The organism is Streptomyces sp. NBC_01549 (genome assembly GCF_026339955.1).
Lineage (GTDB): Bacteria > Actinomycetota > Actinomycetes > Streptomycetales > Streptomycetaceae > Streptomyces.
The window spans coordinates 632,300-687,705 of the sequence record NZ_JAPEPW010000003.1 but is presented as its reverse complement, the minus strand read 5'-3'; the positions used below and the strand labels follow the sequence as shown (position 1 = coordinate 687,705).

Sequence of the window (55,406 nt, the reverse complement as noted above, 5' to 3'; positions counted from 1 at the left end):
CGGGCTGCGGGGGCGAGGCGGCCGCCCTGGTCGGCAACCTGCTGGTAGTCGCGGCGGGATTGGGCGGCTCGGCCGGTGTCGCGCAGGGCCTTGGCCCGGTAGTAGAGCACCATCTCCTGCAGGTCGGCGGGCAGCAGGTCGGCGTCGAGGAGGGCGGTGAGTCGGCTGACGGTGCGAGCGCGGTGCTCGTGCTGGCGGCGGGTGAGGGTGCTGAGGAGTTCCACGAGGGCGTCGGCGGGCGTGCCGGGCGCCGGGGCGCCGGGGGCGGGTGGGGTGACCGGCTCCCAGACGGAATCGCCGACGCCGCCGCCGGGCAGGAAGAGCGCCACGCCGAGTGTGGTGGCCACCAGCACGGCCGCCCCGACAACCAGGCTGATCCGCATCCCGGTCATGAAGTGGGCAGAATCAGCGATCAGCGCACCGAGCAGGGCGACTCCGATCGCGCCGCCGAACTGCCGGGCGGCGCTGAGTACTCCGGATGCGAGGCCTGCCCGCTCGTGCGGCACCGACTCCAGCATCGCCGACGTCTACGGCGGGATCGCGAGTCCGCCGCCGATGCCGAGCGGCACCAGCAGGGTCAACAGCAAGGGAGTGGGGGTGTCCCGACGGACGAGGAGCAGGCCCAGGATGCCGACCGTCTGGATGACCTGGCCGAGGATCAACGGGAGGCGCGGCCCGTACCGGTTGGTCAGCTTGCCAGCGAGCAGGTTGAGTCCTCGCGCTGCGGCATCAGCTGCTCGTCCTGCGGCGCCAGGTCGGCAGGCCCGTGTTCGCCGACACCGACCGCGCGGTCCTCGTCGGCCTGCTCCACCACCTCCCGGCAGCGAAAGTGCGGCACCTCCTGCTGGTAGGCCCCGACACCATCCCGCGGTGGCACCGCGACCTGCTCAACCGTCGCCACGCTGCGACCTGCGTGCCGAAACGACGCGGACGCCCAGCCACCGAAGAGGTCCCAGGCGAGCAGGGCCTCGGCCTGGCCGCGTAGGAAGTCGGCGTACCGTCGCTCCGCCTCGACGCGCGCGACGGGTGGGGCGCGCCGCTGCCGCTGATGGCCCAGGCCCGACGCGAGAAGCCGGAGAACCTTCCCCGCTTGCAAGTCCTCTTCCCCACCGCGCGGGGACGTCGCCGAGCGCACCAGTCAGCTCGCGCCCGGCGGCGCCCGACGTTTGCGGCGGTCAGGCCGTATCGAGGAAGTTCCATCGTGATTCATGCAGGTCAACGGTCCTGGTGTGATGAGTCGTTGGGGTGCTCGCGCAGCTCATCACGGTGATCATTGCGGGGAGATCATCGGTCACCGAGCCACCTGGTGGTGCGTCAGCACCACCAGGGCCCGCACCAACGCGGTCGCGTGCCGCGGATGTGTGCGCACCTTGGTCAGGAGAGAACTGGTTGCAGGGCAGTAGTCGCCGGAGCCGCTCTCCGATAACGTACCGACCAGACGGTACGGCAGGGTGTGCCTCACGCGCCGTCGTGTGCTCGATGAACAACAACGTTTCATCCGCCACAGGACGGAGAGCCCTCATGACGCAGAACACGGACCGCGACAGCCTGGCCCTCGCGCGCCAGACCTGGAGAACTCTCGAGCCCTACCACGGGGCTGTCTACTTCTCGCCCGAAGCCGCAGGTCAGTACGCCGAGTTGGGCGTGGACGCCAGGACCGGGTACTTCGCGTCCCGCTCCGCCGCGCTCGGCGCCGCTCCGGCGGATCTCGTCATCGCCACGTTCTACAACTTCAATCCCCAACTGGTGCGCCGAGCCATACCCGCGGCGTGGGAAGCCGCCACGCCGCAGCGGTTCGCCGCCGCCCGGCTCACCGGGATCGATACCACGCTCCGCCGCATCCTCGGCGCGGACGTCTCCTCACCGGCGCTGGCCCGCGCAGCGGAATTGGCCCGTACCGCGGCTGAAGTGACCGTGCGCCATCCACAAGGCCGCCCCCTCTTCGCCGCGCACGCCGCACTGCCGTGGCCGAGCGCACCCCACCTCGTGCTCTGGCACGCGCAGACTCTGCTGCGGGAGTTCCGTGGCGACGGTCACGTGGCGGCACTACTGACTGCCGGACTGAGCGGACTCGAGGCTCTCGTCACGCACGCCGCCACAGGCGACATCGACGCAGGGGTGCTGCGCGACTCGCGGGCATGGACGCCGGAGCAGTGGGGACAGGCCGTGCAGAACCTGCATGAGCGTGGATGGCTCGACGACGGACCCGACCTGGCCTTGACCGAGGACGGTACGCGGCGCAGGGCGGAGATCGAGCACACCACCGACAGGCTGGCTGCCCTCCCTTACATCACGCTCGGTCCTGCCGCCTGCGCCGAACTTCGTTCGCTGGTGAGGCCGTTCAGCCTTGCGGTGGCCAAGGAGCTCCTGCCGTGGGCAGTCGACCGCCTCAGCGAAGAGAGCGCATGAGAGAAGAGAGCGAGGTCGGGAATTCTCGACGGCGGGTCCATCTCGACGACTTCCGAAGCAGCCGAGGGGCGTCGTCAACTTGGCTGAGATCTGGGATGATCTTGGGGTTGTGATCGCGGGGAGGGCAGTCTTGGACGCGGGGTCGCCGTCGTATAAGGGGTTCCGGTACCCGGCGGAGATCATCGCCTACTGCGTGTGGCTGTATCACCGCTTCCCGTTGAGCTTCCGCGAGGTTGAGGAGCTCATGCTCGCCGATCAGCCAGGAGTTCGTCCTGCTCTCCGACATCCTGGGCGTCTCCATGCTCGTCGAGACGATCAACGGGGCCGAGGAGGGAACCGAGAGCACCGTCCTCGGCCCCTTCCACATGACCGAATCCCCCGCCGCGAACTCGGCGACTCCATCTCTCGGCACCGGCCGCCCCTGTGCGGTCTCCGGCCGAGTGCTCACCGCCGACGCAACACCGCTTCAGGGCGCGGAACTCGACGTGTGGCAGTGCTCGGAGGACGGTTTCTACGACGTGCAGCAGCCCGCGGGCAACGGGCGCGGCCACTTCCGCACGGATGAGCACGGCCGCTACTGGTTCCGTACCGTCGTCCCCTCCCACTACCCGATCCCCACTGACGGCCCCGTAGACCGCCTCCTCGAAGCCACCGGACGGCAGGCACCCCTATTGGCCCGCCCACATCCACTTATCGCCGGTTCCGAGCACCACCGGCCCATCACCACGCACGCGTTCGTCGCGGGCAGGCCCTACGTCGACTCGGACGCCGTCTTCGCGGTCAAGCGAGGCCTGATCACCGACTTCACCGAGTCCCACGACGAGCAGGACGCCGAGCGCTTCGGCGTGACCGCGCCCTTCATCCAGGCCAGGTTCGACATCGTGCTGGCGCCGGTGGCGAAAGCGACGCGATGACCTTCACCTACGAGGCTCTACCCATGCGGGTGGTCTTCGGCACCGGCAGTCTGCGCCAACTGCCCGGTGAAGCAGAGCGTTTGGGCCTGCGCCGGCTGCTCGTGCTGTCCACGCCCGGTCAGCGCGCTCTCGCCGAGCACGCGGCCACCCTGCTGGACGACACATGCGTGGGTCTCTTCACCGGAGCCAGGATGCACGTGCCGATCGAAGTCGCCGAAGCGGCTCGCGCGGCCGCCCGCGAGGCCGGCGCGGACGGTTGTCTGGCCATCGGCGGCGGTTCCACCATCGGCCTGGGCAAGGCGATCGCCCTGACGTCCGGCCTGCCCGTGATCAGCGTGCCCACCACCTACGCCGGCTCCGAGACGACCACCTCCGGGGTTCGGTGCGCATTGGTCATGGCCTGTGGTTGTCCATGTGGACCTCTTGTGACCTTCCGGGAAGCCACGCCGGGCGCTCCGCACCGACCAGGCATCGTGCTCGCCACGCGGGTCCATCTGCGAGGTCGGCTCGTCCAGGCGCTGTCACGTTGGCTGACCGGGTGGGATGATCTTCTGGTTGATCACGCTGGGAGGGGTTGTCCGTGGGGAGCGCGTCGCCGTCGTACAGGGGGCACCGGTAGCCTGTCGAGGTCATATCCCACTGTGTGTGGCTGTACTTCCGCTTCCCGCTCAGCTTCCGCGAGGTCGAGGAGCTGCTGCTTCAGCGCGGCGTCATCGTCTCCTACGAGACAGTGCGCCGCTGGTGCGCCACGTTCGGCCAGGCTTACGCGAACGGACTGCGCCGCCGCCGTCCCCGGCCCGGGGATAAATGGCATCTGGACGAGGTGTTCATCAAGGTCAACGGGGAGCTGAAGTACCTGTGGCGGGCCGTCGGCCAGGACGGCAACGTCCTCGACATCCTCGTCCAGAACCGCCGCAACAAAGCCGCGGCCCGACGCTTCTTCCGCCGCCTGATGAAGAAGACCCGGGCGGTGCCGAGGGTGATCATCACGGACAAGCTGCGTTCCTACGGCGCCGCTCACCGTGAGGTCATGCCCTCCGTCGAGCACCGTTCCCACAAGGGACTGAACAACCGGGCCGAGAACAGCCACCAGCCCACCAGGCAGCGTGAACGCGCGATGAAAGGCTTCCGCTCCGTCGGCGCGGCCCAGCAGTTCCTGTCCGCATTCAGCGGCATCTCACCCCACTTCCGACCCCACCGCCACCTGATGACCGCATCCCAACACCGAGCCGAGATGACCATCCGCCTCGCCATCTGGGACCACGTCACCGGCGCTGCCAGCCGGCCCACCACGGCCTGAACACAAGCCCGGACCGCGGACCCCACCGCGCCCCGACACGCCATCAGACACCCACACACCCAACAACGTGACAACGCCTGCGCGTCGTTTACCGGTGCGTGCGGAGTCCGTCGAGGATGAGCGCGAGCATGTGGGGTGCCCGGTCCTCGGGGCTGGACGCGGCGCGCCACAAGGCGCCGGTGAGTTGGAGGAAGTCGCCTGGGTCGGCGTCTGGACGGATGCTTTCGTCCTTCTTGCCGGCGTCGAGGAGTTCTGTGATCGCGGCGATGACCGGCCCGTAGCTCTGCTCGCTGATCGCCTGGTGCGCGCCCGGGCTGAGAGCGTCGCCGAGGCCGTGCTTTCTGCGCATGGCCTCGACGAGGTCGGTCGTCCACTGGCGGAGCGCTTCCAGTGGCGGCATCTGGGCCAGCAGGTCGGGCACGGTGCCGATGATGCGTGCCACCTCGTCCTGGTAGACGGCCAGGACCAGCGACTCGCGTGTGGGGAAGTTGCGGTACAGGGTGCCCGCGCCGACTCCCGCGCGCTGGCCGATCTGGTTCATCGACGTGCTGCCGTCCGCCGCGAGCGCTTCGCGTGCGGCGGCGAGGATGCGTGCCCTGTTCTCGCGGGCGTCTGAGCGGACCACAGGACCTCACCTTGCTAAGTGGAGAGCCCTCCATTACGTTATGCGGAGAGCTCTCCACATACTTTAAGGAGCGTCATGCATTACATCAAGCTCGGCATGACCGGCCTCGACGTGTCCCCGATCGCGATCGGCGCGATGACCTACGGCGAGCCCGACCGCGGGCACCCCGTCTGGTCGAAGGGCGAACAGGACGCGCGCCCGCTCATCCGGCACGCGCTGGAGGTGGGGATCAACTTCTTCGACACCGCGAACATGTACTCCAACGGTTCCAGTGAGGAAATCCTCGGGCGAGCGCTCAAGGACTTCGCCGACCGTGATGCCGTGGTGATCGCCACGAAGCTGCGCCATCCGATGCGGCTGGGGCCCAACGGACGGGGACTGTCGCGCAAGGCGATCATGACCGAGGTCGACCATTCGCTGCGCCGCCTCGGCACCGACTACATCGACCTGTATCAGGTGCACCGCAACGACCACGCGACGCCGCTGGAGGAGACCCTCGAAGCCCTCAGCGACCTCGTCAAGGCAGGCAAGGTGCGCTACCTCGGCGCCTCGTCCATGCATGCGTGGGAGTTCGCGAAGGCGCTGCACCTGCAGAAGCAGAACGGCTGGGCGCGGTTTGTGTCGATGCAGGACCACTACAATCTGCTCGCCCGTGAAGAGGAGCGGGAGATGATCCCGCTGTGCCTGGACGAGGGCGTCGGCGCGATCATCTGGTCGCCGTTGGCCCGCGGCCGCCTCACCCGCGCGTGGGACGACGCCCGCTCGACGGTGCGCTCCGAGACGGACGGCGCCTACGCGGACCTGCTGTACTCGCCCGCACAGGAGGCGGCCAACCACGCGATCATCGACGCGGTCGGACAGGTCGCGGACGCCCACGGCGTCAGCCGCGCACAGGTCGCGCTCGCCTGGCTGCGACGCCAGCCGGTCGTCACCGCGCCGCTGGTCGGCGCCGGCTCGATCCGGCAGATCGACGAGGCGGTGGCCTCCCTCGGTGTGGAGCTCACCGACGACGAAGTGCGCGCCCTGGAAGCCCCCTACACCCCCCGGTACGACTGGCAGGGCGTCTCGGACGAAGCCGAGATGGAGGCCATCCGCAAGCGCGTCCCCGGAATGGCCCTCGCATGAACCCCATCGTCCGCTCCGGCGCCGCTGCCCGCGCCGGAGCCCTCCTCATCCTTCTTGGCCCGCTCGTGTCCTGGGTCGCCGAGTTCATCACCGCCGCCGCATGGCAGGACCCGCCGTACTCGCCCCTGTACAACTGGGTCAGCCACCTCGGCTTGACCGGCCCGCCGCAGACCGCGTTCGGACAGGTCGCCAACTCCCCCCTCGGTGCCGTCATGGACGCCGGCTGGGTGATCTACGGCACTCTCTTGATCATCGGCGCGTTCCTCGTGTTCGACCCGCGCAAGGGCACCCGCCCGATCATCATGATCCTCGCCGTCCTCGCCGGCGTCGGGGTCTCGCTGGAGCGTACGGTGCTGCGGGTGCCGTCGCAGCCGACGAGGTAGGCCGCCTCGATCTCGTACGCCCCCTTCGGTCCCGCCACCTGCATGGTCACCGAATCGGCGGTCCCGGTGAACCCGGTGACACGATGCCCGCGCGCGATTGTGACGCCCAGACTGAGCGCGTGCTCCTGGAGCAGGGCCTCGGTGCGAGCCTGAGGCAGGGCAAGGGAGTACGGGAAGGGAGTGTCCAGTTCCAGGAAGTCGAGCCGCTCCTCGAGCGCGGCGAAGTGGCCGCTCGGGATCGGCAGGCCCTCGGCGAGGAACGGTTTGTGCGCTCCTCGGGATGCCAGGACCTCAATGGTGCGGGGGTGGATGGAGAGCGCCTTGGAGCGCTCATCGACCTTCGTGCGCTCCTCGACGACGGTGACGGGGATCCCGCTCGACCGCAGTTCCGCACCGAGCCATAACCCGACAGGGCCTCCTCCGGCAATGACGACGTGCTGTTCGTCCACGAACCTGCCCCTTCTCGGTCGGCGACAGACCAACCCGGTGAGGGTTGCGGTCCTGTGCGGTGGGCGATCTTCAAGCGGACACTGTAAGAGGTGATCGCGCGCGCCCTGGGAGGTAGCGCCGACGTAGAAGTGAGTGGAGACGGCGAGCCGGAGCCAGTCGGCCTGGTGGCCCGCTCCGGTACCGACGGCCTGGTAGCGCTCGACGGCCGCGCGGGCGCGGCGGATGTCCCCGCCGATCAGGCCCAGCGTCATGGGTAGCCCGAGATACCCGTCACGCTCCACGCTGGCAGGAGTGCCGCCGACGCCGAGCCACAGCGGCAGTTGGGGCTGCTGGGGGCGAGGCGGGACCGGGAGACCGCTCAGAGCCGGGCGGAACCGTCCATGCCAGGTGACGTGCTCGGGGTTGTCGCGGATGGCGAGCAGCAGCCGCAGTCTCTCCGTGAACACCTCGTCGTAGTCGTCCAGGCCGACACCGAAGAGGCGGGGAACGCCTCGGTGAAGGCGCTTCGCCCGGCGATGCTCTCGGCGCGGCCGTCGCTGAGCAGGTCGAGGGAGGCGAAGTCGTGATGGAGGCGGACCGGGTCGGCGGTGGACAGCACGGACACCGCGCTGGTCAGGCGGATACGGCTGGTGGCCTGGGCGATCGCGGCCAGTGGCACGGCGGGTTTGGTGACGGTGAAATCCGGGGTGTGGTGCTCGCCGAGGCCGAAGACGTCCAGGCCCGCCTGGTCGGCGGCGATGGCGTAGGACACGATCTCGCGGGTGCGGCGCCCGGCGTCGTGCAGAGCGCTCGTGGTGGGGTCGGTCTGCAGGTCGGACAGAGAGAGGATGCCGAGTTCCACCGACAGCTCCTGGGCGCGATAGGGAAGTTGGACTGGAGGGGGAGTGGGCAGGACGCCAGGAGGAACGGGGGCCGAAACGGCCCCACAGGAAGCTCACGACCAGCATCATGATCACCGCATGGCCGATGGCGGTCAGCGGCGTGAGCACGGTCGTGATGTCCATGGGGCGCGGGAGGCTCAGCCCGAGGGCGGCGGCGACCTTGGTGACGCTGAGCTCACACCACCGGGACCGCGACATCGCTCACTCACCCACGGCAGTTGGGCTGAGACCGGGACTGCTTGTGGGCTTGGTGGTCTTCAGGACGCGGGCGGCCGCGAATGCCGCGGCCGGCAGGCCCTGTACGAGCTACAGGGACACGCTCACCGGAGCGGATGCCCTCTCCTTGGCCGCGACGCGGTACGGCATGCCACACCGCGTCGCGATCAAGGGTCGGCGCGGGAGCCGACGCGGCCTCAGCCCCTGTAGACGATCTCGCCCTGGTCACGCTTGGTGGTGTGCAGCTCCCAGTAGACGGAGGAAACCGCCTCGGGCGTTGCCGCCTTGAGCGTGGGGTCGATCGAGACGCCGCCGAGCGCCACGTCGATGGCGATGTGAGCGGCCTGGATGCCGGTGCCGTCCAGCTCCTTGTGCAGGTTGACCACCCAGTTGCGCAGCGCCGCGGCGGCGGCGTTGACGTTGCCGACCATCGGCAGCGGGTCGAGGGAGCCGGCGCCGGTGGTGTAGAGCAGGGTGCCCGCACCGGCATCGCGCATCGCGGGCAGTACCACCTTGGTGGCGGCCATGGCCCCGTAGAGCTGGACCTCGATCTCGCGCTGGATGTGGGAGGGGTCGCTCTCGGCCGGAGTGGCCAACACGGTGGATTCCATGGCGAGTGGGGAGTACTCCAGGACGTCGATGCCGCCGAACCTGGCGGCGGCGTCCTTGAGTGCCTGGGTGAGTGCGTCATGGTCGAGGACGTCCGCGGGGAACGCGGCGGCGGTGATGCCCTCGGCGGTGAGCGTGTCGACGAGGCCGTCGAGCTTCTCGCGGTTGCGGGAGACCAGGGCGACGTCGAAGCCCTGGGAGCCGAAGGTGCGGGCGATGGCCATGCCCATTTGGGGGCCGGCTCCGATGATGGCGATGCTGGTCACAGCGATCCTTTCGTAAGGCTCGGTAGGGAGCGGGGAAGCGGCAGCAATCGGATAGACCTATCCGATTCAAGAACCGGATAGACCTCTCCGGCTCGCTGGAACGAGACTAGCACTAAAAATGGATAGGTCAATCCGATTGCTAGACTGGCGGGCATGACCCCTGGCTCCCAGCACCCCGACGACACCGCCGCACAGCCGCTGCGCAGCGACGCCGAGCGCAACCGGGGGCGGATCATCGCTGCCGCACGCAGGGTGTTCGCCCGCGACGGTCTGAACGCCTCCATGGCCTCCGTGGCCCGTGAGGCAGGTGTCGGCATCGCCACCATGTTCCGCCGCTTCCCGACCAAGGAAGAGCTGGTCGCCGCTGTCTTCGCCGACCGCATGGACGCCTACGCCGACGCGGTCGCCGTCGCCCTCGACGACCCCGACCCCTGGCACGGTTTCGTCGGGTACATCGAGACCGCCTGCGCGATGCAGGCCGCCGACTACGGCTTCGCCGACGTGCTGACCACGTCCTTCCCCACCGCCAAGGCCATGGAAGGGCGCCGCAACGAGGCACTCGAGGGCATGTTGCGGCTCATCAGCCGAGCCAAGGCTGCGGGCCGGCTGCGCGAGGACTTCGACTCCTCGGACATCGTGCTGCTCCACATGGCCAACGCCGGTGTCGTCAACGCCACCGGCGGCGCCGCTCCCGACGCCTGGCGGCGCGTCGTCGCCCTGTTCATCCAGTCCCTTGAAGCCCCGGCCCGCGGCCCCCTGCCCCCCTCGCCCCCGCACGACGACCTCCACAAGGCCATGCTCCGTGCCAGTCCGGCCGGCCTCACCACGCCCGAATCGGACACGACCAGCTGACCCCCGGCCGGTCGCGCCATGCCGGGGCGCGGCGCGGCGGCAGCGTGCCCGGAAAGGGCGGCCAAGGCGGCACGTCGCGCAGGATGCGGCGCACGCAGATCCGCTGTCCGGAGAGCCCGGGGAGGGCGTAGGTCTCGCTGCAGGTGTGCATCGCACGCCAACAGCGTTGCCGCTCTCCTCGCTTCGAACAGGAGGCGCCGGTGCTCTCAGCCGTCGCCTCGGCGCGTTCGTCCTCGCTGTGGGCGATCCGCCAGAGGAGGACGGCGACGGCGGCGCGTTGACGTCCGCCGGGCTTCATGACCCCGTAGCCGAGCTGGGTCGACAGCCTGAAGGGTCGAGTGATGGATGTGGAGGCCGGTCGCGGCCTGGCGCAGACTGGCTTGGTCGAGCACCGCCTGGAGGGTGTCGATCACCCAGGGATGGGTGACGAGCACCTGCTCCAGGCGGAGCACGTCGGTGGTGACACCCGCCTCCTGCGGTGTGAGCCGCTCGGCGAGAGTGGCGAGGGCTCCCAGATCGTCGTACGCCACCAGGCAGGGGCCGGGGCCGTCCACGCGGTCGGTCAGCCGCAGCGCGACCCGGGCCCGCTCCAGGGCGACCGGCAGCTGTGCCGGTTCCGGCGCGATCGCCGTCGTGCCCCGTGGCGGTACAGGCCAGCTCGGTGGGGCGGCGCCGTACGGCGTTCCCTCACCCACGTCGGCAGCGTTGGCGAATCCTTGGCGGGCCCGAGGGGTGCCGACCACTCGATCCGGAAGGCGGGGGCGGTCTCGCCGATGGCATCGGCGAGACCGCCCCCGCATCCGCTGATCATTCCGGGGCCGTCGCCGTGCCTGGAGAGCAGATCGCAACCGTCACGCGTCTCGCATGACCAGGCACCCCGACACGCTTTCAGAGAAAGACGCGCGCCACCTCCAGCCACTTCTGAGCGTCCTTGCCGGTCGCCGTCATGTTGGTCTCGGACCAGGGGCGACGCCGGGTGACACACAGGCAGAAGTCGATAGCGCCGCCCTGTACCCGTTGCGCGGCAGCCTCGGGGCCCCACACCCAGGTCCGTCCGTCAGGTGCTGTCAGCTCGACGCGGAAGGGGTCCGTCGGCTCAGGCAGTCCGACGGCGGCGAAGGACAGCGCCCGTCCCAACACCCCCAGCGACGCCACGTGCTGCAGTCGATCCGTCGGGCGGTGCGCCACGCCCACAGCATCGAAGACGTCCTGTCCGTGTGCCCAGGTTTCCATCAGACGAAGGGGCGTCATCAGGGCCGGGGTCACCTTCGACATGTACCAGGGGAATGCGTGGTCCCACGGCGTGTCGCGCAGTGCCGCCGCCAGTTCCGCTCGACCGGCCCGCCACTCGTCCAGGAGCACCGACCGCGGTTTGGCCGCTCCCGCGGCGGCGGCCTTGTCTGCGTACCCGCTGCCTTCGGCTTCCGCCCGCCCGAGCTCGGCGCCGAACGCGTACGGAGTGCGTAAGGCGCTGAGTGCGTTCGCGTCCGCCCACGCGAGGTGGGCTATCTGGTGGGCGACCGTCCAGCCCGGTGCCGGTGTCGGTATGGACCAGTCGTCCACTGCCCTGACCAGGACGTCGAGCTCGTCGCCCTCAGCCACCAGCGCGGACAGGACACCGGCGTCATCTACATCGGGGACGGCGAGGTTGTAGTTCAACATGTGCGCCATGGTGCCACTCCTTCCTGACCAACGGCGGAGACGAAGTGTGCGGGCAGACTCCGATGTCGCCGGAGTCTGCCCACTCTGGCTTTGTTCACGAGTTGCGGCTCTGGCACAACTTTTGTGGGGGCATCAGCAGTGGCAGTGCACCCGTACCAAAATCGTGGCGCGGGGCAGCTGCGACAGGTAGGCCTCGCTGCCCGGCCATACAGCGGGCCCCAGGGGATCGTGCGGACACGATTCCGGGTCGCAGGACGCGTGAACGGCACTTCCGTCGCTCTCTCGCCACCAGCCGTCCACGGTGAGCACGTCCGTGTCCGGCGGAAGCTTCCAGGAGAGCTCACGGATGTAGTCAGCACGGCTGCGGGAGAAGCCGATGACGGGATGCTCCGTATGGAAGGGGGAGCCCGGAAAGCCCAATCCGAGACTCCAGGGGTGATCGAGGTATGCCTTGATCAGTGGCTGGGCTCGGTAGGCGGCCACCATCCCGTCGTCCCAGGGACCGCCCGGGAACGCGTCGGGATCATTTCGCCAACGCTCCACGAAGACCTTGAGGGGCAGGGCCGGAGGGTGTACGCCAGACAGACGTTGCCACAGGTCCCAGGACGCGGCTGTCGCTCGTTCGGAAGCGGCTTGCGGCCGCGAGAAGTCGAGCAGGGCGCGCGGTCCTCCGGCACAGACTCCTGGAGCGCTGGGAGCAGGGGTGCCGTCGTATCGGGGCTCGTCGTGGACCAGCCTGGGATCGTCCTCGTATCCGCGGACGACCGCGAACCCCCGACCGTTGCTGCCACCGAGGATGCGGCGTGAATCCCACATGCCGCGGCCCAGGGGGTTGTCACTGTTCTGGTCGAACGGCGCGAGAGCGGCGGCGAGCGCCCCCTCAATATCGTCCGCGACCCCGGGCGGCAGACACACCGTCACTGTCAGGCCGGCCATACGCTCTCCCCGCTCTGTCGGCGGACAGCATGATCGCACCGAGCGGCTACGTTTGGCATGCCGATTTGGCGGCGAGCAGGTGTCCCCGTCCGTGCGGAGCCAGACCGGCTCAGGCGGACCGTCCAGCAAGCCCGTCACTTCGCACCATCCGACGCTCCCCGGCCGCCGGAAAGCGCGCACGGGCCCGGCGCGTGGAGCGGCTCTGCGGCCGCCGGATGCGCGGCCTCACCCCCCGCACTGTTGCGCGCGCCGCCTGTGCCAAGCCCGTTTGCGGCAGGCGGGAGAGCAGTACGTTGCCGAGAGCGGACGTTCGACACTGACCATCCAGGACGCTCCGCACTCCGGGCAGCTGGCCTTCACCGCCTCGGTCCTCGCCCGCGCCCGCCGCATCCGCCGCCAGTGCCGCGAACGGCACGTCGACGAACAGAAGACCGCCGTCACCTTCGCCGACGGCATCAGCGGAGAGCCGCACCCACGGCACAACCGAGGCCCGGTGCCGTCCTCCGCGACCACGACCAGCCTCAGCCGAGGCGTCCCGTCCCTGCCCATACAGGCACCGTACTCATGGTGCCAGGTGGCGCCCACTCCGCTGCTTCGGGCCAATCCGGGGTTGAGAACTTTACGGCTGTGGGAGCTCTGCGCGGCGCTGCTGCTCGGGCGGCCGAGACGGGCGTGGGTGCTACCAGGGGCATCCCCCGGGCCGCCGATGACCTGGCGGACGCCCGTCTCTGTCACGGCGCGGTCGTTACTCGGTGTGCAGGACGCGGGCGATGGTCTGCCGGGCCGCCGCACGGGCCGGTATCACGGCGCCCAGTGAGGCGATCGCGACCCCGGCCAGCGCCGGCAACACCATGGTCCTGGGGTGCCACACGTCCAGCATCCGTGCCGGGAAGGTGAGTTGGGCGGCGTGCTCGGTTATCGGGATCACCACGTGGTACGCCGAGACTCCGAGTGGCAGCCGCAGGATCCCGCCAACGAGCCCGAGTCCGGCCATGGACACCACCATCATTACCGTGACCTGGCGTGGTGTCATGCCGATCGACTTGAGCATCCCGAGGTCGCGCCGGCGCTCCCGTGCGTTGAGCACGACGGTGTTGAACACGCCCATCGCTGCGACCAGCGTCAGCATCAGGGTCAGCGCGGAGGCGGAGCTGATGACGGTCACGGCGTCCGCGTTCAGCATGGTGTTTTTTGTCGGGTAGAGCCCCGGGTCGGCGGCTTGTACAGCCTTCGCATAGGCGCTGTAGTCGGCGCCGCGGGTGAGGTGCACCCAGTACTGGTTGGCCTGCGCGTCCGGTGCCAAAGCGGTCACCGTCGACCAGTCCCGCGTGGCTGTCCAGCGCGCCGGTCGGCTCGTCCGCCAGCAGCAGCGCGGGCCGGTTCATCAGCGCGCGGGCCACCGCCACCCGCTGGCGCTCGCCGCCGCTGAGCGCGGCGGGGTAGACGTTTCTGCGGTCGGCGATGCCGAGTTCGTCCAGCAGTTCCAGTGCCCGGCGCCGGGCTTGACGGGTGGGCGTTCCGGTGAGCTGGGCGGCCAGGGCGACGTTGTCGATCGTGGGAAGGTCGTCGATGAGGTTGAAGAACTGGAAGATCATGCCGATCCGGCGGCGCCGGAAGAGCGCCAGCCCGGTCTCGTTCATCGCTCCCAGGTCCTCGCCGTGCACGTGCACCCGGCCGGCGCTCGGCCGGTCCAGGCCGGCGATCATGTTGAGCAGCGTGGACTTGCCGCAGCCGGAGGGCCCCATCACCGCTACCGCCTCCCCGGCGCCGATCTCCAGTGACACCCCGTTCAGGGCGACGGTGTCGCCGTACTCCTTGCGCAGGCCGGTCACCCGGACGACGTTGCCGTAGACGCCCCGCCGGTAGAGATCCTCAGCCACCACTTCCGGGGCCTGCTGCTCGTCGACCCCAGGAAGCCGGATCAGCCCGCCCTCATCAGCAGCCTGGCAGATGTAGGGACTGTGATTGGAGACGATGAACTGAATGTTGAGGAAGTGCTCCTGCAGCCAGCCCCCGATCTTGCGCTGCCACGTCACGTGCAGATGCGCGTCCACCTCGTCGATCAGCACCACACCAGGCTGAGTGATCGCCGTCCCGCCACCAGCAGTCGAAGCGGTATCCAAGCGCCCGTAGACCCCATGGATCTGCCGGACAATGTCCAGCACCAGAGCCGCCACCGTCCGGTAGCCGTCGCTCATCTCCTTCAGAGGGAACCCTGGCCCCTTGAGCCCGTCCTCCACCACCCACAGGGAACACTGCCCAGGCTGTACTTCACCTACCTCGGCCATGCGGGCTGGGAAGAGCCGATCGGGCTGTAACCGGCCCATCCGCTGGGGGCGCGTCTGGCCCTCTATGGGTACAGGCGCGCGTCCGTCCGGGCACAGTGACGCTCCCCGGTAGCGAATGCGGATCCGGGGCGGTCGTAGGGGTGTGGACGGCGCGAAGCCCTGGCTGGACGGGGAAGACCAGCCAGGGCTGTGGGTGGTGGCGCGTGGAGGGCGGTTGTCTCCTTGAGCGCTTCGGCCTCGTTCGGAAAATGGCGGCGCGGCCCCGACCAACTCAGCTCGATCATCAGGGCCCGCATCACCGCATCCCTCGGTGCCTTCCGAGCCCGAGACAACCGGTGAACGACCCTGCGTTCATCCTCGTCCCGCTCAGGCCGTGCCCGTAGGACCGTCGCCCAGCACCCGCCCCCGAGCACCGTCAACTACCCCGCCACCAGGACATATACCCAGCGAAGGAGGAACCCTGAACTAGCCGCAGGCGTTGACGTGCCGGGTTGTCGGTGCCGTGGTTATGCGTCCGGCCTGAGGGCGAGATTCTTGCGGCTGACCCGATCGCGGTGAACCGTCGTTGTCCGGGTCAGCTCTGCGTAACCGGACGCCGTGACCCGGAGGGTGTGCGGGCCAGGGTTCGCCGAGAACAAGGTGTAGAAGCCGTCCCCGACGGCCGGGTCCTCCGGCGTGGCCGTGGTGAGGGCGGTTTCGTCCGGGTCCGCGGTATCGCTGACCGTGGCACCGAGCACGCCGGCGCCGCTTGTGGCGTCGCGTACCGTGCCGATGGTCAGGCCGCCGGGTGCAGGCACGAGGACGCGGGTCTGGACGTTCACGTCGTCGAGTGACCAGAAGTAGCCCCAGTCGGCGACGAAATGGAAGCGCAGTCGCACGGCTTTGTGCCCTGCGAATTGCCGGAGTGGGACGTGCGCGGTCAGGCGCTGCGCGGAGTCGCTGACCTTCGGTCCGGTCCAGACGTTCTCCCAGGTGGCGCCGTCGTCCGTGCTGGCGTCCACGGTCATGTGCTGCTGGTTGGGGTTGTACAGGTACGCGGTCTTGAAGGTGAGTTCCGCCGACTGGGCGGCGGACAGGTCGTACTCAGGGCTGATGAGCTGGCTGTCCTGATGCGGTCCGATCGGCCCGTTGTCGCTCTCGACGATGGCGAAGGCGCCATTGCCGCCGGTGGAGTTGCCGCGTTGGGTCGGGTCGTCGAACTCCCATCCGTTGTTGGTACCGGCCGCGTTCACTACGCTCCAGTTCTGGGGCGCGGTCGCGGTGGAGTCGAACGTTTCGGTGCGGTCGGTGAGTTCGAGCCGGTAGCCGACGGCGGTGGCCGCGTCGGGGTCGGCGGTCAGAGCGACGTGCGCGGTGACGGATTTGTTGCGCACCGTCACCTTGCGTGCCAGGGGTTCGTAGCCTGGCAGGGCGGCGGTGACGTTCAGCGTGTAGTTGCTCCCCTTCGGCAGGTTCATTTCGTATGCGCCGGTGACCGGGTCGGTCCAGACCGGTGTTTCGGGGGACCCGTTCACGGTGAGTCGTGCGTAGAGCGGCCAGCCGTGTCCTGATCCGTCTTTGACGGTGCCGTGGACGCGCTCGCGGGGGATGGGGGAGAGTCGGAAGTTGCGGGTGAGGGTCTGGCCGTCCGCGATGTCGAGTGTGACCGGTGTGGTCGTTGTGTAGCCGAAGGCCTTCACCGTCAGGTCCTTGACCGTGCCTGCGGGGAGGTCGAGCGTGTACGTCCCCTGCGTGTCGGTTGTGGCGATGTCCAGCCCGGACCCGACGGTCGCGTGGGCGACCGGCTTGCCGGTGGCCGCGTCCTTGACCGTCCCGGAGAGGGTGCCGTGCGGTCCGCTGCGGAAGGCGGCGAGGCCGGACGGGGTGCCCAGGCCGGTCGGACCGTCGTAGCCGGTGCCGGCGTTGCACAGGTATGCGACGGAGCAGGTTCCGTTCGACCCAGTGGTGATGTCGTTGAGACCGACGCCATTTGCGGCGTAGGGATAGGAGTTGGGGGAGGTGCCGGGGCGCGGTGGCCCGGCCAGCGCGTAGATGGAGGCGATCACCGGTGTCGCGACGCTGGTGCCGCCGTAGCGTTGCCAGCCCTTGCCCTGTGAGCCGTAGGTCAGGTAGACGGCGACGTTGTCAGCGACGGCTGAGACGTCGGCGACACTTCGTCCCGTGCAGCCGGTGTCCTGCTGGAAGTCCGGCTTCGTCTGGCTGGACGCGCACCCGGAGCCCGGCCCGTAGGAGTCCCTGGCCCAGACGGTCTCCGACCAGCCGCGGGCGTCGGCCGGGTCGGCCGTCAAAGTGGTGCCGCCGACCGCGGTCACGGACGGGAGGGTCGCGGGGAAGGAGACGCCGTATTTGTTGTCGCCGCTCGCTGCGACCACGGCGACGCCGGGGTGGTCGTAGGAGGACCCGTAGGTGGCCAGATCGGTCGGGTAGTCACCGGTCCTGCCATAGGAGTTGGAGACGTATTTGGCGCCGAGGGCCGCGGCCTCGTCCACACCGGCGGCGAGGTTGCTCAGATCGTCGTTGTCGGTTTCCACCAGCAGGATGTCGGCTCCCGGTGCCGCCGCGGAGACCATGTCCAGGTCGAGGGCGATCTCCCCGGCCCATGCGTCGCTGGAGCGCGGGTAGTCGGTGCCGCCGCGCTGGTCCACCTTCTTGAAGCAGCCGTTGGCGGTGGTGCAGGGCGGCAGGCCGTACTGGCTGCGGTAGATGGCCAGGTCCGCCTCGGCGTTGGGGTTGTCGTAGGCGTCGACGATGGCGATGGTCTGGTCGGCGCCGCCGTTGGCGGGCAGGTTGTAGGCGCTCTGAATGTCCTGCGGACCCAGCCCCGCGGGAACCTCGGACGAGCTCAGCCGCATTGTGGCCGGCTGGTCTGTCGCGCGCATGGCGTAGCACGTCGCGTGCCCCTTCGCCGGGGTGCCGCAGACGGGTGCCAAGTCGGGCTCGGTGTCGGATGCGTCCTGGGCCGTACTGGTCGTGGCCTGCGCGACCGTGGACGGGGCGGCGTGCGCAAGGGGCTGGACGCCCAGTAGTGCCATGGTCGCGACACCGAGAATCGCCGCGCCGCGATGGAATACGCGAAAGGCCGGGAACGCGCCTCTCGCACGAGTGGATATCGACACAAGTCGCCAATCATGACTGGGCCCTCAACGCGGGCCGACGGAAAGCGAATTCGCATGAAGTGCGGGCGATCAATTAGCCGATGCCGATTGGCGGCCTGTCAACCCCTGGATTGTTGCGCGCATATGTCGTCGTCGACCCGATCGAGACGAACCCACCGATGTTCGGTGCGGTGAAGTCGAGCGTCTGGCCCGGCCCGTGGCCCGCGCCCCACCGCACCCCGTTCAACACGCCATGGCGAAATTTCGTGGACCGAGCCGCCGACCGGCTTCTCACTTGCGCAGGATCACATATGCCGCGCGGTTCGCCCTTGCCGGACAAGGTGGGTGGGCGGCAGAATGAAATCGCTCTCTCGCAGTTCCGGAGTCCGCTCCACCCGGGCGTTTTCGTCTTCCTTCGATAACAACATCAAGTTGATTCAGGGAGAGTTCGGCCAGCTGTTTCGAGCCTCAATTTGCGGTGTTGAGTCGGATAGTGAGAACGGATTGAACGAGGCCGTGCAGTGAACGCCCGCCGAGTGCGGACGGCTTCTCGAGGATCTGGTGGTCAACGACATCCTGAAGGACGCCCGACGGCACCATGCCCGGCCGCTACAAGCGCACCCACGCCGCTCCAACCCGTCCTCGGTGGCGATGTGATCGTGAAGAGCCGGCCACGCCGCCGTGGCTTCGTGGTCCCTGCTGCCGCTGTGGAACACCGAGCTGGCGCAGCGGCGTCAGCGGATCCGCCTTGGTCCTGCCCACTCGCCCGCCCCGGAACAAGGGCCACATCACGGTGCACACGGGAAGGCGGAGTGCTCCCATCTGGGCGTCGTCTGGTTCCCGCCATTAGTCGTTCGAGTTCGGTGCTTCCAGTGGCAGCCAGCCTCGTTCGGCTGCGCGGAGGGCGATCTGGAAGCGTGTTCTGGCGCCCAGTGCGCTGCCGGCCTCGCTCACGTGCTTCTGCACGGTGCGGCGGCTGATGTTGAGTACCCGGGCGATGGCGTCGTCCTTCATCCCGGTCGCCATGAGGTCGAGGATCGCCTGGGTTCGTTCGTCGATCCGCGTCGTCTCCCGGGTCTGGCGGGGGGCGGGCCAGTCCTGCCGACTTTCCAGTGACACCGGCACCGCGTGCTTCCAGATGGCCTCGAACAGCGCGGCGAGTGCGTCGATGAGGGCAGGTGAGCGGACCTCGAGGGACCCTGCCGAGGGGCGGTCGTCGTGCAGGGGCAAGAGGGCGGCGGTCCGGTCGAACAGGACCAGTTTGACGGGAAGTCGGGAGCTGAGCCGGAATTCGCCGCCTCTGGCGCTGCCCCGCAGCGCCGTCTCCAGTGACACCGTGTCTGTGAAGCCTTCGGTGTCGTAGACCGACCGCAGCCGTATTCCCTCGCGGAACTCCGGCTGTGCGGCGTCCCCATGACTGGAGGCGCCCGCGGGCCCGGTCACGTAGGGCGGCTTGGCCAGGTGTAGTACTTCTTGGGTGCTGCCCTTGAGGAGATGCGCATAGCGTGCGGTGACCTCCTCGGTGTCTTCCAGGACTTCCACCAGGTGCGGAGGGCTGCCTTCGACTTCGACGACCCTCACTTCGAACAGCGCGCCTACGAGCCCTGGGCGGCTTACGGGCAGTCCAAGTCCGCCGAGGTCCTCTTCACCGTGGGCGGTGCCCGACGCTGGGCCGACGACGGAATCACGGTTAACGCGCTCAACCCCGGGTACATCCTCACCAACCTCCAGCGCCACCTCGACGACGACACCATGCGCGCGTTCGGCGTGATGGACAGCGAGGGAAACCTGACCCCGCTACCGCACTACAAGACTCCCGCCCAGGGAGCCGCGACCTCCGTGCTGCTGGCCGCGTCACCACTCCTGGACGGTGTGACCGGCCGGTACTTCGAGGACAACCAGGAGGCTCGCGTCGTCAGCGACGACGACCAGCCCGGCGGCGTGGCCACTCACGCCCTCGACCCGCAGGCAGCGGACCGGCTGTGGGAGTACGCGACCGACGCCATCCGGTGAGGCCCGTTCCGTCGGCGTCAGGCCGACGGGCGGCGGTACACGCCGTACCAGTAGCCGCGGGCCAGCTCACGGGCGACAAGGGCGTCCTCGCTGCCGTCGCCGTCGGACACCTGCTGTGCGAGGACCTGACCGCCTCCCTGGACGATCACCTTGGCCGCGAGTTCGGGGTCGATGTCCGCGGGAGTACGGCCGGCCCGCTGCTCCTCTTTCAGCACCGTCACGAGGTTGTCGATAAAACGGTCCTGGTCAGCCGTCCACGCCTCGCGGACCGCCGGGTCGTATGCGGCCACCTCGTTGATCGCCGCGAGCAGGGCCGCATGTTCGCGGTAGTGCCGCAGGATCAGCTCGTAGGTACGGGCGAGTCCGTCGACGCCCCCGTCGGGGCCGGTGGGCCGCCACGACGCCCCGATCGCGTAGCTCTCCTCCTTGAGAGAGACGCTCAGCCGGAGCAGCACGTCGACCTTGTCACGGAAGTACAGGTAGAACGTCGAACGGGAGATCCCCGCGGCCTGTGCGATCTGCTCCACGCTCAGCTCGGTGTAGGTCACACCATCCCGCAGACACTCCCCGATCACGGACTGGATCCGCTTCTCCAGCGCGGCTCGCCGGTCGGCCGCCTGCGAGGGACGTCGGGTTGTGGAAGGCATACCGGCATCCTAGGGAACCGGACGGCAGCGTGTTCCATGCAGGTCACCGGGGATGCCTGGGACGCCGGGGGTGGAGGCGGCCTGCCGACACCGTACGGCGCGCTCCGAGAAAGCCGTACGGTGTGGCCGGGGGCGGGTCAGACCATCAGGCTCACCTGTTCGCTGATGCCGAGGAGGGACTTGCCGTAGACCTCCAGGCCGACTGCCGGGACCAGGCCGGCGTGACGGGCGGCGACGTTGGCGTCCCGCCAGATGCGCTGGAGGAGACCCGCGTCGGCGAACGAGGAAGCGCCGTGCACGTTCAGGAGGGTGCTGATCGCATCGAGCACGTGCTGTGCGGCGAAGCCGGCCCGGGCCCTGATGCGCGCGCGTGCGGCGTAGTCCAGGGGGCTGCCGGAGGCGGCGGCCCGGTCGACCTCGTCGACGGCCCGGTAGGTGTGCAGGCGGGCCGTCTCCAGCTTCAGCGCGGCCTCCGCCACCTGCATCTGCACACCGACCGAGTCGGCCTGCCTGGGGTGGACGGTGAACGACAGCGGCTTCGCGGCGGCCTGCTCCACCGCCACGTGCATGGCGGCGGCACCCAGACCGAGCAGCGGCCCGACCAGGCACAGCAACAGCATCGGTCCGAACGTCGAGTCGTACAGCGTCTCGTCACGGGACTCGCGGGGATAGACACCCTCCGCGGCCGCGGGGACCGACAGCACGCGGTGCTCGGGGACGAACACGTCCTCGGCGATCAGGGTGTTGCTGGCCGTCGCCCTCATGCCCGCGGTGTGCCAGGTGTCCTCGACGGTCAGCTGGGAGGCGTGGACCAGGACGAGAGCCTGGTCCACGACCGCGCCGTTCTCGTCCTTCAACAGGGCGCCGACGGCGGCCCAAGTGGCGTACGGGGCACCGGAGTTGTACGACCACCTGCCATTGACGCGCCAGCCCTCCGGCACCCGGTCCCCGACGCCTGTCGGCGCCGCCACACCGGTCACGCGGGCATCCGGATCGGCTCCGAAGACCTCCTCCTGCGCCTTGTCCGGGAAGAGGCATGCCAGCCAGTTCGTGACCGCAATGATCATCCCGACCCAGGCCGTCGAGCCGTCACCCTCCCCGAGGGCCTCGGACACTTCGGTCAGGGTCCGCAGGTCGGTCTCGTGACCGCCGTACCGCCTGGGGGTCAGCAGCCGGAAGACGCCCGCATCGGCCAGCGCGTCGACGACCTCGACCGGCAGCACGCGGTCCGACTCGCCGCGGGCCGCCTGGCCGCGCAGCAGCGGCCGCAATGCGACGGCTTGGCCGACGAGTCCGGCCCTGATGTCCTCCACGGACGGCGCGCCGATCTCGTCCTGGTGGCTGTTGCTGTTCACCACGTTCTCCTTCTGTACTGCGTACTTGCCGGGCAGGACCGCACCGGCCTGCACGGCCTTGTGCCGGGAGGCAGGGCGCGGCAGCGGACACTGCCGAGTGATCGATGGGGGTGAATGTCCGTGCGAGGCCGCAGCCCCAAAACTCAGTTTGCCGACCCGAGCGCGATCTCCGAGAGGAGAGCAGCGCCGACGCCATGGTGCGCCTGCTGATCGGTGCCCCGCTGCACTCCGACGGCAAGCTGACCATCGTCTCCCTCGCCGTCGAGGTGGGGCTGCGGCGCAACAAGCTCACCCACAAGCACACCGGCCTCAAGGATCTGTTCTACGCGCTGGTCAAGGCCCGCGGCCACATTCCCGAACCGGTCTCCGAAGCCGCGCGGACCCGAGGTCGCAAGCAGCAAGAGGCCCTGGCGCGCGTCCGTGCCGAACGCGACGACCTGCGCTCCCAGGCCCAGCTCCTGGCCCGGATCGTCCAGGTCCTGGAGCTGGAAAACCAGCAGCTGAAGAACACGAACACCGCGCTGGAACAGAAAGTAGCAAGCCTCACGAATGTCACGAACCTCGGTAGTCGCCGAACTTCCCGCGCCGATGGGCGAGTCGCCGGGCACAGCCGGCGCACCGGACGCCGCAGCCTGACCAAGGCCAGCGCCTTGGCGGTCCCGTCGCTGGACCTGATCGGCCAGGACTTCACCGACCCGGCACGAAGATCGTCGGGGACATCACCTACCTCCCCACCGCCGAGGACTGGCTCTACCTCGCCTCCTGGCTGGACCTGGCCACGCGCGAAGTCATCGGCTACTCGATGGCCGACCACCACCGCGCCGAACTCGTCGTCGACGCCCTCGACGGCCGCCGTGCTGGGCCGCCTGGAACCGGGATGCGTGATCCACAGCGACCGCGGATCGGAATACAACTCCGGTCAACTCCGCACCAGAGTCGGCGAGTTGAGGCACCGGCACAGCATGTGCCGGACCGGGGAGCTGCTTCGAAAGGGGGCCACCGTCGTTCCCTGCCGCTGAACTCCGGCGGCCGGGGGTGGGCTGGTAAGGCCTCGGTCGTCAGCCCTGTGCCGTGGGGCGCACGATCAGTTCGTTGACGTCGACGTTCGCCGGCTGGTGGATGGCGAAGGCGATGGCCTCAGCGATGGCAGAGGCGGGGATCGCCAGTTGCTCGGCCGCCGCGCGGGCAGCGCCCTGGGCTTCCGCCGAGCCACCGCGGTCCGTCAGCTCGCTCTGTGTGAAGCCGGGGCTGACGACGGTGACACGGATGTCCCTGCTCTCCTGCCGCAGCCCCTCGGACAGCGCCGCCACGGCGAACTTGGTGGCGCTGTACACGGCGGCGGTCGGGTCCACCCGGTGCCCCGACACCGACGACACGTTGACGATGTGCCCGCCCGCCTGCCGCCGCATCTGAGGCAGCACCGCGGCGATCCCGTAGAGCACACCGCGCAGGTTGACGTCGATCATCTGCTCCCACTCGGCGATCCGCAGGTCCTCGATCGGTGACAGCGGCATCAACCCGGCGTTGTTGATCAGCACATCGATGCGGCCGTACTCCTCCACGCCGGCGGCGGCGAAGGCGCGAACGGAGTCGAGGCTGGTCACGTCCAGCTCGCGATGGGCGACCGAGGCAGCACCGGCTGCGCGCAGCTCCTCGGCGAGGTCGGCCAGGCGCTCGGTCCGCCGGGCGCCGAGGAGCACGCGGTGACCGCGCCCGGCCAGTCGGCGGGCGGTGGCCTCTCCGATGCCGCTGCTGGCGCCGGTGATCAGTACGGTCTTCGATTCTGCTGGCGTGGTCATGCGTGCTCCTTCAGATACATGTGCTGGCGGCAGCCAGCCGCGCCGTCAACTCCAAGGCATCGGAACGAATCGGGGAAGGGAGCATGAGCCTGGGTGTCGCACACCCAGGTTGGCGCACCCTTCTTCGGCGCGAGGCAGTGGCGGAGGCTGGTAGTGCCGGCCCGGATGGGATCCGCATTGCGATACGAGAGGGCTGCCATGAGTGATGAGCGCAGGATCCAGGAGGTTCTGGCGCGCTACGTGCGGGCCACGGACCAGCGTGACGGCAAGGCGCAGGGCGCCCTGTTCACCGACGACGCCGTCGTGCAGAGCTTCTCCAGGACCGGCCCCGGCAGCCACGAGCCGGTCGCGCCGCCGCTGATCGGCGGGGCGGCCGTGGCATACGCGGTGGACCACTACATGGTCCCGCACCCGGTGGGCGGCTCCAGCCACCATGTGACCGCCGACCACATCATCGAGGTCGACGGTGACCGCGCCCGTATGAACGCCCAGTTCATCGTCTTCCGCATCCAGGCCGCCGCGCGTCCCGAGAGCGGCTGGCCGGACGGCGCCTTCGGCTCCCAGGGCACCGTGCAGCCGATCGAGTCCGGGTACTACGACACCGACCTGCGCTGGATCGACGGCGAATGGAAGATCGTGGGGCACCACATCCTGCTGGACACGCCTTATGTCATTGCGGGGATGTGACCGAGGCGCCGCGGCGGCGCGGACAGGAGACCATTCGTGATCACGCTGTTGACGGTCCCGAATCACCGGATCGCCGAACCGGCGAACGCGGCTAGCATCGATGGCATGACTCCACGCGACAACGAGCTCGGTGTGTTCCTTCGCGCGAGCCGCTCGCGTGTGGAGCCGGCCGACGCCGGGCTGGCCGGCGGGGTCTCCGGGCGACGCGTCCGCGGACTGCGGCGCGAGGAGGTGGCCGTGCTCGCCGGGGTCAGCGCGGACTACTACGCCCGTCTCGAGCAGGGGCGCGAGCGCAATCCCTCCGCGCAGGTGATCGGGGCCATCGGGCAGGCGTTGCGCCTCATGCCCGAGGCGCGCGAGCACCTGTTCCGGCTGGCGGGGCTTAATCCCCGGCTGGGCCCGGACAGCCCGCGGGAGCTGGTGCACCCGTCGCTCCTGCGACTGCTGGAAGCCTTTCCCCAGGCGGCGGCGTACGTCCTCGGCCCGGCCTTCGACGTGCTCGCGACCAACGCGATCGCCGATGCGCTGCTGTCGCCGTTCGGTACCGAGCGGAACATGCCGCGCATCCTGTTCACCCACCCTCGGGCCAAGGCCGTGTTCGCCGACTGGGAGCTGCTGCGGCGCAGCACCGTGTACGCGCTGCGCCTGACCGCGGGACGGTTCCCGGACGACGCGGACATCACCGGCCTCGTCGCCGAACTCGGCGAGGTCTCACCGGAGTTCCGGTCGCTGTGGGCCGACCACGACGTCGCGGGCCTCACCCGGTTGTTCAAGGTGTTCGTCCACCCCGAGGTCGGCCGCATCGAGCTCACCTACCAGACGTTCGACGTGGTCGACGCTCCCGGGCAGCTGCTGCTCGTCGGCACGCCCGAACCCGGGAGCCGCAGCGAGCAGGCCCTGACGTATCTGGCCTCGATGGCGGAGCCGGCCTGAGCGTCCGCCGCCCCGCCCGGTTCACGGCGTCTGCCTGGGTGCCGTACACCCAGGCAGACACTGCCTTCCGGCCCACCGGCCCGCACCGCACGCTGGAGAAGCCGCCGGCGGACGGCACCCGTCGAGCCGCGGCATCCACCCAGCATCGGAAAGGACACCCCGTCATGGCCGAGATCCTTGAAGTGACCAGCCTGCGCCCCGCGCCCGGTCTTACGCCGGAGGACTTCGTCGCGGCGAACGCGGACATCAACGAGTACCTCAAGGGCCGCCCCGGCTTCCAGTGGCGCCGGATCGTCGTGCGCGACGACGGCACGATCCTTGACATCGTCTCCTACGACAGCATCGAGCACGCCCGCTCCGGAGCCGCCGGGATCACCGGCGAGATGGGCGACTCACCCGTGCACGAGGCGATCGACCACAGCACCGTCGACTGGCAGTTCACCACCGTGCTCCAGCACGTCGAGTCCTGACCACTGGGAAGAGACGACCATGCCCTTCGCCGACGAACTCGTCAACGGCCACACCGCGCAGCTGCTGACCCGGGCCGTCCGCAGCGTACTTCCCGGTGCGGAACTCGCCTCGCTGCGGGCGGCCGCACGGCGACTCGGTCCGCTCTCGCTGCGCGAGCGGGCCGATCTGCTGCGCGATGCCCTTCTCATGGACGTGCCGGGTGACTACGCCGAGTTGGCGCGCGTGGTGCGGGCCGCCCGGGACGGGGTACCGGAGTTCGGTGGATGGCTCATCTGGCCGGTCACCGGTGCCGTCGCCACGAAGGCCGTCGCCGAGGGCACCGACGCCGTCTTCGACGACGCGATGGCGCTTCTGGCCGACCTCAGCGGACGGCTCACCTCTGAGTTCGCCCTGCGCATTCTGTTGCGGCGCGATCTGGACCGGGCGCTCGGGATCATCGCCGGATGGACGGCGTCCCCCGACGCCGATGTGCGCCGTCTTGCCTCGGAGGGCACCCGGCCCTGCCTTCCCTGGTCGGTCCGGGTGCCGGAACTCGTCGCCCGCCCCGGCGCGACCGTGCCCGTCCTCGACGCTCTCTACGGCGACGAGAGCGAGTACGTCCGGCGATCGGTCGCCAACCACCTCAACGACCTCAGCCGTGACCACGCCGACCTCGCCGTGACCACCGCCCGGCGCTGGCTGGACGCCCCCGCCCCCACGACCGGACGGCTCGTACGCCACGGACTGCGCACGCTCGTCAAACGCGGTCACCCCGGCGCCCTCGAACTGCTCGGCTTCGCCCCGGCGACGCTCGAGATCGACGGTCCGGTGCTCGATCGCACCCGCGTGCCGTTCGGCGGGAGCGTCCGCTTCACCGCGGCCATCCGCAACGCCGGAGCCGAGGACGCCCGGCTGGCGATCGACTACGTGGTCCACCATCACAAGGCCAATGGCTCGCAGAGCGCAAAGACGTTCAAGCTCACGACCCGCACCCTCGCCCCGGACGAGACGATCGCGGTGACCCGGGAACACTCCTTCCGGCTCCTCACCACTCGCCGCTACCACCCGGGCCCGCACGCCATCGCACTGCAGATTAACGGCGTGACGTCGGACCGCGCGGAGTTCGAACTCCTGGCTCCTGACTGAGGGCACCACCTGAGGATCAGTCCCTGACCGACGGGCGTGCAGGCCTCACGCCGGAGGGCGCTCGGGCCGGATCCCCAGGTGGCGGGACGTGGCGTCAGTCGGCGAACCGTCCGGCCGGGCGGCGGTATACGCCGTGCCAGTAGCCGTGGGCAAGTTCCCGGGCCACGACGGCGTCGTCGCTGCCGTCGCTGCCGACCACCTGCCGGGTGATGACCTCGCCGCCTCCCTGGACGATCACCCGCGCGGCGAGCTGCGGGTCGATGTCCGCGGGTGTACGGCCGGCGCGTTGCTCCTCCTTCAGCACGGCCACGAGGTTGTCGACGAAGCGGTCCTGGTGGGCCGCCCACGAGTCGCGGACCGCGGGGTCGTAGGCGGCCACCTCGTGGATGGCCGACAGCAGTGCCGCGTGTTCGCGGTAGTGCCGCATGATCTGTTCGTAGGTGCGGGCCAGGCCGTCGGCGCCGCCGTCCGGGCCGCAGGGCTGCCACGCCTCCGCGATCTCGTAGCTCCGCGACCTGAGCGAACCGCTCACCCGCAGCAGTACGTCGACCTTGTCGCGGAAGTACAGGTAGAACGTGGACCGCGAGATCCCCGCCGCGTGCGCGATCTGCTCCACGCTCAGTTCGGTGTAGGTCAGGCCATCCCGCAGGAGTTCCTCGAGCGCGGACAGCACCCGCTCCTCAAGTGCGGCCCGCCGGTCGGTCGCGGTGGAACGTCGTCGCGTGGTGGAAGCCATGCCGCCATCCTACGGAGCAGCGGGAACGGCTCCGGTGGGGCGGCGGCACGGCTCGGGCCGGTCAGACCATGAGGCTCACACGCTCGTCGACGTCCAGGAGTGACTTGCCGTACACCTCCAGGCCGACGACCGGGACCAGGCCCGCGTGCCGGGCCGCGACACCGGCGTCGCGCCAGATGCGCTGGAGCGGGTGCGTGTCGGCGAAGGCGGACGAGCCGTGCGCGTTCAGCAGGGAGGATCTCGATCGCCCCGAGGGCCTGCTGGGCCGCGTAGCCGGCCTGGGCCCTGATGTGCGCGCGTGCCGGGTAGTCCAGGGGGCCCGACGGGGCGGCTCGGTCCACGGCGTCGACGGCGTCGTAGGTGTGCAGCCGGGCCGTCTCCAGTTTCAGTGCCGCCTGCGCCACCTGTATCTGGACCCCCACGGAGTCCGCCTGCCGGGAATGGGTGGTGAACGACAGCGGCTTGACGGCGGCTGCCTCCCGTACGGTGTCCAGGGCCGCCCTGCCGAGCCCGAGGAACGGTCCCACCAGGCACAGCAGCAGCATGGGGCCGAAGGTGGAGCCGTACAGCGTCTCCTCCGTGTGGGAGCGCACGCGGGCGCCCTCGGCGGTGGCCGGGAGTGACAGCACGCGGTGTTCGGGCACGAACACGTCCTGGGCGGTCAGCGTGTTGCCGGCGGTGCCCTTCATACCCGCCATGTGCCAGGCGTCCTCGACGGCGAGGTCGCCGGCGGGGATCAGGACCAGGGCCTGGTCGACGACCGCGCCGTCGTCCTTGAGCAGTGCGCCGACGGCGGCCCAGGTGGCGTACGGAAAGCCGGAGTTGTACGACCAGCGGCCGCTGAGCCGCCAGCCGCCCGGCGCCTTCTCCGCCGTCCCTGTGGGCGCCGCCACACCGGTCACGCGCGCGTCGGGATCTGCGCCGAACACCTCCTCCTGGGCCTTGTCCGGGAACAGGCAGGCCAGCCAGTTGGTCACCGCGATGATCATGCCGGTCCAGGCGGACGAGCCGTCTGCCGCGCCCAGCGTCTCCGACACCTCGGTCAGCGTGCGCAGGTCGGTCTCGAGACCGCCGTACCGCCGCGGTGTGAGCAGGCGGAAGACGCCGGCCTCGCCCAGCGCGTCGACGACCCGGGCCGGCACCACGCGTTCCGTCTCGCCGCGTCCGGCGTGCTCGCGCAGCAGCGGCCGCAGGGCGGCGGCGCGTGCCACGATCCGGGTCTGGCCTCTTCCTTCGACGGCACGCCGGCCACGGCGTCACGACTGTTGGGCACCACGTGCTCCTTCTGGGGGTGTGGGTGGGGACTGCGGCGGACGCGCGGCCTCAGCCCGCCGCCTCGGACGCGATCTTCGCGAGCAGCGCCGCGAACTCCCCGGGCATCGACAGGAAGGGTGAGTGGCCGCTGGCGAGGCGGTGGACCGAGCCGGACCTGGCAGCGAGCTGTTCCTGGTCGCCCGGCGGGAGTGCCTGGTCCTGCTCGCAGACGACGTATGTCGAGGGGACGGTGTGCCATCCGGCCGCGGTCAGCGTGTCGCTGAAGGACCTGGTGCTCTGCGGCACCAACCGCCCGGCGGCCGCCTCGGCGTCGGCCGCGGGGGCGTCCGCGTAGAACAGCGGGATGGGGTGCTCCGGCACGGGCTGGAAACCGTCGGGCTCCGCCGGCGCCGGCGCGCCGTGGTGGCTCAGCAGGCTCTCGCCGACGTCGAGCTGGTACGCGGCCAGGTACACGATGTGCGAGATGTCGGTGGCCCCGGCGACGGCCTGGGTGACCGGCACACCGCCGTAGGAGTGGGCGACCACGACCACGGGGCCGTCGATGCGTGCCAGTTCCTGAAGCACCACGTGTGCGTCGTCCCGCACGCCGGCCTGCGATCCCGCGCTGGGCAGGTCGACGGTCCGGGTCGTCCAGCCGTCGGTGTGGAGCACCGAGGTCAGTCCCTCCCAGCACCACGAACCGTGCCACGCCCCGTGCGCCAGGAGGAGGGTCGGACGGCCTGTTCCACCAGCACTCACTGCGATTCCACTCTCGAGTTCGGACATAGGGCGCTGAACTGCGCTGTCGCCGGAGCCTAAGCGAGATTGGACATAGTGTCCAACAATCTGTCTAAGATCACATCCGCCGCGCGGTCTCCGTGCTCCACCGGGGACTGCGACCGGGGACTCACGGATGCGAGCGGCCCGGCGCCGGCACAGGCTCGGCGCATGTCGGTCCAGACGAGGAGGAGCAGGCCATGAGCATCACCACGACCACCTCGGCCAAGCCCACGATCGTGCTCGTGCACGGGGCGTTCGCCGAGTCGTCGAGCTGGAACGGCGTGATCACCGCACTTGACGAGGGCGGGGCGGCCCTCGCGAGCGACTCGTCGCACTGTTCGACGCGCTCACGGACGCCTTCGACCGGCACGGCTTCTTCGGCTGCCCGTTCGTCAGCGCGGCGGTCGAAGCGGATCTGGACTCGGAGGCCTGGGCCATCACCGTGCGGTACACGCAGCGCCGTCAGGCATGGCTGACCGAGCTGAGCGAACAGGCCGGCGCCACCGCCCCCGGTGCGCTCGCCCGGCACATCGGACTCCTCATCGACGGCGCGCTGGCCTCCGGGCGGCTGCTGCAGGACCATACCGTCGTGGAGGAGGCGAAATCTGCGGCCCGCCTGCTCGTCACAGGCCACACCTGATCGCACCGAACACGTCCGGAACACCGCGACCGACACACGCGGCTCCGGGCCTTCCCGGCAGCACTCCCCGCTGCACGGCCGCACACTCACCTGACACCACAGGAATGAGACGCAGTCATGCGCGCAGTACTTCTCCAGGAGTTCGACACCCCGCTGGTCCTCGGCGAGATCAACAAGCCCACCACCGGCCGGGGCCAGGTCCTGGTCAAGATCAAGGCCAGCGGCGTCAACCCTTTGGACACCAAGATCCGGGCCGGCAAGGCCGCCCACGCCAAGCGCACGCTGCCGGCCGTCCTCGGCCTGGACCTGGCCGGCGTGGTCGAGGAGGTCGGGCCCGGTGTCCACGACTTGGCGCCCGGCGACGAGGTCTTCGGCATGACCGGTGGCGTCGGAGATGTGCAGGGCTCGCTCGCCGAGTACGCGGCCGTCGACAGCCGCCTGCTCGCCCGCAAGCCGGCCGCGCTCAGCATGCGCGAGGCCGCGGCCGTGCCCCTGGTCTTCATCACGGCCTGGGAGGGGCTGGTCGACCGGGCGCAGGTCCACGCGGGCCAGAAGGTACTCATCCACGGCGGGGCCGGCGGCATCGGCCAGGTGGCCGTGCAGATCGCCCGCGCCCGCGGCGCCGAGGTGTTCGCCACCGCGTCGCCCTCCCGACTGGAGGTCGTCGAGCGCCTGGGGGCCACACCGATCGACCTACACCACCACCGCCGTGGACGAGTACGTCACCAAGCACACCGGCGGCGAGGGCTTCGACGTCATCTTCGACACCGTCGGCGGTTCCGTGCTCGACGCCTCCTTCGAGGCGGTACGCACCTACACGGGTCACGTCGTGAGCGCGCTGGGCTGGGGGACCCACAGCATCGCGCCCCTCTCCTTCCGCGGGGCGACCTACTCCGGTGTCTTCACCCTGCTGCCCCTGCTGACCGGGCGCGGGCGTGAGCACCACGGAGAGATCATGCGCGAAGCGGCCGCCCTGGCCGACGCGGGCGCACTCAAGCCCCAGCTCGACCACCGCCACTTCACGCTCGCGGACGTCGCCGAGGCCCACGCGGCCGTGGAGAGCGGCACCGCGCAGGGCAAGGTCGTGATCGACGTCGACTGACGCCGTTCCAGCACTTCGAACGCGTTCAGGCCGCGCTCGTTCTTCGCAGCCTGAACGCATTTTTGGCCAGGATCCGGGTGCTGCGGCGAAGCAACTCGGCGAGCTTGGGCAGCCACTTGTAGTAGCGGGGTTGCTGCGGCAGGTACGCGAAGAGGCGCCGCAGGTGGACCCGCGCGTGCGGGAGCCACCCGGCGGAACCGAGCATGGCCTGCATCGGCAGCATTCATGACGGTCTTCCTTGGTCGTGGGATCTCGATCGGCCCGACTGCAGGGCGTCCCGGTTGCTTGCGGTCTGCCGAGCTGCTGCGATGAGCGAAACTGCTTTGTATGTCGACTCATCTGGCGCAGGGCACACTCGCGGAGCGGGATCAACGATTGGTTGCGGCGCTGCAGTACGACGGCAGGATCAGCGCGGAGCGGGCGTCGTCCGTCCTGGGCTACAGCACGCGGGAAGTGCAGCGTCGGTTGAAGTCCCTGACGGGCAGCGGCACGGTTCGCGTGATCGTCCGCCGCACTCGCAACGCGGACGTCGGTGCGACGATGCTGCGCATCAAGGTCCTGCGCGGCAAGCTCGACGCGATCACGTCCGCCCTGGCCGAACGAGAGGACATCCCCTTCGTCGACGTGTCGGCGAGCGGTGACGAGATCTCGGCAGTGCTGCTGCACGCCTTCGAGCCCCGCAACCGGCTGATCTTCCAGCAACTGCCCGCCACCAGCGCCGTCACAGCGGTCACGGCGCAGACGGTGCTGCACGTGTTCTGCGAGGCGAGCGACTGGCGACTCGATGTGCTCACCGCGCGGGAACGCGAGGTATTGGCCCGAAGGCCTGAACCGTCCGGGTCACGGCGCGAGTTGGACGCGACGGACGAGGACATCGTGTCCGCGCTGGAACTCGACGGTCGACTGTCTGCCACAGCGGTGGCCCACAGCACGGGGCACGCGGAGTCCACCGTGCGGCGTCGGCTTGTGTCGTTGTTCTCCCAGGGGCGGGTCAGCACACAGGTCCTCGTCGATCCGCAGCGGCTCGGTATGGGCATCGACGCGAACATCTGGATGGAAGTCCCGCCAGATCACCTGGACGCCGTGGGCCGGTCCCTGGCCCGGCACCCTGCCGTCCACGGAGCCGTGGCCACAACTGGGCGGGCGAACCTGTGCGTGGCCGTGTGGTTCCGCGACATGCAGGAGCTGTACTGCTTCCTCACCCAGGACCTGAGCGGGCGCTCCATCGTCAGCACGGACACCGTCCTGGTCGGCCAGTGGGTCAAACGGGCCGGACTCCATCGGTGATCCGGACCTGTGCGGCGTGATTCGCCCACCTTTCGTCGCTCTGGGCGCGGATTTCGCTCAGAATTCCGGGCCCTTGACCGGAACTACGGTCACGTCGCTCAGAATCGGAGTCGTACCCGCTCATCAGCATGTGAGGGAGAGTCCCATGTCGGACATTGATCTGCTCGCGCCCATGACGCAGGCCGCCCAGAGGGTCGGAGACTTCCTGCAGGCGGCACCGATCCCGGCGCCGGCCGCCACGTGGGGGGAGTTCATGCAGAACTTCGAGGCGCTCGACAAACCCGCCGCCGACCAGCTGCGCACCCACCTGTCCGGACTGTGCCCCGGTGCCGCATGGGGCGAGGAACTGGGCGACACCATCCCTCCTCACGGCGAGGTCTGGGTCATCGACGCTGTCGACGGAGCCGTGCAACTCCTGCAGGACCTGCCGTACTGGTCCATCAGCATCACGCTCGTGCGCGACCTGCGGCCGGTGGCAACGGTCCTGCACTCGCCCCTGCGAGGTGAGACCTACACCGCTGCTGCCGGGCAGGGGTCCCGCCGCAACGGCCGGCTGATCCGGCCCTCCCGAAAGACCGATCTCAAGGTCGCGCTGCTGGCCACCAGCCAGCCTCCCACTGTGGCCGCTGAGCCGGCCGCCGTGCGCGCCGCGGGACGCACGCTCTCGGCGGTCTTGCCGTACGCCGGGGCGGTACGCAACCTCGGCCCCACGTCCTGGCAGGTCGCGGATACCGCCGCGGGACGCATCGACGCCTTCTGGGAGTACGGACGCGACGATGCCAACCTCCTCGGCGGCTCACTCGTGGCCGCCGAGGCTGGCCTTCAGGTCACCGATACCGAGGGCAATCCCTGGCAGACAGGCGCCGCGAGTTTCCTCGCCGCCCCCGCCCCGCTCCATGAGCAACTCCTGGCACTCCTGACCGCGACCCAGGCCGGCGGCGATGTTGGTGGCTCCGGACTGGCGTAGTGCGCCGATGGCGAGGTCCAAGGCGCCTCCGTTGGCAAGGTTCAGGGTCTCGCCGCTGCAGCGCAGTTGCTGGACCAGGTGGGCGAGAAAGCAATAGCCGAGCAGCTATTCCAACAGGCAGCCCCTGCCGGGCGCACAGGAGCATCATCGAAACAGACGGTGCCGAGGAGGGGAAGGACGTCTACGACCTCATTGCGGGGAGCGTCGCATGGCTCAGGGCCCGCCCAGTCCATTCGTCCGCTCAGGCCGGGTGACCGCCCCGCGAGCCCTGTGCTGTTCAAGATCGCGCAGTCACCTGCGAGCTGCACAAACTCTACGAGGACGACGGCGTCCCCACCGACATCGAGATCTCCACCACCCGCCCCCGACAGGTGCTAGTGATCGGTAGCCTCAGCGGGTTCACCGACCGCGGCTCGGCGAACCCGGAGAAGATCATTTCCCGTGAGCAGTACAGGCGATTCATCCAGGACGTCGAAGTCATCACGTTCGACGAGCTCTACGAACGAGCCTGTTTCATCGTGGAGGACCGCTGAGGCATACCCGACCACACCAAGCCGAGTACCTGCCAGGACGGCTGGGACTTCGGTCAAGTCATCGAATGACAGGACGGCTTGGAGGGCGTGAGTCGGCGACGGGCCCTTCGTCCTGTTACTGCCGTGGACCAAGCGGCAACACGCGGAAACCGTCCGCAGAAGCGGTGCGCGCCGCGGTGCCGGATGTTGCGGGCACCGACCGCGGCCAGGGCCTCGCGCAGGCAGATCGCCGGGTCGCTGCCGGGCCGCGGCCGCGGAGCGCCGAATGCGCAGAGCTGGGCAGCGGCCCGAACCGCCAACGGTCCCCTCTGCGAGACCTGCTTCAAGAAGAACCCGGTCTCTTTCAAGACCTGCACCCGCTGCGGCACGGTCGAACGACTCCGCCACCACGGCCTCTGCCACCGCTGCGCCTGCGACCAAGAACTCACCGTGCTGCTGACAGGCCCAGACGGCGGCGTCGCAGTCCCACTCAAGCGCCTCCACTCGACCCTGAGAAGCTGTGTCACATCTCCTTTCCGCAGGTCGCGGGGTATGAGGGTTGGTAGTGATCCTGCTTGCCGTTCGGTTGGGCGTCGATGGTCGATGTTGCGAACGGCAGCGGCAGCGCATTGGTCTTTCAGCCGATTGCGAGGGTGGCCGTCGACGCCTCGATCTGGCTGCGTGGGCGGGCCAAGCGGCGTGACATGAGGGTGATGAAGGCCCGCTGGATGTGAGCTTCGGCGTGGGGCATCAGGCGTTCGTAGTCCCTTGCGTTGCGCCGGGCTCGCATCGTCCATGAGTTGCTCCGTTCCACCACCCACCTCTTCGGCAGCAGTACGAGGCCCTTGGCGTCCTTGGGGCGGGGGACGACCTTGATCGTGATGCCCAGGGTGTCCTGGGCCCAGGTGCTGAACTCCTCGCCTTTGTAGCCGTTGTCCGCCCAGACCAGGACGATTTCGGGGTGTTCGGCGTGGAGGCGGGTGAGCAGGATGCGGGCCGCGTCGCGGTCCTGGACGTCTGCGGGGGTGACGAGCAGGTCGACGAGCAGGCCGTCCTGGTCGACAAGGAGATGTCGCTTCCTGCCGTTGATGTGCTTGTTCGCGTCGTAGCCGCGCGTCGCGTTCGACACGGTCTCCGCGCCTTTGACGGACTGGGAGTCCACGATCACCCGGACCGGCCAGGGACAGCGCCGACGGCGCAGCCGCAACCGCCGACGAAGCTGGTCGAGGATCAGCTTGAGTGCGCCGGCCTTCGCCCAGCGGGCGAAGTATCCGAAAACGGTGCGCCACGGGATGCCGAAGTCAGCGGGCAGCGCCCGCCATTTCGCGCCGTTGTCGGTGATGTAGCGGATCGCGTCAACTACGCGGCGCCGGGGCCATTTCTCCGGAGCCCCGCCCTTCGGCATCTGGCAGGCCGGAGTCGGGAGGAGCGGCTTGAGCAGGGCCCATTCGAAGTCGCTGGTGTCGGAGGGGTAGCGGTAACGGGGCAGCAGCATGACGGTGCCGGGCCGCGACCGGTGGATGGGGCCAACTACGGGGGGCGCGGCCCGTTGCCTCTCGTGCTCCGGTTCACTTCAGGCTGGCCAGGAGCTGAAGGGTGGATTCGATCGCACCCATCTGCGCCATGACCGTGCGGATGTAGGGGTCGTTCGGGGTCTTCTTCTGATGCGGGAGGAGTGTCCCGGCGATGAAGTTCTCCACCCGGTGGTGGACGGTCTCGAAGAACGCCCGTTCGTAACCGATCCACACCTCCGGCGCGTCATCCAGCATGCGATATCCCCACCGCTTGTCCCAGGTCACAGGCGGAAGGCCCTTCGCCGCCGCGACCTTGCGCAGATGCGCGAGCCCGGTGTGGACCTGCGCGCGGGTGCGTTCGGTGGCGGACATCAGCTGGGCGATGGTCAGGCCGGCGGGACGGGCTTCCAGCAGAGCGCTGAGGGTCGCTTCGGCATGGACGTGAGCGGGGACCCCCCGCCCCATCGCCTACTCACCCGAGCCCTTCAGCAGCTTCTCCAGCTGCTCGTCCAGATCGACCTCGCCGCGGGTGACGGCGTTCTCGATCCAGTCTGCCGCGGCGCGTACCCGCGAAAGTCCCCGCCCGATCGTCTCGCGTTCGCCGTCGTCGTAGTGCTCGCCGCGCAGGTTCGGCACGATCCGCCCCGCCGTCGCGACAAACCGTGCGCAGGCCGCGACCATGTCCATGAACTGCGCGCTGTGCTTCATTCGCTGCAACTGCGGGGCAGCCTCCTGGTGCACGAACTGGGCCTGCTGGCGGAACCGGTCGAACGGAGCTTCATTAACGGCGTGCCGGGCGGTGTCATCGGCCATGGCCTTCGAGGCGACCGAGGGGCGGCGCAGGAAGTCGGTGGTCACCACCGCCGCGACCGCGTCGTCGGCGGCCAGGTCGTGGATCGCCTCCACCTTCTCCTGGACGCTCTCCGGGGAGTCGACCTTCCAGCCCACCACCCGCTTCGCGCTGTCGTGCGTCCAGCGTGGCTGTCCGCCGCGCGGGTTGGGCGGGGGGTGTTGACCGCCTCGAACCGCTCCTGTTCATCGGAGATGCTGGCCAGCACCTTGTGGATGGTGTGCGAGACATCCGCCCGCCGGCGCTCCTTCGGCCAGCGCGAGGACACCCACCGGTAGCTGCGGACCGTCGTATTAGCCAGGCCGACGTCTTCGGCGAACATCCGGATGGCCTCGCTGACGGTGAACAGGTCGTCCTTCCCGGACGGATTTGCACCCCCATACGAGCGCATCGGCTCGATCTCCATGGTCGCGTCGCCAAGACGCCACTGGGCGCTGCTCATCGTGGCCACCCAGTCCCGCCCCAGCTTGACCAGCTCGTCGTAACGGTCCCGGGTCACACTGCCGACGTTTCCGGACATCCGCACCCACCCCCACGGGCCCCGGCGCGGCACCCCTCGTGCCGTCAACTCGCCTCGAATACCCGTCACTTGGAACCATCCGGCGGCCCGGGAACGGTTGCCAGGGCGCACGGGCCCGGCGCGTGAAGCCGCACTGCCATAACGGGGCGCGCGGTCTCACACCCCGCCCGGCTCTGTGCGCCGCCGGTGCCAGGCCCGTTTGCGGCAACGGGGAGAGCAGTACCGTGCAGATACGGGATGGTCCACTCCGACCGTCCAACTCGCGCCGCACTCTGGGCAGTTCGCCGTCCGGGCGGCCTGGACCGCCTGGGTCCTCGCCCTCGTGCGCCGCAGCCGGCGCCAGTGCCTGGAGCGGCAGGCCGAAGAACAGAACACCGCCGTCGACTTCGCCGACGGCATCAGCGGACCACCACACCCACGGCACAACCGCGGCCCCGCGTCTCGGTCGCCCATGACCACAACCAGCCGCAGCCGGGGCACCCGGTCCCGGTCCTTGCCCATGCCGTCACCGTAGGGACGTCAGCCCTGCCGAACAACAACTTGGCGGTCGTCCCGCAGCCCGGGCAGCGTCGTTGCCGCGGGTCAGGAAGCTGGTGCGGTTGCGGCTTCTTAGAAGTCATCTCATTTGGTTGGGTCGGTAGGCTGTCGGTCATGGTGGGGATCGTTGAGCGGCTGGTGCCGGATGAGTTGTGGGAGTTGTTTCAGCGGGTGGTGCCGGAGGCGCCTTCGCGGCCTCAGGGTGGTGGACGGCGTCGGCATGGTGATCGTGAGGTGCTCGCCGCGATCGTGTTCGTGGCCACGTCGGGCTGCACATGGCAGCAGTTGCCCACTGCATCGTTCGGGCCGTCCGGGGCAACGGCTCATCGACGTTTCTCCGAGTGGACGAAGGCCAGGGTATGGGCCAAGCTCCACCGCCTGGTCCTGGACGAGCTCGGCGCCCGCGGCGAGTTGGACTGGTCCCGGTGTGAGATCGACTCGGTGAACATGCGGGCCCTGAAAAGGGGGACCTGACAGGTCCGAGTCCTGTCGACCGGGGTAAGTACGGGGCGAAGATCCACCTGATCACCGAGCGGACCGGTCTGCCCCTGTCCGTCGCAATACCGGGGGCGAACCTGCATGACAGCCAGGCCCTGATCCCCCTCGCGCAAGGCATACCGCCGATCCGCTCCCGCCGCGGACCGCGGCGCCGCAAGCCCGCAAAGCTCCACGCGGACAAGGGCTACGACTACTCCCACCTGCGACGATGGTTACGCCGGCGTGGCATCCAGCACCGCATCGCGAGGAAAGGAATCGAGTCCTCACAGCGACTGGGCCGCCACCGCTGGACCGTCGAACGCACCATGGCCTGGCTCGCCGGCTGCGCCGTCTCCACCGACGCTACGAGCGCAAAGCCGAGCACTTCCTCGCCTTCACGAGCATCGCCTGCACCCTCATCTGCTACCGCAGACTCACCAATTGAGATCGATGAGACTGAGCTTCGGCCTAAGGGCTGTCCCGTAATCCCCGGCGGGCGCACGACGACAGCTACGGCACCTCGCCGCGTTGTCGGATCGCCCGAATACGCCCAGTATGAGGACGACCCTCCGCCTTGCGATGCACCGCATCTGACGCCGCGCGCTGATCCACCGGGGATTACGGGACAGCCCTTAGGAATTCACGGCAGGGATGGCGCCGCTCCGCTGGCCGCCGGCGTCACGCGGGGTCAGTCTTCGGCTTCGGCCACTGGCTTCTGCCATGGCCACCGCCCGGTGATCTCGAGCTCGAGAGAAAAGCTGAGGAAGGTGCGGATGCCCACGATCACGGCCAGCACTCCGACGCTTGCGTACGTCGGTGCGACGGCGACTGTACGGATGATATCGCCGGCTACGAGGAACTCCAGCCCCAGCAGGATCGACCGCCCGACGCGACGGCGATAGCCGCGGTACACACCCGCCTGTCGGCGACTGAGCCGGATAGCCGCGAGAACGGTCGCCAAGAGCGTTCCCACGACTATGATGGCTACGCCGACGGCGTCAACGGCTCGACCGACCAACTCCACGATGTGTTGGAACTCCAAAGTATGCCCTCTCGCGCCGACCCGAATCCGCTCGTTTGTGGTCGGCAACCTCTGTTGCTACCCACATGTCGTTCCGAGCACCGGCTATTGTCGGGCAGACATGTTTCCACGGCACTCCCGCGCAGTAGACCGGCGACCGTCGACGACGCCTGTTGAAAGCGTAACTACCGGACTACGCGAGCACTATTTCGGCTGCGAGCTCCTCAGTGCATTCGATCGAGTACTTCGTCAGTTGACAGTAACGCATGGGCGAAGAAACGGTAGTTGATGATCGCCGCCTGATAGCCGTCGCCCCAGACCGGGTGTCGGGGTCCGGCTGTTGCATCCCTGACCACGGCGACCTCAAATCCCTCCTCGATGAGGTGACGCATATGGGACTCGACGCACATGTTCGCCAGCATCCCGCCAAGAATAATCCTTTGTATTCTCCGCTTGCGCAGTTGCAGTACCAAGTCGTTGGTTTCCGGACCGAATACCTTGTGCGGGCTGGCTACCACCGTTCTGCCGTCTTCGATATAGGGCTTGAAGCGGTCCAGCCAGTCTGCCCCGGAGTTTCGGAAACCGGTCAGATCAAGCTGTCCCGACCGTGCGAACGTGTGGGTCTCGAGCTCGCTTGTCTCGAGCGGCCCGTTCATTCGCCATCCGTTGTCCGTCGGGTAGAAGTAATGGGGCGAGATGAAGACCTCATATCCGCCCGCCTTCGCCGCCTCGAAGATTCTCTCCATATTCTCGACGGTCCTGTTCTCTGTGACGCTCGCTGCCACCGCGTCCCAGTTCGCTCCGCCCTCGCTCAGTACGTCGTTCTGTGGGTCAATGAACACAACCGCCGTGTCGGTCTTCGTGATTTCCACCTGGCGCTCCTCACGCAATAACAAACCACTGGTGCAGTAAGTATTCGGTACACCGGATGTCCTTCCGAAGCACATTCCGGTCCGGTGACGCGAGGTCTCTTCCCTGAGCCGGTGCGGATTGTTCCGACACCAAGCGACATCACTCGAGTGCCGTGCTCACCTTCGGGGTGTGTGCCCTGAGGGGGCGCTGTCCCGGTCATCCAGCCCTCCATTCCACTGTGCCCCATCGCGGGGTGTTCTGCATCGGTGAATTGCTGCACCTCAGTCGACGTCCATGCCATCCCCGAGGTGTGAACGGTCTGTGGGGATGGTGGGGAGGAGAAGTTAGCTCCGTGCATTCGGGGAGGTCGGTGGTCTGCATGGCATGACACCACTCTGGACAGGTGCGCGGAATGCTCCGTCGGCCCAAGGGGGATGGCCCGTAATGAGCACATGAAAGGGCCGCGTGACCGCGGGCGCCCGCCGACTATTCGATGAACCGATCGGTGAGACCTTGTCGATGACGGCCGGCACGTCTTCACCAGCACCCCCGGCCAGCAGTGGACGCCCCTCCCCGCACCCCGTCCTCCCGTCGGGAGATCGCCGCCATCGAGGCCGAACGGTGCGGCCCGTACAGCGAGGCTTTCGGCTTGCGCACCGGATGCCGTGGCCGTGTCCAGCGCCGCTGCACCGCCGACGACCCCGGCCGCGCCCCGAGTCCCAGCGAGCCCCGTACGCCCAGCCCTGGAAGTGGGTGCTCTGCCCGCACGCCTGCGAAATACGTCGGCAAGCCGGAAATCCGGCCCAGCGTCCTATATGCACTGGCCCCGCAGCTCAGCCCTTAATACACCTTCGCCGCGGAGAGTCCTGCCCCCTACTTGCCAGCATCGACTGGGCGGCGATGAGCCATGCGTACGGTCCGCCAACGACGTTCCGGTGTGGCTGCGGGCGATCGGCTCGCCCAATTCCGAGACCCGGCGGAATGCGTTGAGCGACTTCTACAGCGCGGCCCACCGCCAGGGCGACGTGTACGCGTGCACGACGGCGAGTCTGCCGTTCCTGTTCGCGTTGGCCGACGACCCCGCGGCCCCCGACTGTGCCACTGTCGTCGATCTGCTGCTCAGCATCGGACGCGAATCCGTCGACCGCGACGACGACATCCGCTTTAAGTCTGGGGTGGTCGGTGGTTCTGCAATGCCGATGAAGTTGCAGCCCATGGGCCAGATCCGGACCGACCACCCCAACGCCGTGAGGTCGTCCGTGAGTGTCTGGACATCGTGGAATACCTTCACGATGCGGTTCTGGCTGCCGTCATCGAGCCGGCGCAGAGCCGCCGGGGCCGGCTGGTTCGCGAGGATTGTCTCCTCTGCGGCTGCGGCGGGGCCGTCGTCGATGAAGATCGCTTTGCCGCCCGGCGCGAGCGCGGTGGCGACGGTGTTCCAGAAGTCGGGCAACCGCGTCGGCGGGACATGCGAGAGCCAGAAGGCGAAGAACACGGTGTCGTATCGTCGTGGCGGCTGCCACTCGAACAGGTCGGCCTCAGGGAATTGGACGGTGGGGGATGCGGTGCGCGCACGGGCGAGGGCCAACACTTCGGCTGCCGCGTCGACAGCCCTCACCGACTGCGCCCGCGCGGCAGCCTCGGGGTCCACTGGCCCGTTCCGCAGGCTAACTCCTCCTGGGGTGCGGATCGAGCCGACGAGGCGGCGGCTGGCCAAACTCCGCACCGAGGGGCTGGTCGACGCATCACTCTGGGGCAGGCCGGACGGACCCTGGTGTTACGGGGTGCAGATCGCCTTCGAGCGGCCCGAGTTGCGGGGCCGGCGGCCCGAATCCGCCCCCTGGGCCGAGATCGCGCACCACAATCCGTCCCCGGCTGAGCAGGACGGCCGGGGCGCCGTATTCGCAGTCGAAGCGGTTGGCTTGCTGTGACGGGATGAGTTCCGCCGCCTGCCCCGCCCCGCTCTCGCCGGGCGGGGCCGTCAATGAGCGGGGCGGGGCAGAACAGCAAGGGCTGTCCAGGCTATATCGGCCAGCGTCTCCTCGCTCGCTCCGGCCTTACCCAGCGCTTCAATGCCGCGCAGTACGGCGAGCACTAGCGCAGCCAGCTTTCCCGGATCCGCGTCCGCGGCAATATCGCCATTGCGCTGGCAGGCCGCGATGTCGTCCTCCAGTAGCGCGCGCAGCGCCTCGACGGCCGCGCGTGCCCGCTTGGCCACCGTCTTGTCGTGTTCGGCTAGCTCGGCGGCGCCCTTGGCCAGCAGGCATCCGCGGTGGGCGGTGTCTGCGGCGGTGGCCGCCGCCACCGCGTGCACGTGGGCGGACAGCCGCGCGTAGGCGTCCGCGTCGTGGCCGCGCAACTGCCGGCCCACAGCGTCGACGACGGAGCCGCAGTAGTCGTCGAACACGCGGTGGAACAGCTCCTGCTTTCCGCCGAACGCGCCGTACAGGCTGCCTTTGCCGAGCCCCGTTGCCTCGGCAATGTCTTCCATGCGCGTGGCGGCGTACCCACCCGACCAGAACCGCTCCCGGGCGGTGTCCAGTACCTGCTGCTCGTCGAACTTCCGAGGTCGTGCCATGGGGACAAGCCTACGCGTTCTTGACTCGTTCGTCCATAACGTTTAGCGTTATGGACGAACGAGTCAAGAACTGAGGAGTGGGCGCGTCATGACGGGAGTACTCGCGGGCAAGGCGGCGGTGGTCACTGGGGCCAACAGCGGCATTGGGCTTGCCATCGCCAGGCGGTTCGCCGAGGAAGGGGCACGGGTGTTCCTGGCCGGCCGCCGTCAAGAGCCGCTCGACGCGGCCGTCGCCGAGATCGGGCCGGCGGCCACCGGAGTGAGGGCCGACGTGTCGGTGCAGGCGGACCTCGATCACCTTTACTCGGTCGTGCGCGAAGAGGCGGGGCGCATCGACGTGCTTGTCGCCAACGCCGGCAGCGCTGTTCCCGAGCGTCTCGGCGAGATCACCGAGGAAGCCATCGACGCCACCTTCGGCACGAACGTGAAGGGCACGATCTTCACCGTGCAGAAGGCGCTGCCTCTGCTGTCGGATGGCGCCTCGATCGTAGTGACAGGATCGACCAACGCCCTCCGCCCCGGACCGGGCCTGGAAATCTACGGCGCGTCGAAGGCAGCAGTACGCAACCTGGTGCGCAGCTGGGCGCTCAGCGCGCAGGAACGGAAGTTCCGGGTGAACATGCTGAGCCCCGGCCCGACCGAGACCCCGGGCCTGGTCGGCCCGGACCTCCGCCAGCTCGCCTCGGAGGTGCCGCTCGGCAGGATCGGCCACCCGGACGAGATCGCCGCCGTGGCGACATTCCTGGCCTCGGACGCCTCCAGCTTCGTCAACGGCGCCGACTGGTTTGTCGACGGAGGCCAGGCTCAGGTCTGACCGCACCCCCTCACCCGCAGGGCATACCGCGCACCCGGCTCACCGGGCAGCTTGGCCCCCGGGCCTGGCCGCTTGCCAACGTTCCCGTGACGACCAAATGGGAGGGCTGGCGGCCGCGCCCGGCTCGCCGAGCAGCCCCGGCAACACGAGCGGAATACCCCTCTTGGGGCGCCCGGGGCCCGAGCCGCGGGGGCGACCACCTCAGTGGACCCGGCGGTACCTGCAGAAGCAGCCACCCGGTACGGCGAATATGGCCGACGGGGGAATACCAGCGCGAGAGCGCACCACGCACCACGTACCAGGAGGAAAGTGAACGGCACCAGCGATATTCAGAAGCGTCGCGAAGAGATTGTCATCGACTACTTCCACATGGCGGACGCCGGCAACCCGGCGGTCATCGACCTCTTCACGGACGATGCGCAAATGTTCTACCCGAAGTTCGGCATCGCCAACGGGAAGGCGCAGATCGGTGCGTTCGCTCGGGGTCTCGGCCGCGGAATCGCGTCACTCCAGCACGAGTTCGACCGCTTCACCGTGCTGTCATCCGGGAACTACGTGACCGTCGAAGGTGCCGAACGGGGCACAACGGCGTCAGGTATCGAATTCCCTGACGGCGTTTCCTCCTTCGGCCTGTTCTGCAACGTGTTCGAGTTCGAGGGTGAACTCATCAAGAGAGTCCACATCTACGTGGACCCGGACTTCGCCAACACTCACGCCGAAGGTGTGGCTTGGGGCAAGTCGGTGCAGGACAGCATCGCCAGCCTGTAGTCAACAGCCTCTACTACTCAGTTGCAGATCGCGATCTTCAGGACTGTAAAACGTTCGGTGTAACTCCTGATCAAGGAAGATGCACCGATGGCCGGCGAGAACGTGACCGAGCCCGAGACCACCGAGGCGGCTGTGCTGCAACCGTCGAAGTCCGTGGACGACCAGCTGATCGACGAGCTGGTGGCCGGGCCGGGGCCGAGGGACTCCAGCTGACAGGCGAGGGCGGGCTGTTGCAGCAGCTGACCAAGCGGCTGCTGGAGGCCGCCCCGGGCCCGGCAAAGACCAACGGACTGGACCCGATATCCCGGTGTTGGGCGTGTGGCGCTCGTGGGACTGCACAGTGGCGCGACGCGATGGCCGAGAGCCTCCGCCTGTAATTCACCATGGCCGACTCTGCCCGGTAAGCGGCGAGCGGGGGCGGCAGGCTCCTTCCCAGGAAACGGCAGACCCCACCCCCTACCAACAGTCATGCGAAACGACATTGACGTCGCATGTTCTCCAGAAAGGTTTTGATCATGACTACCCGAGACGTCGTCGAGAAATTCTTCGGCCTGCTGGCAGGCGGAGACCCGGACAAAGTCGCAGAGGTCTTCGCCGACGACATCGACTGGTACGTTCCCGGGTCGGCGTCGCTGCCCTGGACGGGGCCGCGCACCAAGCGCAGCGAGGTAGCCGACTATTTCAGGACGCTGGGGGCGAACATCGTGCCCGAGAAGAACGTTGACGATATTGAGGCGCTCCTCGTCGACGGTGACCACGCGGTCATGCTGGGACGGTTCACCCGAGTCGCGAAGGGCACCGGCCGGACGTTCATGACGCCCATCGCGATGCACCTTCAGGTGGCAGGCGACAAGATCGTCAAGCTGCATCTATATGAGGACACCCTCGCGGTAGCAGAGGCATACGCCGAGTGAGCGGCCTCGGCCGACGGGATGAGCGCGGGGCGTGCGCCTGGGCGCGCGTGAATTCGGTGCGGCGGGTAGCGTGAAGGCGCGAGGCGCTCAGCGATCGCCCGGCACATCGTGAGCCTTCCCCAGGTACCGCCTCGACCAATCGAGTTGACGGCACCGATGGCCTCATGCGAGCTGACGCCCACGTTCTCCGGATGAGTCAGACCGCATGGGGCTGCGGCACTTCACGTCGATTCGATCGAGAGGGGCATGCGATGCCTTTCATCACCACCAGGGACAATACCGAGATCTTCTACAAGGACTGGGGTACCGGACAGCCCGTGGTCTTCAGCCATGGCTGGCCGCTGAACGCCGACGCCTGGGACCCCCAGACCCAATTGATGGCCGACAACGGATTCCGCGCCATCGCCCACGACCGCCGCGGCCACGGGCGCTCCGGGCAGACCTGGAACGGCAACGACCTGAACACCTATGCCGATGACCTGGCGCAGCTGATCGAAACCCTTGACCTACGTGATGTCATTCTTGTCGGGCACTCCACCGGGGGTGGCGAGGTTACGCGCTATGTAGGCCGCCACGGAAGCGACCGGGTCGCCAAAGCGGTCCTGCTCAGCGCGATTCCGCCGCTGATGCTCAAGACAGATGCCAACCCTGAGGGGCTGCCGCGGGAGGTGTTCGACGAGATCCGCAAGGGCGTGGCGACCGACCGTTCGCAGTTCTACCAGGACCTGAGTACCCCCTTCTACGGCGCGAACCGCGAGGGTCACCAGGTGTCCCAGGGCACCCGTGACGCGTTCTGGCTGTGGTCGCTGCAGGTGGGGATCAAGGGTTCCTACGACTGCATCAAGGCATTCTCGGAGACCGATCTGACCGAGGACCTGCAACGCTTCGACTTCCCTACGCTCATCGCGCACGGTGACGACGACCAGATCGTGCCCATCGTCGCGGCCGGTGAGAAGTCCTCGAAGATCGTCAAGGACAACACGTTCAAGGTGTACCCCGGGGCCCCGCACGGCCTGTCGATGGTCGCTCCGTTCAAGGACGTCTTCGACGCCGACTTGCTGGCCTTCGCCCGCGGCTGAACGCACGAGACCCCGGGCGCCAGCCGGGCCCCGGATGACACCGTGAGCACAGGCCCGCCGCGGGTGTCGTGTGCGGTGCCGGACGGCGGCCGGGGTCCCGTTCAGGGGCGCGGTGGAATCCTGGTCTGACGCCCAGTAGCGGCACGATTGCCGCTGTTTCGACGGACGTTGACACCAAGCTCCGATACAGGGGGGAAGTCGGCGGTAGCCGTCGAGCCACCGATGCTGTACGCGGCAGCCCGCACAGCGCGCCGGCCGCGGTGAGGGTCTGGGCGCTCAGCAGGGGCCGCCCAGATGACCAGGAATCGCAGATCGGCAAGGAATCCCGCGGCGCCGCGGAGAAGTGCGTCACTAATGATTGGGTGCGGTCCGCGCTTTCACGGAATCCAGCACAGTGCTGGGCGGCCAACTCGACCTCGCGGTAGGAAGCCGGACGGGAACGGATATACGTCATTGCGGTATTCCTGGCTGACGTCAGGGATGTCGGGCCTACCGCCGGGAGATCCCGCAGAGACAACGACTCGCGACATTGCTGTGACTCTCTGCTGTGCTTGTGTTCCGTAATGTGTTGGTACCCGTGATTCAGCGAGCTGCACGTGAATTCCGTGATGCCAGTTATTGGTTCTGCTGCGTTGCCCTCCCTGCGGGTCAGGTCTAGCGTGAGGAAGGTGGCAACCGGCGCCATCTGCCGCGAGGCACCACGCCGCCGAGGGAAAATGGTTCCCGAGCCTCCACGGCGACCGTCCTGACCTTGGTCGTGTCCAGCCGGGTTTTACACGGGCGGATTTGACGCAGTTCCGCGCCCACGGGCGCCCGGAGGTCGATGTGCTTCCCACGCGACACAAGACAGCAACCATCAAGGGCCAAGAAGTCTTCTACCGCGAGGCCGGCCCCAGCGACGCTCCGGTCGTGCTGCTGCTGCACGGATTCCCGAGCAGCTCGCACATGTTCCGCCATCTCGTCCCCGCGCTGGCCGACGATTATCACGTGATCGCCACCGACCACATCGGATACGGCCACTCCGCCATGCCCAAGGTGGACGCATTCGACTACACCTTCGACAACCTCGCAGGAATCACCGCCGGACTGCTCAACCACCTAGGCATGAACCGCTTCGCCATGTATGTGCACGACTACGGAGCACCGATCGGCTGGCGCCTTGCGCTCGACCCTTCCTTCGACGTCAGCGCGATCATCTCGCAGAGCGGCAACGCCTACATGGAAGGATTCGCCAAACCCTTCTGGGACGACCTGTTCGCGTACGCCACCAATCCAGGCCGCGACACGGAGCCGGGCGCACGGTCCAAATTCAGCCCGAGTACGACCCGTTGGCAGTACGAGAACGGCGCCCCCGACACCAGCCTGGTCAGCCCCGACACCTGGACCCTCGACCAGCTCCTGCTGGAACGGCCGGGCAACGATGAGATCCAGCTGACGCTGTTCCGCGACTACCCGAAGAATATCGAGGGGTACCCGAAGCTGCAGGAGTACTTCCGCACCAGCCAGGTGCCCCTGCTCGCGGTATGGGGCCAGGGGGACGAGATCTTCGGGCCGGACGGCGCGCGGGCGTTCTCCCGTGACCTGCCGGAGGCGGAAATCCACCTGCTGCCTGCTGGGCACTTCGCCCTGGAGACGCACCTGGACGCCATCAGCGGATACATCCACGGATTCCTCGGACGCGTCCTGACCTGAAGCGTGTCGAGACCCGCACACCTCCCGCCGATATGCGGTTGAATGTGATGTGGACATGGCGGATAGTATGTGCTGATCACGGCCCGGTTCAGGCGGCCGATGCCGGGCCGGCCGTCGCAGGCTCTTTCGGCGTGAGGCAGTGCTTTGTGCCTGGGGACACCAGCCCGATGCCGACATCGGGCCGCCCCATCGACACGGCGGCCAGGGGCCAGAAGCTGATACCACGGGCTTCCCAGCCGGAGCGGCGTGGGAGGCGCCACAAGAGAGGTGGCGTGGTGGCCACGTTGACAGCAGTGAATATCGGAATGCCGAAAGACGTCCCCTGGCACGGAAAGGCCGTGCACACCGGCGTCTACAAGCAGACCGTCGCCGGACCTCGGATGGTGCGGCGGCTGAACATCGACGGGGACGGCCAGGGAGATCTGGCCGGGCACGGCGGTGAGCAGCGGGCCGTGCTGGTCTACCAGACCGACTCCTACCGCTTCTGGGCGAACGAGCTGGGCCGCGACGACCTCACCCCGGGGCAGTTCGGCGAGAACTTCACCGTGGACGGGTTGCCCGACGACGAAGTCTGCATCGGGGACCGCTACCGTATCGGGGACGCCCTGTTCGAGGTCACTCAACCCCGGGTGACCTGCTACCGGGTGGGCCTGCGCATGGGTGAGCCACAGATGGCCGCACTGCTCGTGGCCCACCACCGCCCCGGCTTCTACCTCCGCGTCATCGAGGAAGGCGAGGTCGAGGCCGGGCAAGAGATCGTCAAGGTCTCCACCGGCCCGGAGGCGATGACCGTCGAAGAGATCGACCGGGTGCTCTACCTGCCCGGACACACCCGTGAACAGGTCGAACGGGCCCTGCGGATCCCCGCGCTCAGCCCCGGCTGGCAGGGTTCCATGCGGACCCTGCTGGACCAGGCCGACGGCGAGGGTGGTGCTTCCTCGGGCAGCGCCGGACTGAACACCGCGGCCACCGCACCGCCGCCTGCCTGGCCGGGCTTCCGTCCGCTGACTGTCACGCATATCCCGTCCGAGAGCCGCAGCGTGTTCTCCCTGTACCTGGCCGCCGCAGACGGCTCGGCGCTGCCGGCCGCGCTGCCGGGCCAGTTCCTCACCGTCAAAGTCCAGCCCGCGGGCGGCGTGCCACCCCTGATCCGCAGCTACTCCCTGTCCGGCGAGCCAGGCACCGGCGCGTACCGGATCAGCGTGAAGGTCGAACCGCACGGCGCCGCCAGTAACGAGCTGCGTGCCCACATCCGGGTCGGCGACCAACTGGATGCCGCCGCGCCCCGCGGCACCTTCTGCCTGACCGGGGGCGACAACCCGGTGGTACTGCTGTCGGCCGGGGTCGGCGTCACCCCCGTCCTCGCCATGCTGCACACCCTCGCCCATGACCGCTCCACCCGCCAGGTGTGGTGGCTGCACGGAGCCCGTGACGGCAGCGAGCACCCCTTCGCCCAGGAAAGTCGCGACCTGATCGCCACCCTCCCCAACGCCCGGTCGACCGTCTACTACAGCAGGCCCGCCGCCGACGACCACCTTGGCGTGGACTACGCGGAAGCAGGCCGCCTCTCGGCCGAGCCCGTCCGCCGGCTCGGCCTACCCACCGATGCCGACGTGTACCTGTGCGGCCCCACCGCATTCATGGACAGCCTCACCTCCGCGCTCGTGGACTGCGGTCTCGACGCCTCCCGCGTCCACACTGAGATCTTCGGCGCGCGTCCCGCCATCACTCCCGGGATCAAGGGCTCGGCAACCGGGCCCGCGCCCCACCAGCCCGCGGGCCCGCCCGGCACCGGACCCGAGGTCTCCTTCGCCCGCAGCGGACTCACCGTCCCCTGGAACGACGTCCAGGAGTCCCTGCTCGAACTCGCCGAAGCCTGCGACGTCCCCGTCCAATGGTCCTGCCGCACCGGGGTCTGCCACACCTGCGAACTCGCCCTCATGTCCGGCACCGTCAACTACTCACCCGACCCCGTCGAACCTCCCGCCGAGGGCAACATCCTCATCTGCTGCTCCAAACCCGCAGGAGGGGTGGGAGTGTCATGAATTAGGTGGGAACTTCACCGGAAGGGACACCTGATGACGATCCAGAAGACTCACTCTCTCGAGACGGTGGGCGGCGTGTCGCTTGCCACTGACGGGGCGGCCGCGGACGGTGCGGGCATGAGGAGAACGCAGGAGTCCGTGGACGGGCTGGGCCTGGACCTGCTGGACGCGCTGACGCTGCTGGCCCAGGACAGGGTCCGCGGTGGTGGGCTGAGGCTGGTCGGTGAGGACGGTCTGCTGCCCGCGATCACGCAGCACCTGATGCAGGCCGCCCTGGAGGCCGAGCTGGATGAGCATCTGGCCGCCGAGGCCGAGCGCGGCGGCGGGCGGGGCTCGCGTTCGGGCGGCAACGGCCGTAACGGGTATCGCACGAAGAAGGTGATGAGTGAGGTCGGGCCGATCACGCTGCAGATCCCCCGTGACCGGCTGGGCACTTTCCGGCCCCGCATCCTGCCCAAGGGTGCCCGTCGCACCGGTGCTCTGGACGAGATGGTGCTCTCGCTGACCGCCCGCGGCATGACCTCCGGGGAGATCGTCGCGCACCTTGAGGAGGTGTACGGGATGAAGACGTCCAAGGAGACGATCTCCACGATCACCGACAAGGCCCTGGACTCGATGAACGAGTGGCGCACCCGCCCGCTCGACGCGGTCTACCCGGTCGTCTTCGTCGACGCCATCCACGTCAAGATCAGGGACGGGCAGGTCGCCAACAGGCCGATCTACGTGGCCATCGCGGTCACCGCCGACGGCTACCGCGATATCCTCGGCCTGTGGGCCGGCGACGGTGGCGAGGGCGCCAAGTTCTGGCAGCAAGTCCTCACCGACCTGCGTAATCGCGGGGTCAGAGACGTCCTCATGCTCGTCTGTGACGGGCTGTCCGCTCTGCCGGACGCGGTCGCGAACGTGTGGCCCCAAACCGTTGTGCAGCGCTGCGTCGTTCACCTGATCCGGCAGAGCCTGCGCTACGCCTCCCGGCGGGACTGGCCCGAGGTCGCCGCCGACCTCAAGCCCGTCTACACCGCCGTCAACGAGGCCCAGGCCCGCGAGCGGCTCGACGAGTTCGACGCCAAGTGGGGCCACAAATACGGCTCGATCGCCACCGTCTGGCAGCGCGCCTGGAGCGAGTTCGTACCCTTCCTGGCCTTCCCCGACTCCATCCGCGAGGTCGTCTACACGACCAACAGCATCGAGTCCCTCAACGCCCGCTACCGCCGCGCGGCCACCGCCTGCGGACACTTCCCCAACGAACAGGCAGCACTCAAGAGGATCTACCTGGCCACCCTCGCCCTCGACCCCTCCGGCCGGGGACGCAAACGCTGGAACAACAAGTGGAAGGCAGCATTGAACGAGTTCGACCAGCTCTTCGACGGCCGCCTTACCGCCGGACGGGTATAAGCCAGTCGGACCAACCAAAAACCACTAGGCCAAAGGGCCTAAAAACACCTAAATCATGATAGACCCGGAGGGGTTGTACTGGACCTATGAGACGACGGCCCCGCCGCGCCTCGGCCAGGGCTTCGGGCGGCTGAAGTCCGTTTCGTGATTATGTGAGCCCGAGGAGTGCGAGGGATCGGCGTGGGTCGCGGGCGTTGCGTCGCAGAGCTGCAGCGATGCTGGTGCTGCCGGTGAGGCGGAGGGCTCCGACGGCGAGGTTGCGCCAGGTGGCCATGGCGCGGGACGCGTTGCCGGTCCACAGTTGGAAGGCGTCCTCGGCCAACGTCGTATCCCTGATGTGGTGCAGGACCTCGACTTTCCAGTGATCTCGGACGAGCGCCGCGAGTTGGGCGGGGGTGGCCTGCTCGGCGGTCAGGCGGGTGACGGCATAGACGGTCTTGATGGTGGTCTTGCCGGTCTTGCGGTTCCCCCGACGGCGCTTGATCTGGAGCGCTTGGCGGGCGCCGGGGAAAGCAAGTTGTTGATGGTGACTACCTTGATCCGCCGGATTTCGGCGCGTTCGTGCCCCATGCCCTTGGTGCGGCTTTGCAGTGGGATCTCGCCCAGGGAAGGGACTTGAGCTGCATGCGCAGCTTCTTTTGGTTGCCCTTCGCGATCACGATGTAGTGGGCTTCGCGGTCCAGTAGGTACGCAGCGTGCTCGCGCTGGGTGTACATGGCGTCGCTGGTGACGACCACGCCGGCGAGGTCGGTGACAGTGTCCGGCAGCGGTCGGCGAGCCAGCGGCCTACTGCCCGGTCCAGGGCATCACCGTCGATGCCAGCCAGGAGCCGGCGGACCGTTGTCTCAGCCGGAAGGCAACGGCCGGGGAGCACGGGGTCGGCGCGTACGCCGAGCCGTTCCCGGACCTGGGGAGAGGCGTCGGCGTTGCAACCCGTTGACACCGCAGTAGGTCAGCGGGCGAATCCGTCCATGCGATAGGGCCCTGACCTGTGTCGAAGCCCGCTCAACTTGTCATGCGGGGCTCAGACACAGGCTCTCAGCTTGTTCCTTAACGTCCGGATGGTCATCCGGAACACTGAGGAACAAGCGTTCGCCCAGTTCAGCTACGGGAGCCTCTATGAGTCGGTCCAGCGGATTGGGTGACCGGATGCATCTGTGGTGAGCCAGGATCCGTCTCCCAGAGGCTGGATGTCGTAGGGGTTGTCCGTGCGGGCGTCGAACTCAGTTCGGACTTGGCCAGAGCGCACATCTACGCGGTAATGGCGGAACCACTCCTGCTCGTCCTCGGTTGAACCACGGCCGCCTGGACCTGGACCAGCTACGGGACCTTCTGGTGTCGCTGCCGCTACCGCGTTTCAACGGGCGGATCGTGCTCACCGTGGACGTCTCCCCGTGGCTGCGGTCGGACGCCGCGTGCTCGCCGGAGCGGCTGTTCTGCCACGTCCATGGACGTTCCCGCGCGGCCGCGCAAATCATCCCGGGCTGGCCATACTCCTTCGTCGCGGCGCTCACCCCGGACCGCACCTCGTGGACCGCCGTGCTGGACGCGGTACGGCTCGGACCCACCGACGACACCGCGGCCGTCACGGCCGACCAGCTCCGGCAGGTAGCCGAACGCCTCATCGCCGCTGGCCAGTGGCGGCCCGGCGACCGGGACATGCTGATCGTGATGGACGCCGGCTATGACGTGATGCGCCTGGCCTGGCTGCCCCGCCACCCACCACGACGTGGGCAAAACCGTCAAACGACCCAGCACCCTCTACGAACGAGACCAAGCCAGACGTTATGGATCAAGCTCAGGCGCGGGGCTGCATGTACTCGAAGACAGAGCCGTCCGGGTGGCGGGCGACGATCCTGGTGCCGTTGGGTACTTCGTTGGGTGCTTCGAGGATCTCGGCGCCGGCCTTGCCGAGAGTGTCGAGAACGGGGGTCAGGGATTCGACGATGACGGTCGCGTTCTGCGAGACGTACTACTCCAGCGGTCCGGAGTAGAGCAGGAAGGGTCCTACCAGTGCCAACTCCAGTTCGCGGTGGGGGAATCGGCGGACTTCCGCGTCCCCGGCCAGGTCCTGGTGGAGAGGGACCGCGTCTTCGAGGTTCTCTACTTCGACGTTTGCGATCATTGCTCGGATGTTGCTGCTCACGGAGCTTCCTTGCTCAGTTGGCGGTGAAGGCGGGGTAGTCGGTGTAGCCCTCGCTGTGACCGGCGTAGTACGTGTCCCGGTCGCCGTCGGCCAGCGGGTGGCCCTGCGCGAAGCGCTCGACCAGGTCGGGGTTGGCGATGAAGGGCTCGGCGAAGGAGACCGCGTTGACGATCCCGTGGTCGAGGATCTCGTTGCCGAGGGCCTGGGTGAAGCCGAGGTTGGCGACGATGTTGCCCTGGTAGTGGGCGCGGTAGCGGGAGAAGAGGGCGATGCGCTCCTCGATGGTGCCGGGGGTGCCCAGGAGGTGCAGGTAGGCCAGGTTGCTGTCGTTGAGCTTCTTGAGCAGCTGGTCGTAGTCGGCGAGTGCCTCCTCGTCCGCGGTGAACGTGGTTCCGTTGGCCCAGCCCGGGGACATCTTCACGCTGATGCGGTCGCTGCCCCACACGTCACTGACGGCGTCGAGGATGTCGAGGAGGAACTGGGCCCGCTTCTCGCTGCTGCCTCCGTAGGCGTCGGTGCGCTGGTTGAGACGTGGGTTGAGGAACTGCGGGATCAAGTGGGATTGCTGGGCGTGGATTTCCACGCCGTCGAAGCCGGCGCGGCGGGCGTTCTCGGCCGCATGGCGGTAGTCGGCGATGGTGGCGGCGATCTCAGCGGCGGTGTAGGCGCGCGGGGTGACGGTGTCCTTCGGGCCGGAGGGGGTGAAGGACTTCTCGCCGGGGTTGACGGCCGAGGGTCCGGCGGGCAGGCGGCCGCCGAGGTGGTCGGGGTGGGAGGCCGTGCCGAGGTGGCCGAACTGGGAGACGATCCGCCCGCCGGCCTCGTGGACGGCTTCGGTGACCTTCACCCAGCCGGCGGTCTGCATGTCGGTGTAGATGCCGGGCGCGTGGATGAAGCCGATCGCGTCGCGGTTGACCCAGGTTCCCTCGGTGACGATCAGGCCGGCGCCGGCCCGCTGCGCATAGTAAGTCGCGTGCAGGTCGGTGGGGGCCAGCTCGGCGTTCTGAGCGCGGGCGCGGGTCATGGGGGCCATGACGACGCTGTTGGGGAGCTCCAGCGCGCCGAGGCGGACGGGCTGCAGCAGGGGCTGGGTGGTGGTCATGAGCAACTTCCTTGTACTGAGGGGTGGATGAGGAGGAGAGTGAGGAACGGGCGAGGGCCCGGCTCAGTCCTGTTTGAGGGCGTGGAGGCCGGAGAGTGGGCCGCCGAGCTGCATGAGGCGTCCGCCCTCGCGCAAGGAGCCGAGGTCGACGGGGGCGAAGCCGAAGGCGGCGGTGAGTTCCTTGACGGTGGTCTTGGCGTCGGCGTCGTCACCGGCGAGGAACAGCACCTGGCGCCCGGCCTGGTGGCGCGGGTCGGCGGCGATGTACTGGCCGTAGAGGGTGTTGAACGCCTTGACGACGCGGGCTCCGGGCAGCAGTGAGGCGACGTGTTCGCTGCCGGTCAGCTCGCCCAGGTCGGCGATCTTCATGGGCGGCGGCGGGGAGGCGAACTGGTTGGTGGCGTCGATGACGATGCGCCCGTCGAAGGGTGGCAGGCCGGCTACCGCGTCCGGGATCTGGGGCCAGCCGACTGCGAGCACGACGAGTTCCGCCGAGGCGGCTTCCTCCGGGGTGCCGGCGTGGGCGAGCAGTCCGAGTTGGTCGGCGAGCCCGGCTAGGGAGGCGGGGCCGCGGCTGTTGCTCAGTACGACCTGGTGGCCGTGGGCTACGGCATGGCGGGCGATGGCCTGGGCGACGGTTCCGGCGCCGAGGGTTCCGATCTTCATGGCGGTGCCCTTCGTGGGGTTCAGGGTGCGGGGCTGGTGAGCAGGACGGTTCCGCTCTTGCCGGGGCGGCGGACATGGTCGATGGCCTTCGCGAAGTCGGCGAGGTCGTAGCCGGCG

Annotated in this window: 51 protein-coding genes and 17 pseudogenes (2 of these 68 running past the window's edge); 33 read left to right on the top strand and 35 right to left on the bottom strand. The window is 68.6% G+C overall.

The features are described 5' to 3' along the window. Nucleotides 1-518, bottom strand: partial view of a hypothetical protein gene (locus OG819_RS49535; protein WP_266656252.1) — the 5' end (the start) only. It extends 685 nt beyond the left edge of the window; only the first 518 of its 1,203 coding nucleotides appear in the window; the start codon lies at nt 516-518; the stop codon falls past the left edge of the window. Between the two features lie 9 nt (nt 519-527). Further along, on the bottom strand, nt 528-662 hold the full coding sequence (locus tag OG819_RS49530) for a hypothetical protein (protein ID WP_266638239.1): 135 nt from the start codon (nt 660-662) through the stop codon (nt 528-530). Nucleotides 663-721: 59 nt separating this feature from the next. On the opposite strand from OG819_RS49530, the pseudogene OG819_RS49525 reads away from it, so the two are divergent. From OG819_RS49525 to OG819_RS49500, 6 genes and pseudogenes are all read left to right on the top strand, one after another. Continuing rightward, a pseudogene (locus OG819_RS49525) lies at nt 722-943 on the top strand (integrase); the annotation flags it as partial. 578 nt (nt 944-1,521) lie between these two features. Further along, entirely contained in the window at nt 1,522-2,409 is an 888-nt protein-coding gene (locus OG819_RS49520; RefSeq protein WP_266638238.1) for a hypothetical protein, read from the top strand. A 130-nt stretch (nt 2,410-2,539) separates the two neighbouring features. Beyond that, nucleotides 2,540-2,656: pseudogene (locus tag OG819_RS49515) on the top strand (IS6 family transposase); the annotation flags it as partial. After that, nucleotides 2,643-3,323 (top strand): dioxygenase, encoded by a 681-nt coding sequence (locus OG819_RS49510; RefSeq protein WP_266656248.1) that lies wholly within the window; start codon nt 2,643-2,645, stop codon nt 3,321-3,323. The pseudogene OG819_RS49515 and the gene OG819_RS49510, both read left to right, overlap by 14 nt. Beyond that, nucleotides 3,320-3,691, top strand: a pseudogene (locus OG819_RS49505) (iron-containing alcohol dehydrogenase); the annotation flags it as partial. The gene OG819_RS49510 and the pseudogene OG819_RS49505, both read left to right, overlap by 4 nt. 263 nt (nt 3,692-3,954) lie before the next feature. Then, the gene (locus OG819_RS49500) at nt 3,955-4,623 is read left to right on the top strand and encodes an IS6 family transposase (RefSeq protein WP_266656546.1); all 669 of its coding nucleotides are present in this window, start codon (nt 3,955-3,957) and stop codon (nt 4,621-4,623) included. Nucleotides 4,624-4,711: 88 nt separating this feature from the next. Here the strand turns inward: OG819_RS49500 and OG819_RS49495 are convergent, their stop codons facing one another. Then, nucleotides 4,712-5,248, bottom strand: coding sequence for a TetR/AcrR family transcriptional regulator (locus tag OG819_RS49495; RefSeq protein WP_266638235.1), 537 nt, complete (start codon nt 5,246-5,248; stop codon nt 4,712-4,714). Nucleotides 5,249-5,323: 75 nt separating this feature from the next. On the opposite strand from OG819_RS49495, the gene OG819_RS49490 reads away from it, so the two are divergent. Further along, entirely contained in the window at nt 5,324-6,373 is a 1,050-nt protein-coding gene (locus OG819_RS49490) for an aldo/keto reductase (protein WP_266638234.1), read from the top strand. Continuing rightward, nucleotides 6,370-6,756: a DUF998 domain-containing protein gene (locus tag OG819_RS49485; RefSeq protein WP_266656247.1), complete on the top strand. Its 387-nt coding sequence runs from the start codon at nt 6,370-6,372 to the stop codon at nt 6,754-6,756. Before OG819_RS49490 ends, OG819_RS49485 begins: the two co-directional genes overlap by 4 nt. On the opposite strand, the pseudogene OG819_RS49480 reads toward OG819_RS49485, so the two are convergent. From OG819_RS49480 to OG819_RS49465, 4 genes and pseudogenes are all read right to left on the bottom strand, one after another. Beyond that, nucleotides 6,717-7,205, bottom strand: a pseudogene (locus tag OG819_RS49480) (FAD-dependent monooxygenase); the annotation flags it as partial. The gene OG819_RS49485 and the pseudogene OG819_RS49480 overlap by 40 nt on opposite strands. Before the next feature lie 144 nt (nt 7,206-7,349). Next, nucleotides 7,350-7,652, bottom strand: a pseudogene (locus OG819_RS49475) (LLM class flavin-dependent oxidoreductase); the annotation flags it as partial. Then, nucleotides 7,565-8,047, bottom strand: a complete 483-nt coding sequence (locus tag OG819_RS49470) for an LLM class flavin-dependent oxidoreductase (protein ID WP_266656245.1) — start codon at nt 8,045-8,047, stop codon at nt 7,565-7,567. The gene OG819_RS49470 and the pseudogene OG819_RS49475, both read right to left, overlap by 88 nt. A 453-nt stretch (nt 8,048-8,500) precedes the next feature. Beyond that, a complete protein-coding gene (locus OG819_RS49465; RefSeq protein ID WP_266638231.1) occupies nt 8,501-9,178 on the bottom strand; it encodes an SDR family oxidoreductase in 678 nt (225 codons plus the stop codon). 153 nt (nt 9,179-9,331) lie between these two features. Between OG819_RS49465 and OG819_RS49460 the strand changes: the two genes are divergently transcribed. Continuing rightward, nucleotides 9,332-10,030 (top strand): TetR/AcrR family transcriptional regulator, encoded by a 699-nt coding sequence (locus OG819_RS49460; RefSeq protein WP_266638230.1) that lies wholly within the window; start codon nt 9,332-9,334, stop codon nt 10,028-10,030. Nucleotides 10,031-10,236: 206 nt separating this feature from the next. Here OG819_RS49460 and OG819_RS49455 read toward each other — a convergent pair whose 3' ends face one another. From OG819_RS49455 to OG819_RS49420, 8 genes and pseudogenes are all read right to left on the bottom strand, one after another. Beyond that, entirely contained in the window at nt 10,237-10,725 is a 489-nt protein-coding gene (locus OG819_RS49455; RefSeq protein ID WP_266656243.1) for a hypothetical protein, read from the bottom strand. A 193-nt stretch (nt 10,726-10,918) separates the two neighbouring features. Further along, nucleotides 10,919-11,701: a TIGR03084 family metal-binding protein gene (locus tag OG819_RS49450; protein WP_266656241.1), complete on the bottom strand. Its 783-nt coding sequence runs from the start codon at nt 11,699-11,701 to the stop codon at nt 10,919-10,921. Nucleotides 11,702-11,824: 123 nt separating this feature from the next. After that, on the bottom strand, nt 11,825-12,628 hold the full coding sequence (locus OG819_RS49445) for a hypothetical protein (RefSeq protein WP_266638227.1): 804 nt from the start codon (nt 12,626-12,628) through the stop codon (nt 11,825-11,827). Between the two features lie 745 nt (nt 12,629-13,373). Then, nucleotides 13,374-13,940 (bottom strand): ABC transporter permease, encoded by a 567-nt coding sequence (locus tag OG819_RS49440; protein ID WP_266656239.1) that lies wholly within the window; start codon nt 13,938-13,940, stop codon nt 13,374-13,376. 10 nt (nt 13,941-13,950) lie between these two features. After that, a pseudogene (locus OG819_RS49435) lies at nt 13,951-14,451 on the bottom strand (ABC transporter ATP-binding protein); the annotation flags it as partial. A 138-nt stretch (nt 14,452-14,589) separates the two neighbouring features. Continuing rightward, nucleotides 14,590-14,916: pseudogene (locus tag OG819_RS49430) on the bottom strand (AAA family ATPase); the annotation flags it as partial. A gap of 506 nt (nt 14,917-15,422) precedes the next feature. Continuing rightward, nucleotides 15,423-17,948 (bottom strand): carboxypeptidase regulatory-like domain-containing protein, encoded by a 2,526-nt coding sequence (locus tag OG819_RS49425; protein ID WP_266656237.1) that lies wholly within the window; start codon nt 17,946-17,948, stop codon nt 15,423-15,425. 909 nt (nt 17,949-18,857) lie between these two features. Beyond that, a complete protein-coding gene (locus OG819_RS49420; RefSeq protein WP_266656235.1) occupies nt 18,858-19,553 on the bottom strand; it encodes a LuxR C-terminal-related transcriptional regulator in 696 nt (231 codons plus the stop codon). A 12-nt stretch (nt 19,554-19,565) separates the two neighbouring features. On the opposite strand from OG819_RS49420, the pseudogene OG819_RS49415 reads away from it, so the two are divergent. Then, nucleotides 19,566-20,024: pseudogene (locus tag OG819_RS49415) on the top strand (SDR family oxidoreductase); the annotation flags it as partial. A gap of 17 nt (nt 20,025-20,041) precedes the next feature. Here OG819_RS49415 and OG819_RS49410 read toward each other — a convergent pair. Together OG819_RS49410 and OG819_RS49405 are read right to left on the bottom strand one after the other, a co-directional pair. Then, nucleotides 20,042-20,671 (bottom strand): TetR/AcrR family transcriptional regulator, encoded by a 630-nt coding sequence (locus OG819_RS49410; protein WP_266638222.1) that lies wholly within the window; start codon nt 20,669-20,671, stop codon nt 20,042-20,044. A 137-nt stretch (nt 20,672-20,808) separates the two neighbouring features. Further along, nucleotides 20,809-22,026, bottom strand: a complete 1,218-nt coding sequence (locus tag OG819_RS49405) for an acyl-CoA dehydrogenase family protein (protein ID WP_266656233.1) — start codon at nt 22,024-22,026, stop codon at nt 20,809-20,811. Nucleotides 22,027-22,717: 691 nt separating this feature from the next. Between OG819_RS49405 and OG819_RS49400 the strand changes: the two are divergent. Next, nucleotides 22,718-22,943, top strand: a pseudogene (locus tag OG819_RS49400) (DDE-type integrase/transposase/recombinase); the annotation flags it as partial. A gap of 141 nt (nt 22,944-23,084) precedes the next feature. Here the strand turns inward: OG819_RS49400 and OG819_RS49395 are convergent. Then, the gene (locus OG819_RS49395; protein WP_266638220.1) at nt 23,085-23,825 is read right to left on the bottom strand and encodes an SDR family oxidoreductase; all 741 of its coding nucleotides are present in this window, start codon (nt 23,823-23,825) and stop codon (nt 23,085-23,087) included. Nucleotides 23,826-24,023: 198 nt separating this feature from the next. Here OG819_RS49395 and OG819_RS49390 point away from each other — a divergent pair, with 198 nt between their 5' ends. The 4 genes from OG819_RS49390 (at nt 24,024) to OG819_RS49375 (ending at nt 27,041) form a co-directional block, all read left to right on the top strand. Further along, a complete protein-coding gene (locus OG819_RS49390; protein WP_266638219.1) occupies nt 24,024-24,512 on the top strand; it encodes a nuclear transport factor 2 family protein in 489 nt (162 codons plus the stop codon). A 105-nt stretch (nt 24,513-24,617) separates the two neighbouring features. Continuing rightward, the gene (locus OG819_RS49385; protein ID WP_266656231.1) at nt 24,618-25,445 is read left to right on the top strand and encodes a helix-turn-helix transcriptional regulator; all 828 of its coding nucleotides are present in this window, start codon (nt 24,618-24,620) and stop codon (nt 25,443-25,445) included. Between the two features lie 164 nt (nt 25,446-25,609). Beyond that, entirely contained in the window at nt 25,610-25,915 is a 306-nt protein-coding gene (locus OG819_RS49380) for a hypothetical protein (protein ID WP_266638217.1), read from the top strand. Nucleotides 25,916-25,934: 19 nt separating this feature from the next. Further along, nucleotides 25,935-27,041, top strand: a complete 1,107-nt coding sequence (locus OG819_RS49375; RefSeq protein WP_266656229.1) for a DNA alkylation repair protein — start codon at nt 25,935-25,937, stop codon at nt 27,039-27,041. Between the two features lie 94 nt (nt 27,042-27,135). Here the strand turns inward: OG819_RS49375 and OG819_RS49370 are convergent, their stop codons facing one another. From OG819_RS49370 to OG819_RS49360, 4 genes and pseudogenes are all read right to left on the bottom strand, one after another. After that, nucleotides 27,136-27,714, bottom strand: a complete 579-nt coding sequence (locus tag OG819_RS49370; protein WP_266638215.1) for a TetR/AcrR family transcriptional regulator — start codon at nt 27,712-27,714, stop codon at nt 27,136-27,138. A gap of 124 nt (nt 27,715-27,838) precedes the next feature. Next, nucleotides 27,839-28,024: pseudogene (locus OG819_RS59335) on the bottom strand (oxidoreductase); the annotation flags it as partial. Nucleotides 28,025-28,148: 124 nt separating this feature from the next. Beyond that, nucleotides 28,149-28,919, bottom strand: a pseudogene (locus OG819_RS59330) (acyl-CoA dehydrogenase family protein); the annotation flags it as partial. A gap of 181 nt (nt 28,920-29,100) precedes the next feature. Continuing rightward, nucleotides 29,101-29,817 carry an alpha/beta fold hydrolase gene (locus OG819_RS49360; protein ID WP_266656225.1) on the bottom strand — a complete coding sequence of 239 codons (717 nt, stop codon included), beginning with the start codon at nt 29,815-29,817 and terminating at the stop codon, nt 29,101-29,103. A gap of 191 nt (nt 29,818-30,008) precedes the next feature. Between OG819_RS49360 and OG819_RS49355 the strand changes: the two are divergent. From OG819_RS49355 to OG819_RS49340, 4 genes and pseudogenes are all read left to right on the top strand, one after another. Next, nucleotides 30,009-30,107: pseudogene (locus OG819_RS49355) on the top strand (alpha/beta hydrolase); the annotation flags it as partial. A 146-nt stretch (nt 30,108-30,253) separates the two neighbouring features. Continuing rightward, the gene (locus OG819_RS49350) at nt 30,254-30,451 is read left to right on the top strand and encodes a hypothetical protein (protein WP_266638212.1); all 198 of its coding nucleotides are present in this window, start codon (nt 30,254-30,256) and stop codon (nt 30,449-30,451) included. A gap of 117 nt (nt 30,452-30,568) precedes the next feature. Further along, nucleotides 30,569-30,763, top strand: a pseudogene (locus OG819_RS49345) (quinone oxidoreductase); the annotation flags it as partial. Between the two features lie 82 nt (nt 30,764-30,845). Next, complete coding sequence (locus OG819_RS49340) at nt 30,846-31,553, top strand: zinc-binding dehydrogenase (protein WP_266656544.1); 708 nt, start codon at nt 30,846-30,848, stop codon at nt 31,551-31,553. A 25-nt stretch (nt 31,554-31,578) separates the two neighbouring features. On the opposite strand, the gene OG819_RS49335 is transcribed toward OG819_RS49340, so the two are convergent. After that, entirely contained in the window at nt 31,579-31,776 is a 198-nt protein-coding gene (locus OG819_RS49335; RefSeq protein WP_266638210.1) for a hypothetical protein, read from the bottom strand. Nucleotides 31,777-31,880: 104 nt separating this feature from the next. Between OG819_RS49335 and OG819_RS49330 the strand changes: the two genes are divergently transcribed. The 3 genes from OG819_RS49330 to OG819_RS49320 all read left to right on the top strand — a co-directional run bounded on the left by OG819_RS49330 (nt 31,881) and on the right by OG819_RS49320 (nt 34,340). Continuing rightward, nucleotides 31,881-32,840 (top strand): Lrp/AsnC family transcriptional regulator, encoded by a 960-nt coding sequence (locus OG819_RS49330; protein ID WP_266638209.1) that lies wholly within the window; start codon nt 31,881-31,883, stop codon nt 32,838-32,840. A 145-nt stretch (nt 32,841-32,985) separates the two neighbouring features. Continuing rightward, the gene (locus OG819_RS49325; RefSeq protein ID WP_266638208.1) at nt 32,986-33,807 is read left to right on the top strand and encodes an inositol monophosphatase family protein; all 822 of its coding nucleotides are present in this window, start codon (nt 32,986-32,988) and stop codon (nt 33,805-33,807) included. 302 nt (nt 33,808-34,109) lie between these two features. Then, on the top strand, nt 34,110-34,340 hold the full coding sequence (locus OG819_RS49320; protein WP_266656540.1) for a Shedu anti-phage system protein SduA domain-containing protein: 231 nt from the start codon (nt 34,110-34,112) through the stop codon (nt 34,338-34,340). 616 nt (nt 34,341-34,956) lie between these two features. Here the strand turns inward: OG819_RS49320 and OG819_RS49315 are convergent. The 3 genes and pseudogenes from OG819_RS49315 to OG819_RS49305 all read right to left on the bottom strand — a co-directional run bounded on the left by OG819_RS49315 (nt 34,957) and on the right by OG819_RS49305 (nt 37,005). Further along, complete coding sequence (locus OG819_RS49315; RefSeq protein WP_266638207.1) at nt 34,957-35,814, bottom strand: IS5 family transposase; 858 nt, start codon at nt 35,812-35,814, stop codon at nt 34,957-34,959. Nucleotides 35,815-35,887: 73 nt separating this feature from the next. Beyond that, on the bottom strand, nt 35,888-36,298 hold the full coding sequence (locus OG819_RS49310) for a RacP protein (protein WP_266656223.1): 411 nt from the start codon (nt 36,296-36,298) through the stop codon (nt 35,888-35,890). A 3-nt stretch (nt 36,299-36,301) separates the two neighbouring features. After that, nucleotides 36,302-37,005 (bottom strand): annotated as a pseudogene (locus tag OG819_RS49305) (DUF6192 family protein). A gap of 849 nt (nt 37,006-37,854) precedes the next feature. Between OG819_RS49305 and OG819_RS49300 the strand changes: the two are divergent. After that, nucleotides 37,855-38,662 (top strand): annotated as a pseudogene (locus OG819_RS49300) (IS5 family transposase). A gap of 243 nt (nt 38,663-38,905) precedes the next feature. On the opposite strand, the gene OG819_RS49295 reads toward OG819_RS49300, so the two are convergent. From OG819_RS49295 to OG819_RS49280, 4 genes and pseudogenes are all read right to left on the bottom strand, one after another. Beyond that, nucleotides 38,906-39,307: a DUF1622 domain-containing protein gene (locus OG819_RS49295; RefSeq protein WP_266656221.1), complete on the bottom strand. Its 402-nt coding sequence runs from the start codon at nt 39,305-39,307 to the stop codon at nt 38,906-38,908. A 155-nt stretch (nt 39,308-39,462) separates the two neighbouring features. Next, the gene (locus tag OG819_RS49290; protein ID WP_266656219.1) at nt 39,463-40,110 is read right to left on the bottom strand and encodes a cysteine hydrolase; all 648 of its coding nucleotides are present in this window, start codon (nt 40,108-40,110) and stop codon (nt 39,463-39,465) included. Nucleotides 40,111-41,270: 1,160 nt separating this feature from the next. Further along, a pseudogene (locus OG819_RS49285) lies at nt 41,271-41,764 on the bottom strand (trans-aconitate 2-methyltransferase); the annotation flags it as partial. Between the two features lie 307 nt (nt 41,765-42,071). After that, nucleotides 42,072-42,668 carry a TetR/AcrR family transcriptional regulator gene (locus tag OG819_RS49280; RefSeq protein ID WP_266656217.1) on the bottom strand — a complete coding sequence of 199 codons (597 nt, stop codon included), beginning with the start codon at nt 42,666-42,668 and terminating at the stop codon, nt 42,072-42,074. Between the two features lie 88 nt (nt 42,669-42,756). Here OG819_RS49280 and OG819_RS49275 point away from each other — a divergent pair, with 88 nt between their 5' ends. From OG819_RS49275 to OG819_RS49240, 8 genes are all read left to right on the top strand, one after another. After that, entirely contained in the window at nt 42,757-43,482 is a 726-nt protein-coding gene (locus OG819_RS49275; RefSeq protein WP_266638203.1) for an SDR family NAD(P)-dependent oxidoreductase, read from the top strand. A 309-nt stretch (nt 43,483-43,791) separates the two neighbouring features. Then, nucleotides 43,792-44,250, top strand: a complete 459-nt coding sequence (locus OG819_RS49270) for a nuclear transport factor 2 family protein (protein ID WP_266656215.1) — start codon at nt 43,792-43,794, stop codon at nt 44,248-44,250. Nucleotides 44,251-44,337: 87 nt separating this feature from the next. After that, the gene (locus tag OG819_RS49265) at nt 44,338-44,463 is read left to right on the top strand and encodes a hypothetical protein (protein WP_266656213.1); all 126 of its coding nucleotides are present in this window, start codon (nt 44,338-44,340) and stop codon (nt 44,461-44,463) included. Between the two features lie 302 nt (nt 44,464-44,765). Next, entirely contained in the window at nt 44,766-45,164 is a 399-nt protein-coding gene (locus OG819_RS49260) for a nuclear transport factor 2 family protein (protein WP_266656211.1), read from the top strand. Between the two features lie 251 nt (nt 45,165-45,415). Beyond that, a complete protein-coding gene (locus OG819_RS49255) occupies nt 45,416-46,243 on the top strand; it encodes an alpha/beta fold hydrolase (RefSeq protein WP_266638200.1) in 828 nt (275 codons plus the stop codon). Nucleotides 46,244-47,068: 825 nt separating this feature from the next. After that, on the top strand, nt 47,069-47,935 hold the full coding sequence (locus tag OG819_RS49250; protein WP_266656210.1) for an alpha/beta hydrolase: 867 nt from the start codon (nt 47,069-47,071) through the stop codon (nt 47,933-47,935). Between the two features lie 305 nt (nt 47,936-48,240). Then, nucleotides 48,241-49,980: an MOSC and FAD-binding oxidoreductase domain-containing protein gene (locus OG819_RS49245; RefSeq protein WP_266656208.1), complete on the top strand. Its 1,740-nt coding sequence runs from the start codon at nt 48,241-48,243 to the stop codon at nt 49,978-49,980. Between the two features lie 33 nt (nt 49,981-50,013). Further along, nucleotides 50,014-51,375 carry an IS256 family transposase gene (locus OG819_RS49240; protein ID WP_266647762.1) on the top strand — a complete coding sequence of 454 codons (1,362 nt, stop codon included), beginning with the start codon at nt 50,014-50,016 and terminating at the stop codon, nt 51,373-51,375. 148 nt (nt 51,376-51,523) lie between these two features. Here the strand turns inward: OG819_RS49240 and OG819_RS58880 are convergent, their stop codons facing one another. Next, nucleotides 51,524-51,697, bottom strand: coding sequence for a hypothetical protein (locus tag OG819_RS58880; RefSeq protein ID WP_323139454.1), 174 nt, complete (start codon nt 51,695-51,697; stop codon nt 51,524-51,526). Between the two features lie 18 nt (nt 51,698-51,715). Here OG819_RS58880 and OG819_RS49230 point away from each other — a divergent pair, with 18 nt between their 5' ends. Together OG819_RS49230 and OG819_RS49225 are read left to right on the top strand one after the other, a co-directional pair. Next, a complete protein-coding gene (locus OG819_RS49230; RefSeq protein WP_266656206.1) occupies nt 51,716-51,994 on the top strand; it encodes a hypothetical protein in 279 nt (92 codons plus the stop codon). 671 nt (nt 51,995-52,665) lie between these two features. After that, nucleotides 52,666-53,091: pseudogene (locus tag OG819_RS49225) on the top strand (transposase); the annotation flags it as partial. Nucleotides 53,092-53,347: 256 nt separating this feature from the next. Here OG819_RS49225 and OG819_RS49220 read toward each other — a convergent pair. The 4 genes from OG819_RS49220 to OG819_RS49205 form a co-directional block, all read right to left on the bottom strand. Further along, the gene (locus tag OG819_RS49220; RefSeq protein ID WP_266656204.1) at nt 53,348-53,521 is read right to left on the bottom strand and encodes a hypothetical protein; all 174 of its coding nucleotides are present in this window, start codon (nt 53,519-53,521) and stop codon (nt 53,348-53,350) included. Between the two features lie 13 nt (nt 53,522-53,534). Then, the gene (locus OG819_RS49215; RefSeq protein WP_266656202.1) at nt 53,535-54,623 is read right to left on the bottom strand and encodes an alkene reductase; all 1,089 of its coding nucleotides are present in this window, start codon (nt 54,621-54,623) and stop codon (nt 53,535-53,537) included. Between the two features lie 63 nt (nt 54,624-54,686). Next, complete coding sequence (locus OG819_RS49210) at nt 54,687-55,313, bottom strand: NADPH-dependent F420 reductase (RefSeq protein WP_266638748.1); 627 nt, start codon at nt 55,311-55,313, stop codon at nt 54,687-54,689. After that, nucleotides 55,310-55,406, bottom strand: the 3' end of a protein-coding gene (locus tag OG819_RS49205) for a zinc-binding dehydrogenase (protein WP_266638195.1). 914 nt of this gene lie beyond the right edge of the window; 97 of the gene's 1,011 nt are visible here — the last part of the coding sequence; the start codon falls outside the window, past its right edge — the gene reads right to left on this strand; it ends in the stop codon at nt 55,310-55,312. Before OG819_RS49205 ends, OG819_RS49210 begins: the two co-directional genes overlap by 4 nt.

Excerpts from the sequence above, each read along its gene's own strand:
- OG819_RS49520 (WP_266638238.1), top strand. The coding sequence starts at position 1,522 with ATGACGCAGAACACGGACCGCGACAGCCTGGCCCTCGCGCGCCAGACC.
- OG819_RS49490 (WP_266638234.1), top strand. The coding sequence starts at position 5,324 with ATGCATTACATCAAGCTCGGCATGACCGGCCTCGACGTGTCCCCGATC.
- OG819_RS49485 (WP_266656247.1), top strand. The coding sequence starts at position 6,370 with ATGAACCCCATCGTCCGCTCCGGCGCCGCTGCCCGCGCCGGAGCCCTC.
- OG819_RS49460 (WP_266638230.1), top strand. The coding sequence starts at position 9,332 with ATGACCCCTGGCTCCCAGCACCCCGACGACACCGCCGCACAGCCGCTG.
- OG819_RS49450 (WP_266656241.1), bottom strand. The coding sequence starts at position 11,701 with ATGGCGCACATGTTGAACTACAACCTCGCCGTCCCCGATGTAGATGAC.
- OG819_RS49445 (WP_266638227.1), bottom strand. The coding sequence starts at position 12,628 with ATGGCCGGCCTGACAGTGACGGTGTGTCTGCCGCCCGGGGTCGCGGAC.
- OG819_RS49425 (WP_266656237.1), bottom strand. The coding sequence starts at position 17,948 with ATGGCACTACTGGGCGTCCAGCCCCTTGCGCACGCCGCCCCGTCCACG.
- OG819_RS49410 (WP_266638222.1), bottom strand. The coding sequence starts at position 20,671 with ATGCCTTCCACAACCCGACGTCCCTCGCAGGCGGCCGACCGGCGAGCC.
- OG819_RS49395 (WP_266638220.1), bottom strand. The coding sequence starts at position 23,825 with ATGACCACGCCAGCAGAATCGAAGACCGTACTGATCACCGGCGCCAGC.
- OG819_RS49390 (WP_266638219.1), top strand. The coding sequence starts at position 24,024 with ATGAGTGATGAGCGCAGGATCCAGGAGGTTCTGGCGCGCTACGTGCGG.
- OG819_RS49385 (WP_266656231.1), top strand. The coding sequence starts at position 24,618 with ATGACTCCACGCGACAACGAGCTCGGTGTGTTCCTTCGCGCGAGCCGC.
- OG819_RS49380 (WP_266638217.1), top strand. The coding sequence starts at position 25,610 with ATGGCCGAGATCCTTGAAGTGACCAGCCTGCGCCCCGCGCCCGGTCTT.
- OG819_RS49375 (WP_266656229.1), top strand. The coding sequence starts at position 25,935 with ATGCCCTTCGCCGACGAACTCGTCAACGGCCACACCGCGCAGCTGCTG.
- OG819_RS49360 (WP_266656225.1), bottom strand. The coding sequence starts at position 29,817 with ATGTCCGAACTCGAGAGTGGAATCGCAGTGAGTGCTGGTGGAACAGGC.
- OG819_RS49340 (WP_266656544.1), top strand. The coding sequence starts at position 30,846 with ATGTGCAGGGCTCGCTCGCCGAGTACGCGGCCGTCGACAGCCGCCTGC.
- OG819_RS49335 (WP_266638210.1), bottom strand. The coding sequence starts at position 31,776 with ATGCTGCCGATGCAGGCCATGCTCGGTTCCGCCGGGTGGCTCCCGCAC.
- OG819_RS49330 (WP_266638209.1), top strand. The coding sequence starts at position 31,881 with ATGTCGACTCATCTGGCGCAGGGCACACTCGCGGAGCGGGATCAACGA.
- OG819_RS49325 (WP_266638208.1), top strand. The coding sequence starts at position 32,986 with ATGTCGGACATTGATCTGCTCGCGCCCATGACGCAGGCCGCCCAGAGG.
- OG819_RS49315 (WP_266638207.1), bottom strand. The coding sequence starts at position 35,814 with ATGCTGCTGCCCCGTTACCGCTACCCCTCCGACACCAGCGACTTCGAA.
- OG819_RS49310 (WP_266656223.1), bottom strand. The coding sequence starts at position 36,298 with ATGGGGCGGGGGGTCCCCGCTCACGTCCATGCCGAAGCGACCCTCAGC.
- OG819_RS49280 (WP_266656217.1), bottom strand. The coding sequence starts at position 42,668 with ATGGCACGACCTCGGAAGTTCGACGAGCAGCAGGTACTGGACACCGCC.
- OG819_RS49275 (WP_266638203.1), top strand. The coding sequence starts at position 42,757 with ATGACGGGAGTACTCGCGGGCAAGGCGGCGGTGGTCACTGGGGCCAAC.
- OG819_RS49265 (WP_266656213.1), top strand. The coding sequence starts at position 44,338 with ATGGCCGGCGAGAACGTGACCGAGCCCGAGACCACCGAGGCGGCTGTG.
- OG819_RS49260 (WP_266656211.1), top strand. The coding sequence starts at position 44,766 with ATGACTACCCGAGACGTCGTCGAGAAATTCTTCGGCCTGCTGGCAGGC.
- OG819_RS49255 (WP_266638200.1), top strand. The coding sequence starts at position 45,416 with ATGCCTTTCATCACCACCAGGGACAATACCGAGATCTTCTACAAGGAC.
- OG819_RS49245 (WP_266656208.1), top strand. The coding sequence starts at position 48,241 with ATGCCGAAAGACGTCCCCTGGCACGGAAAGGCCGTGCACACCGGCGTC.
- OG819_RS49240 (WP_266647762.1), top strand. The coding sequence starts at position 50,014 with ATGACGATCCAGAAGACTCACTCTCTCGAGACGGTGGGCGGCGTGTCG.
- OG819_RS49215 (WP_266656202.1), bottom strand. The coding sequence starts at position 54,623 with ATGACCACCACCCAGCCCCTGCTGCAGCCCGTCCGCCTCGGCGCGCTG.